Consider the following 57,486-nt stretch of genomic DNA (forward strand, 5'->3'; position numbering starts at 1 on the left):
ATGGGTATAAGAGCCAGCAAGTGCGCTCCTACACAACCCAAGCCGATTGTAGGAGCGCACTTGTGCGCGACCGTGGGCTGACTACCGAGGCGAAAGTCTGTCGCGCACAGGGTGCGCTCCCACATCGAACTGGCGCGCTCAGTGTTGGACGCGGCCTTATTTGCAGCGCAAACGCCACACCGCCTTTCCTTCACTGCCAGATGCGCACAGGCGGCACACCGCATGGTGAGCACCGTCGATAGCGAGGCTTGTTGTGGGAGCGCACCCTGTGCGCGACAACCTGACGGAGCGGAGGCCTCGGGGCTGCGGTCGCGCACTAGTGCGCTCCCACACAACCCGGGACGATTGTAGGAGCGCACTTGTGCGCAACCGTGGGCTGACTACCGAGGCGAAAGGCTGTCGCGCACAGGGTGCGCTCCCACATGAAACTGGCGCGCCGTTCGTGAGCCACGCGAACGCCGCAGCCCTCCTCTACACCGCAAATGGGCAGAGGCGGCATTTCGCACGATGAGCCCAGTCGACAAGGGGCCCTTGTCTTGTTGTGGGAGCGCACCCTGTGCGCGACACCCCTGATGGAGCGCTGCCCTTTACGTCTGCGGTCGCGCACAAGTGCGCTCCTACACAACCCAAGCCGATTGTAGGAGCGCACTTGTGCGCGACCGTGAGCTGACTACCGAGGCGAAAGGCTGTCGCGCACAGGGTGCGCTCCCACATCGAACGATGTGCGTTCTTTATTTGCCGCGCGAGCGACGGGCCTCGTAGGCCTTCAGATGCGCATACGCCGTGCGAAGCATCGTCAGCTCATTCGGCGGCGCATCGGAACGCGCCAGCAAATCGCCCACGATGTGATCCGCCTCGATGGGGCTGCCCTGCTCCAGGTCGCGCATCATCGATGCACTCAACGCCGAACCTTTTTCAGTCAGCACGCCGCGTGCGCGCGCCATCACGGCATCGCTCGGTTCGTGCCTGTTATGTGCGGCGACGCGTCGGCAATCGTCAAGCAGCTGCAGCGTGGCCTGCTCGCCACCCGTGGCGGCCATGATGTCGCCTACCGGCGCGCGCATCAGGCAGGTGATGCTTGCCAGCGATGCCAGGAAAACCCACTTGTCCCACATGTCCTGCAGGATGGTCGTGCTCAGGCGGGGCTCGAATATCGCTTTCGACATCGCTTCAAGAATCCGCTCGACGCGCTCCGATCGTGAGCCGTCTCGCTCGCCGAACGTCACGCTATGCGATTGGTTGAGATGTCGCACGATGCCTTGCGCGTCCAGCGTCGCCGCGATCACGCACTGACCGCCGAGCACGCGTTCCGCACCGAAGCGCGCATCGAGCAGATCCAGATGCCGCATGCCGTTGAGCACGGGCAGGATGACCGTGTTCGGCCCTACCGCCGGTGCCATGTCTTCGATCACCTGTGGCAGGTGATACGCCTTGCAGCTCAGCAGCACGAGATCGAACGTCTCGCGCAGTTCGTGCGCCTGCACCGTCGGCGGATGCGGCAACGCGGCGTCACCAAAGCTGCTGCGTATCACCAGGCCGTGTTCGGCAAGTTGTGCTGCGCGCTTCTCGCGCACAAGGAAGGTCACATCCTGGCCGCTTTCCAGCAAACGCCCGCCGAAATAGCCGCCCGTGGCACCTGCGCCAATCACCAGGGTTCGCATCGCTTTCTTCTCCGCAAGACCAAGGCGCAGAGGCTAACCCAGACGCCGCCGTTCGCTCTTCCCTACGAAGGTCGGAGCCAAAACCCCTCAAATCAATTGCAACTCATTCTCATTACCAATAACATTTACTGAATGCGTGCCGGCGGGTTCTTGCAGCTGATGGACCACCCGATCAGGCAGCAACGTTTCAAATCAATCAGTTGGAACCCTGCCGTGATCGACGTCCGCCGCCGCAACTCGTCGATCCGCCCTGTCAGCTCCGGCTGACGGGTCCACATTCTTACGACGAGCTTCCCCATGGCCTACATCACGAGTCGAAAGCACTCTGTTACCCGCAACGCGCTGAGCGCCGCCACCGCCACCCTCATGACGGGCCTGGCGCTGACACAACCGGCGCTTGCTGCCGACTCGCCGGCTGACACCACCAACACGAACCCGAGCACGACCACGTCCACCAAGAATCTGCCTGGCGTGCAGGTGGAAGCCTCCGCAGTGAGCGACTACAAGGTCGACAACCTGCAGTCGTCCAAGTACACGCAGCCGATCCTGGACACGACGCAGACCGTCAACGTGATCAGCAAGGACCTGTTCCTGCAGCAGGGCGCCACCACGCTGACCGAAGCGCTGCGCAACAGCCCGGGCGTGGGCACCTTCTACGTCGGCGAGAACGGCACCACGTCCACCGGTGACGCGATCTACATGCGCGGCTTCGATACGTCGGGCAGCATCTTCGTCGACGGCGTGCGCGACCTGGGCACCATTTCGCGCGACGTGTTCAACACCGAATCGGTGGAAGTGATCAAGGGTCCGGCCAGCACCGACAACGGCCGCACCGCGCCCACCGGCGCCGTGAACATGGTGAGCAAGCAGCCGGAGCTGGGCAACGGCGTGAGTGCCTCGCTCTCCTACGGCAGCGCCGACCAGCGCCGCGTCACCGCCGACTGGAACCAGACGGTAAGCGCTACCAGCGCATTCCGCCTCAACGTGATGGGCCAGGACTTCGGCGTACCCGGCCGCGACAAGGTGGAAAACAACCGCTGGGGCGTGGCACCGGAATTCGCGTTTGGTCTTGGCACGCCCACGCGCGTGTACATCGACTACATGCACATCAAGCAGAACAACGTGCCTGACGGTGGCGTGCCCACCATCGGCCTGCCCGGCTACACCAGCCCCGATCCGAAGCGTCCGTTCCTTACCGATGCGCCGGAAGTGGATTCGTCCAACTTCTACGGCACCACGGCCGATCATGACCATGTCACCGCCGACATGTTCACCGTGCGCCTTGAGCACGATTTCAACGAACAGATGGCGTTCCACAACACGCTGCGCTGGGGCCGCACGTTCGAGGATTACCTGCTCACCTCGTTCATGGGCAGCGCCGCGAACCTGCTGACGCCGAACCCGACCGATCCGTCGACGTGGACCATCGCGCGCAGCAACCCGACGTTCAAGCACCAGTCGAACCGCATCCTCACCGACCAGGCCAACCTGACCTGGAACTTCGAGACCGGCACCATCACGCACAACCTGTCCACCGGCATCGAGCTGACGCAGGAGAAGGCCACCACCATCGGCATCGTGGCCATGAATGGCACAACCTGGCCGGCGGCGAATCTGTATGACCCGAACTGGAACGTCACGGGCCTGGTCTACGGTCAGAACGGCGCCTACACGGACGGCCAGACGGATACCGCTTCTGCCTATGTGTTCGACACGCTGAAGTTCGGCGACAAGTGGCAAGTGAATGCCGGCGTTCGCATGGACCACTACGACACCGACTACTCCAGTACCGTGGCCTGCGGTGGCCGCAGTGGCCCGGCGTGCGGCACGCTGCCCACCGGTTCCGTGGTGCAGGGCCTGACCACCACCACGGGTGACAACCTGTGGAACTGGAAGCTCGGCGTGCTTTACAAGCCGGTGCCGTACGGCTCGTTCTACGTGAACTACGCCGTGTCGGCCGAGCCGCCGGGTGGCAACACGCTCACGCTGTCCAGCTCCACCAACAGCCTGGACAACCCGAACCTGGAGCCGGAGCGTGCACGCACGTATGAAATCGGCACCAAGTGGGAGCTGATGGACGAGAAGCTTCTGCTTACCGGCGCGCTGTACCAGACCACGGTAAGCAACGACCTCGTGCAGGACCCGGTCACCCTGCTCTACTACCAGATCGGCAAGAAGCGCGTGCAGGGCGTGGAGCTGAGCGCCGTGGGCAAGATCACCGAGAACTGGGCGGTGAGCGCAGGCTTCACCACCATGAATGCCAGCGTGCTTTCCGGCACGGCCGTGGCGGAAGACGGTTCCTCCGACCTCGCCTACACGCCGAAGAAAGCGTTCACCAGCTGGACCAGCTACCTGCTGCCGTTCAACCTGACCATCGGCGGCGGCGCGCGTTACAACGGTGAAATGCAGCGCGGTACCGACAGCGCCATCGGCACGCCGGCGTACACGAAGGCCTACTGGGTGTTCGACGCGTTCGCGTCCTACCCCATCAACAAGAACTTCGACCTGCGCCTCAACCTGTACAACCTGTTCGACAAGGACTATGTCGCGGCCATCAACAAGAGCGGTTACCGTTACACGCCAGGTACCCCGCGCTCGGCGATGATCACCGCCAACGTCCGCTTCTGATCGCGAGGGCGCACCGGGTTTCGGCTTCGTGCCGGAATCCGGTGTTCGCATGTCGCCATCCGCACGGTCGAGGAAACTTATGCTTCTGCACATTCCCAACGTTCTCGACCCGGAACAGCTCGCCTCCATCCGTACCTCGCTCGACAACGCCACATGGACCGACGGCCGCGAAACCGTCGGGTCGCAAGGCGCCAGCGTCAAGCGCAACCTGCAGTTGCCTGATGCCTCGCCGCTGCGCGTGGAACTGGGCCATGTCGTGCTCGCCGCGCTTTCGCGCCATCCGCTTTACCACGCCGCCACGCTTCCCCTGCGCACGCTGCCGCCGCGATTCAATCGCTACGAAGGTGGCGGTCAATACGGTTTCCACGTCGACGGTGCCGTGATGGCGCTGCCCGGCGGTGGGCACATGCGCACCGACATCTCATGCACGCTGTTTCTCGCCGAACCCGAGGAATACGACGGCGGCGAACTGATCATCAGCGATACCTACGGCGAGCACGAAGTGAAACTGCCCGCCGGCGACGCCATCATCTACCCCTCCAGCAGCCTGCATCGCGTGACCCCGGTGACACGCGGTGCGCGCATCGCCGCGTTCTTCTGGGTGCAAAGCCTGGTCCGCGACGACGCCCAACGCCGCCTGCTGTTTGAACTCGATGCCTCCATCCAGGCACTGAACCGCACCGGTGCCGACGCGCAGGCGGTGCTGCAATTGACGGGCGTGTACCACAACCTTTTGAGGCAGTGGTCGGAGGCCTGACGGCAGCACGCGGCCGTCACGGCCAAACGGCAGTGATTACTTCAGGTGGCTCAACCGCAGATCGAATTCTGGACACCCGTGGAAACTGCGCGCCCGGAGCCCGTCACGTTCAAGATGGTTCCCACGATAGGGCTGGTACTCGTTCCGCTGGATTGCGCGCATACCGTAAAGCTCATGGCCGTCGGCGAATTTTGACCCGGCGACCAAAGCTGCCCCTGCGAGTCGTACGTCAAAATGCCTTTGGACGACGCGGTGACCGTTGTCGTGGTGGGCGCTGCCTGCACGCGCAACACTGTTCCCGTCGTGCTGTCGAAGTTCGTAGCGAGCGCCGTGGTGGTGTACACCATCCAACCTTGGGCGTAGCTTCCATCTGATGTGTCGCAGGTGCTGCCACCGGCGGTGGCCAGCGGGCAGATCGAAACGTAGTTATGCGTAGCCACGGCTTGGCCGCGGGCATACGCCAAATCGGCAAGCAGGCCATTGGTCTGCGACACCACGCGATTGTTCTGGATATACGAATGCATGGCCGGCACGGCGAACGCCATGAGAATCGTGGCGATGACCATTGCCGCAACCAGCTCAATCAGGGAAAAGCCCTGCTCGTGATGCTTGCGCAATGAAGCCAAACGCATGTGCTGATCTGTCATGTCAGTCATCCAGCAATCACTGGGAACCCCAGCAGGTAGTGGCGTTGCCCGCAGGCTGTGCCATCTGCTGGCCTGCCTGATTGATAGAGATCTGCGTGCAGGTCGTATCCTTGGCCTGGGTACCGATGGGGGTTGCGGTGACCGTGAATGCCGTCGAACTGGCTGACGCCACGGTCACCGAGTAAAAGGGCGCGCCGGCAGTCGAACTTACGCCCAACGCACTGGACGTCGTGGTGTAGGCGTTGTTCGAGAAGAAATAGCTTTCCTCCCGTGCGGCGATATCCTGCAGCGTACTGGTCGCCGTGGTGCGCCGCCCCTTCACCACGTACTGCCAATAGGCAGGCATGGCTATCGCCGAAAGAATGGCCAGGATCACCACGGTGACCAACAGCTCCATCAGCGTGAAGCCTCGGGTGGATGCGTGGGTCGTTTTCATTAGTTGCTCACCGGTTCACGCCAGGAAATCTCGGCGTTGTTGGGGTTGGTCATACCGCTGACGTTCTGCAGTGTCGTACCGCCACTCAAGCCAAACGCCGCCGACACCGTGCCGTTGCCCGTATGCAGGATGGGCGACGATGCCAGGCCGCTACCCAGCGACACCTTGGTCAGCACGAAGCCACCGCTGGATCCGAAGGACGAAAGCATGCCGGAGCTTGCTGTACCGGTGAGGTAATCCATACCGTACAGGTTGCTGGTACCCGGTACCGGGATCGGGTTACACACGCTGGAATTGGCAGCTGCGATGGCTGCAGCGCCCGGCGGAATGTAAGTGGGCGTCAACAGAATCTGGTCATAAAGCACCTGACTGCTCACCACGCGCTCGGACGGCTGGGCCGCATTGGCATTCGTACCGGTACCTATCACGCCGGCCGTCAACTGATACATCCAACCGTCGTACAGATAGCACTGGTAGTTGGCATCCGTTGCCGTGGTGTCCGTCGAGGACAACGCATTGGCGAGTGCGTTGATGTCGGTCACACCTGACGAGTTCGCCAGCCCACTACCCGTACCTACGGTAATGGTTCCCGTAGTGCCCAACGTCGTGGTGGAGGCATTGAACAACGAGCTCGTAGCGATGGGCAGCTTCTGACAGGTCGCCGGCATGCTGGTCAGCAGACTCAGGTCAGTGATGCCGTAGATGTACTGCTGTTGTGTGCCCTGCAGCGAGTTGCCACTGTTGTCGTCCTGCGTGTACGAACGACCCGTACCGAAGTAGATCATCGGTCGGCCGGAGCTGTCCGTAGCCAGCGTTGGCCGGATCGTGACGGGTTGGCTCAGCGAAATGATTTGCGTGATCTTCCACGTGCTCGGGTCACTGACGTCCGCCGTGCTGGGCTGCCCGTTGAGGGTCAATGCGCCCGTGTTCATGTCGATCTTGTACAGACCACCGGAGAACGGCGTGGTGTCCGTATAGGTGCCGCTGACCGTGCCAGTCGTCGGGTTGGTTACCACACCGAAATAGACCGCTTCATCGCTGAAATTCAGGTTGAAATCGGAGGCCACCATATCGCCGGCGAAACTCGCCGCAGGACCGGTGAAAGTCTTCACCGGGGTGCTGTTATTGGCGACCAGCTGCTTGAGGTCGTACATCGATACACCGAGCGATCCCGAGCACGGCGCCTGCACCACCTTGTTGCCCGCCGTCTGGCTGGTGTTGCACCAAAGGACATTGTTGGGAATGCCCGTGGAATTGGTGCTCGGAATCGGGCCGCCATCGTCGCCCGGGCCGGTGCCAATGGCGAGCAGGAAGTGCAACGCGCCATCGGTTTCACGATGTGCCACAAACGAGGGCGCCGAGGTCGTGAACGTGCCCGTGGTGTAAGCGGACGTCGTCGAGTTGTAGCTGGCCGTGGTGATCTCACCCAGCACCGTCGGCACCCGCTCAGGGTCCGTTACGTCCAGCACGACATACGCCGGATTGGAGGTTTGATAGTTAGCAGCAGTGCCGCTTCCCACCGAATCGATCTGGATGTAACCACCGCCAAGGCGGAAGGGCACCACGATCACCGTGCCCCAGCCGCAGACGTGACCGGACGAATCGATATCCGATGAGGCAGCCTGGCCTGCCAGGCACGTCGCACTGGTTCCACCGGTCCACAGCTGCACATCGCTCGCCACCGGCGAACCGTCCACATAAAACACGTGGGTGTAGTTCTTGTCCGCAGCCCAGCGCAAATGTGGCAGCAGATTGCTCGGGATGAACGCCCAGACTTCCTGGCCCAGCGTCCAGTTGTTGCCCGACGGAATCGTGCTGTTGCCCGTGGTCAGATTCAGCGAACTCGGCAACTGGCGGTACACGGTGGGGTCGGCCGTACCGGTCGATGAACCACCCACGGTCGCCGCCGTCTGCGCCGGCACGTAGAAGCCACCGTTGAACGCATGCAGCATGCCGTCGTTGCCGCCCACATAGACCATCTGGCGACGGTTGGTGTAGTTGAGGCGGAACGCGCCATAGCTTGCGCTGTTGTAGAGCGTGTCGTACGACTCGGCGGGCGTGCCGACGATCATCGGCGACGAGTCGATGATGTCGCCAAGACGGAACGTGTTGGAACCACTGCTGGCCACCGTGGTACGGCTGCGGTAATCCGTCGATTCCACACCGCGCACCCAGTTCACCAGCTCCTTGGCCAGCGCCGGGCTTTGTTCGTTGAGCAGGCTGTAGTTACCCGAACGCACCTTCTTGGTGGTGTCGTATGTACCGCAGAAACCCGCTGTTGTACCCGGCGTATAGACACCCGAAGCGGAGCAGCTGGCGTCGTTCCACACGAAGTCGGTCTGTACGCCGTTGGCGATCGTGCCCGTGCCCGTGCTGCCGTTGGGTGCCCACGCCGTGGAGCCCGATCCCGCCGGTGGCAGGTAGGTGAAGATATAGCGGCGACCAATTTCCGAGCCACTGCCGGAATCGGAAGTGTAGTCACGCTGTATCGAAAGATTGCTGATCGCCGTGGTGCCCGACGACGTCGTCGGATCGTAGTACGCGTTGAGCAGCGTGCCAGCATCCCACGCGGGAATGATCGGATTGGAGATGCTGACCTGCGAACAGGAGCTGCTGGCCGACGGATCGAAATTGGTCGAGCCGGTCGCCACCGGGGCCACCGAGCATCGCCACTGCGCCATGGCGCCAGGCAGTGCGCCCTGCGATTTGTCCGGGCCGTTGACGATGTAGTCCGAGCTGGCATCCAGCTCCTCGTTACCCGTGCCGCTCACCTTGCCTTCGCGCTGATAGCCGCTCGAATCCGTCCACAGCGCCAGCAGGTCACCGGTCCAGTTGATGCCGTTGCGCTGCATGAAGTACTGGACCTGGTACGCCAGGCCGTTGCCCTGCACGTCGTTGCTCGACGAAGGCGTGGTGGCATTGCCGAAGTTGTTGGCGGCCAGTGACGTAATGGACTGGAAGACCGAATCCAGCTGCGTCTTCAACTGGCCAGCGTTGCGGGCAAAGAAATAGTTGGCCGGATCGCCCCCGGTCGACGAGGGTGCCGTACCGGTAAACCCACTGTATTTCGCGCCGTACCACAGCGGCGTCTGCAGCGGTGCCACCGGGGCCGTGCTGCTCGCCGTGAACTGCAACACCACCGGCGCGCTCTTGCAGTCCGCGCCAGCGGAGCCGCCCAGCAGGTTGCAGTTGAACACGGCGCCGTTCTGGGCAGCACTCGTCGTGCCGCCGCCGTAGGTGATCTTGGTCTCATTGAGACCGTCGTTGGTCGTGCCGCTAACGTTGTAACCGATGTACATGGCCTGCGAACTGTAGGCCACTACCTGGTTGCGGATCAGTACGTCGTTGGCACCCACCGTGACGGCCAGCGTGCCATTGGTATTGCAGACGCCACCGTAAATCGTGTTGGAAATAGCGCTCGAGACCACGCCCTTGTAGACCACGGGATCGCAAATGGCGACCGCATTCTTGGCCGTATTCACCGTGGACGGCTGAGCGCAGTTGGTGGGACCGACGCAGTAGGAAATGACGTTGTTTGCGTCGTCGTCATGGTCCGAGCCGTACTGCGAATCTTCCCAGACGAAGTAATAGCTGCCCACGCCGGTGTAGCCCGTGGAGGGCACCAGGCCATAGGTATTGAACCCGGTGACTTTCGTCGAACCCAGGTTATAGATGTACTGCGCACCGATCTGCACGTTGCCCAGGAAGCAGGTCGTGAAATTGCCGGAGCTTTCGGGGTCGGCGCGGCAGCTCGGCGACAGCGTGATGGAACCGCTTCCCACGGGAATGTTGAACGAGGGCAAGTTGTCCGACAGGGCAACGCCATACGTCTTGATCTGGAAATTGGCTACGACGTTGCTGTCGGTGCGAATGGGATTGCTACCCGAAGCATTCCACGCTCCCAGGCTTAGGCCCGCAAAGAGATAGCCACCCTGTTGTCCCGGCGCACCATTGCAGATACCCACCAGCGAACTGAGGTTGGTAAATGACGCCTTGGTACAGGTCGCAACGTCGCTGGAGTTCTGGTTGCCTGCCGTGAGGGTTGTGGTGCCGGTATTGACGGAGAGCAGATAGTTGCCACCAAGCTTCTCATCCGTCTGGATCGTGCTCATGAGCGAGGAAAGGCTGCTCATGTTGTTGACCGTGGGGATCGTCTGCACGCTCGGACCATCGAAGGTATTGAGGCCGCTGCTGATCACCACGATAGAGCAGGCTGCGCACTCGGCATTTCGCTGGGTCGACGAGTTTGTCGGCGTGCCATAAGGGTCCACCCACGCAGGATTGGGTAGCGACCCGCTGCTGTCCGCCGTTGAAGGCGTCGACTGGCCTTGGAGGTACTGCAGTGCCGTGGCGTAAACCAGCGCAATGGGATTGCCAAAATCCGGACATAGCGTGGCGCCACTCGTCCCCAGCAGCTGATAGCCACGCGCGCCCCAGGGAGCGCTGGGACCGTAGCAGCCCGTCGTCGACGGGGAGTCACCGTAGTCGTACGCACTGGCGTTGGAACCCGACGTCTCGTACTGGTAGCCGGCAATCTGGAAACGATCGATCGAGTAAACGATGCCTTCGGTGGGCGTGGCGGTCTGCGTCTTGTAGCAGAACTGACCCGTATTGCTGTTGAACTCGTCGTCGCCGCCCGCACCCGCGGAATCCACCTGGCAGTAGTTGGTATTGCCGCCGTTACCGGCAAGCATGCCTACATTGCGCCGCAACTGACCCGGCCCTCGCGCCTTCACCGAAGAGGCCGTCACCAGGCCAAAGTGCTTTTCGTAGGCGTCGCCCTTGCTGTATTTCTGCAGCAGTCCCTCGGGCTTCGAGGTGCCATTGGGCTGAGTCACGCAGATCGACTCCACCGGCGTGGTGGACGTGCCGGTGGTCGCTTGACACACCTGCACACGCGCCACGTAATCGGTGATGGTCGTGCTGCTGGTGGGCTTTGCCATGGCGCTGCTGTCGCCAGTATACGTATTGGTGCACTGGATCTTGGCGTTGGACGCCCAGTCGTTCCATGCGCCAGCGGCGGCGCGAATGTACGGCGTGCTTCCGACGCCCGACGTGGTTGTCGTCGCGGCCGTCCACTTGCCCGTGCTGCTCACGTTGTTGCTGCTCGAGCTGGCAGCCGTCATGTTACCGGTGCTGACGTTCGGTGTTCCTGACGTGTTGCAGAAAGTGGTGGTGGACGAGTACGGCGTGAGGCTGGCGATGTCCGATCCGCTATACACCTTGGCCCACGAATGCAGGTCCACCGGAATCTCGGCGCGCTCCAGCACGGTGGCGGTGGTGGTATCCACCTGGCGCGTGCCGCCGTAGAGCGTCCAGCGCACGATGTCGAGTCGGCTCATGGAGAGCCAGTTGAGGAAGTTTCCGCTCCAATAGTTGTTGCCCGTGGTGCACTTGTGGCCACCCGACAGCACATTCGTGGCGCCGTAAAAGCCCTTGCCGCCGGCTGGCATGGTGCCGTACGAATAACAGATGGTCGGATCGAAGTATCCGTTATAGGTAAACGTATCGAGATACGTCGAATCGACGGTACCGTCGTTATTGAGGTCCGTGTAATCGGAATACGCTCTATTGAACAACTGCTCGTCGCGTGACATCACCAGCATGATGATGGGCGGCACATCCGGCGCGCTGAGCGAGTTGATGCCGGCCGGATAGGCCGTGTAATTCTGCATCGTGAAGTTGGCATTGATGATCGACGAGATCGCGCCAGTGGGCGTTGTCCCGCTCGTCGCTGCACCCACCGTCCATACCGCCAACGCGCTGAGCAGCGCGATAGGCAGCACCAGCAACCATTTACGCAGGGAGAATCCGGGCTTAGTCACGCGAGGTTCCTCAATTCACAATATTGACGCGGTACTGCGCGACGGTGGTGGCCTTGCCACCACCCGGCACCGTCGACGTGCTTTTGATTTGCAGCATCAACAACGCGCCACCTCGGGCGTTGCCCACACCGATGCTGGCGTAGCCCTGCTGGGCCGCCGCACCCGAACCGACATTGGTTGCCACGCCATCGCGCACGATGGCCACGCTGTTCGTTGCCTGCGCACTGGAGCCGCAGGTCGCCTGCCCGTTGAGGCAGGTGTTCAACACGAACGTGGCTGGCCACTGTGAAGGCGTGTAGTTGTAGGCGTCCGTCTGCCCACTGATGCACGGCACATTGAGAATGAAATTCGCCAGTGCGCCGTTACAAGACTTCTGCAGACCCGTGGAACCGCTCGGCGTCAGCAGCGTGAGCCAGGTGGGCTGGTTCAGAAACGTATCCGTCAATTGGTACTGCGCATCCGGAATTGTGCCACCCCACTTTTGGGGCCAACCGTGGTAGTACGCATACGCGCCCAGCACGGCCTCCGGAATTACTCGGGCTGCCTCGGATGATTCGAACGCCAATTCATGCTGTGCCGTCGACGAGGTCAAGCGCATGCCCAGCAGCGTGCCGCGCATGGCTACCAGCGCGACGAGCGTGAGCACCAGCAGCAAGACCAGGCCCATGAACAGCGCGACACCCTGTTGGCGGACGGCCGTACCGCGATTGCCCGGAGGTGTGCCTGCATTTGTGCGAACAAGTTCTCGCATGACTTAACTCCTGGCCGGATTGCGTAGCTGCACCACGAACGACTGCGTCACACGCGTGAACTGCCAAGGCTTGTCGCCATACGGCGTAATGCCGGAGCACGCGGTGGTGGTGGGCGCGCTCCCGACGTTGATCGTGTACGTGCACGCGTTCAACGTGCCGAGCGTGATGGTTTGACCATGCGGCACCTTCAGATCGCGACTGGGATTCACCGCGACCAGGGAGACGCGCACGGCAATCACCTGGTTCCACTGATTGGACGACGTGACAGTGGTGGCCGACTCATAGGTGGGCGTCTGCTGCGCACCCGACGTATCGGTCACCACGCCATATTCGAAGTTCATCTGCTCGATGCCATCCACCACGGGCTGCGCACTGAACGTTCCATCCGTCTGCAGCGACAGCCTCATCAACGTGGGCAACGGCATGCCGTTGTCAGCGCTGGCCGAACACGTGCTGCCGCTGGCGTACACGTCGCAGGGCTGCAGGTAATACATGTCCACGTGGTACGGATAGGCATAACGATGGAGGCCGGGAATGGACGTGGACGGTGGTGTTCCCGCGAACAGCTGCGCAGATGAAGCCGGCACGCTCAACACGAATACTTCGTTCGGGTTGCCACTGATGGTGCTGGATTCGGCAGGCGCAAAACCCGAGATGGCCGGACCCGGCGGCAACATCTGGGGATCGGCATAACGAACCACCAGTACCGGCGTCTGCGGTACGTAGTTGGCCGAGCCGCCAATGCAGGTGGCGTCCAGCGGAAAGCTGGCCGCACCGTCGTAACCAAACACACCGCCACCGCCCGTCGTTGCGGGATTCACCGCGGTTGCCCAGACGCCGTTGCACTTGCCGAGTGCCGTGATTGCGGAGCTCGCGGTCGAATTCACCGTGAGATTGTTGGCGTTGATCGAATTTCCACCCCAGAAGTCCGACATGCGCAACACCCAGCCGAGGCGCTGGGTGGCGAAGCTCATGTTCTGGTCGACGTAGTTGTCGCCGGACTGCACTTGAAACGACTGCTTGCTCGATATGAACAGGCTTACCATGCCCGCCACGACGAGCGTGCCCAGTACAAGGGTCACCATCAGTTCGATCAGTGAGAAACCGGGCTGACGGCCGCGGCTCGAAGATTGGCGCATCGTGAAACCCACCAGGTCAGTGCTGAGGTGCGAGGGGCTGATAGTCGAATTGATACTTGTCGTCGGTCGTGTTGCCGCTGGTGTCGGGGACGATCCCGTTCCAGCTTGTCGCAATGGTCAATGCGCCCGTGTTTGCGTTCACCGACACGACTGCGCGCGCCGCCGATCCCCCGTTGGGCGTCACCGTGGCGGCATTGAGCATGGCCAGCCAGTTCTTCAGGTCGGTCTTGGCCTGCACGCAGGCCACGTTGCCGCTGCATGACGAGGGATCCGGCGCCGTGGTGCCGTCGTAGAGGTAATAACTGCCGGACAAATTGCCGTTGAGTGCACCGATGGCCGATTCGGACTGCACGCCGTAGACACCATCCGGATTGGCCCGCATGGCATCCGCCAGGGAACGGGCCTGCTGGATGGCCGTCGTGCGCGAGCCGGACTGCTTGGTGTACTGCATGCCCTTCAGCTGCATGAGCGCCACACCCAGCACGCCAATGCTGAAGATCACGATCGCGACCAATACTTCGATGAGCGAGTCGCCTCGCTGATGCGCCCTGATCCGCATAAATTCCCCCTACACCCTGTTGTCAAATCTAGCCCAACGATTCTTGGTGTCAGCTAACACCCCGACAGATGGCGGAAAATTGCCGATAGGCGGCGCCGATCCGGGTGGATTCAGTGATGGCCATCACAGCCGTTTGCCCTGCCAAATCCGGTCGACATGCCTGGGAAATGGCAGGCCAAAGGCTGGTCGCCCGGCATCCGTCATGGCCAATCGACGTCTCAGGGCGGATAATCCACGGCCCCGCAATTAGTCACGGCCCATGATGTTCGTTCCTGGTCAACGTTGGATCTCCACCGCCGAGCCCGAGCTCGGCCTGGGCACTGTGCTTCGCGTCGAAGGGCGTGGCGTGCAGGTGCTATTCGCCAAGGCTGGCGTGCTGCGCCCTTATGCGGTGGACTCTGCGCCGCTGGTACGTGCCGAATTCCGCCCCGGCCAACGCGTGGCCGGCAAGGGCATTGCGTTCCTGGTCGAGCGGGTGGAAGTACGTGAAGAGCTGCTGATCTACCGCGGCGAAGGCCGCGAGCTGGAAGAAGGCCAGCTCGACGACGAACAGAGCGTGAGCCAGGCGGACGACCGCCTGATCGGCGGCCGCACCGATCCGGCCTCCCACTTCGAGCTGCGCCTGGAAGGCCTGAAGCGTCGCGCCGAGGCGCGCCGGTCGCCCGCGTGGGGCCTGGGTGCCTCCCGCATTGGCCTGGTGCCGCACCAGCTGCGCGTGGCTGGCATTGCCTCCTCGCGCCGCCCTCCCCGCGTGCTGCTCGCGGACGAGGTGGGTCTGGGCAAGACCATCGAGGCCGGCATGATCATTGCCCGCCAGCTCGCCACGGGCCGCGCCGGACGCGTGCTGCTGCTGCTGCCGGACACCCTGGTCTACCAGTGGTTCGTGGAACTGCTGCGCCGCTTCAACCTCAGCTTCGCCATCTATGACGAAGAGCGCTGCGAAGCGTTGGAGCAATCGGGCGATGGCGCCAACCCCTTTGAAGACGAGCAGTTGGTCATTGCCGACTTCACCTTCCTCGAACAGTCGCCCAAGCGCGCCGCACAGTTGCTGGAAGCCAGCTGGGACCTGCTGGTAGTGGATGAAGCGCACCACCTGGCCTGGACGCCCGAAGCGGCCAGCCCGCGCTACACGCTGGTGGACCAGCTCGCCGCGGCGACGCCAGGCGTGATCCTGCTGACGGCGACGCCCGAACAGCTGGGTCGCAGCGGTCACTTCGCGCGACTGCGCCTGCTCGATCCGCAGCGCTATCACGATCTGGACGTCTATCTGTCCGAGTCGGATACCTTCCACAGCCTTTCGAAAGTCGCTGACCGCCTGCTTGAAAACCAGGCGCTCGACGATGCGCAGCTTTCCATGCTGCGCGTGGCCTTCGCGGGTGACGACGCGCTGCTCGCACGCCTGGCCGACACCACCAAGCCGGAGAACGCGCGCGAGATCATCGCTGCGCTGATCGATCGCCATGGCACGGGCCGCGCCATGTTCCGCAATCGTCGCGCGAGCATTGGCGGGTTTCCCAAGCGTGTGCCGGTGTGGCACCTCCTGGACAAGGACACCTTGAGCGACGACGCCCGCCAGGCCTTGCTCGCCGAATTCCATAGCGATATCCAGCAGCCGCCACCGGCGGTTGAGATCGATTACAGCAACGACCCGCGCATCGACGCCCTGATCACCCTGCTTGAGGCGCATCCGCAGGACAAGTTCCTGCTGATCTGCCGCAGCCAGGCCAAGGTGCTCGCGCTGGAAGAAGCGCTGCGCACGCGCAGCGGCGTGGGCCTGGCTCGTTTCCACGAAGGCCTGGGCATCGTGCAGCGCGACCGCAACGCTGCGTATTTTGCGCAGCCCGATGGCGCCCGCCTGCTGCTGTGTTCGGAAATTGGTTCGGAAGGCCGCAACTTCCAGTTCGCGCATCGCCTGGTGCTATGGGACTTGCCTCTCGATCCGGATCTGCTCGAACAGCGCATCGGCCGCCTCGATCGCATCGGGCAAAAGCACGACATCAGCATTCACGTGCTCGCCATTGAAGACAGCGCGCAGCATGTGCTGGCGCGCTGGTACGACGAAGGCGTGGATGCGTTCCGCTCCAGTCCTTCCGATGGCCGCGAACTGCTGCGCCGCTTCGGCGAAGCGCTTGCCCGTCTCGCCGACGAACACGCGCGCGGCGACGACAACCGCGACCAGGAGCTGGACGTGCTTCTGGCGGAAACGCGCGGCGCGCACGAGGAAATGGCGCTGCTGATCCGCGATGGCCGCGACCACCTGCTCGAACTCGCCGCCAGCCGCGACCTGCACGCTGACGAGCTGCAGCAGGCGTTCACGCGCGAAGACAACGACCCGAGCCGCGACGCCTTCATTCAAGGCTTGCTCGAACGCTTCGGCATCCATGCTGAAGAATTGGGTGGCAAGGTATTGCTGCTCGATCCGCAGTATCTATCCACCGATGCCCTGCCCGGCTTCGCCGAAGGCCCGCAGTCCGTCACCTTCGCCCGCGACGTGGCATTGGCACGCGAAGACCTGCCGCTGCTGCGGCTGGATCATCCGATGGTGATGGGCGCGCTCGACCTTACGCTATCCAACGAACAGGGCAATGCAGCCTTCCTGGTGGACGATGTATTGCCGCCGCGCAGCGCGCTGCTGCAGGCCGTCTTCCTGATCGAGTGCGTGGCGGACCGCAAGCTGGATGCAGAGCGCTTCCTGCCCACGCAGCCCATCGTGGTCACGGTCGACACGCGCCTTGCTGAACGTGCGGATTTCCGTCCCAGCGACATCGCGTTGCGCAAGGCATCCGACCGCAACATCGAAGTGGCGCGCTACCGCAAGTTCCTCGGCAAGCTGGTACCGCCGATGCTGGAGAAAGCCGAGTCGATCGCCGGCGAGCGCTCGAAGGCGTACATCGACGAGGCCGTGGCGCAGGCCACCGACACGCTCGATGCGGAACTGGCACGCCTGCTCGCCTTGCGTGCAGTGAACCCGGCGATCAGCGAATCGGAAATCACTACGGTTGCCGACGAGCGCACCGCCCTGCTGAAGGCGCTGCCCGGGGCTCGCCTGCGCCTGGACGCCGTGCGCTTCGTGGTGAGTCCGGATTTCCTCGCGCTGCGATGATGGCGGCAAGCGGTAGCGCACGATGCGCTACCGCTTCACGCCTGCATCAACCGGCGTCGCCCGCCAGCCTTTCACGGCGCACCATGTGGTGCTGCACGTCAAACAGCTTGTACGCCACGCTCAACAGCAGCAGCCAAGCCACGCCCACGTAGAGCGCCACGCGCGTATCCGGGCTGACGCCCAGCATGACCACCACGAATGCGAAGAACAGCAGGCACAGGATGCCGCTGAAGGGCCACCAGCGAAGGCGGAAACCGGTGGGCTCCTCTCCCTTGGCGCGCAAATGGCGGCGGAAGCTGTAGTGAGCGAGCAGCACCATCGTCCACGTCCACACCGTGTTGAACGAGAGGATGGACATCATCATGCCGAACACCTTGGCCGGCAGCAGATAGTTAAGCAGCACCGCGAGCAACAACACCGCGAGCGTCGCCAGGATCGCCCGCACCGGCACGCCCTGATCGTTCACCGTGCCCAGCACCGCAGGCGCCTGTCCCTTGCACGCCAGGCTGTAGAGCATGCGACTGCCGCTGAAGGTGGTGCAGTTGAAACCCGAGAGAGCCGCCGTGATCACCACGAAGTTGATCAGGCCAGCAGCTTGCGGAATACCCAGCTTGGCGAACGTGGTGACGAACGGGCTGCCGTGCTCACCCAGCCCCGTCCACGGATAGATCGCCATGATCACGAACAGGGCGCCCACGTAGAAAATCAGGATGCGCCACAGCACCGAGTTCACCGCACGGGGAATGGTGCGCTCCGGCTGCGCCGCTTCGCCGGCGGCAATGCCTACGGTTTCCACGCCACCGAACGAAAACACCACTCCCGGCAGTGCGAGCACCATGCCCATCACGCCATGGGGAAACCAGCCGCCGTGCGACCACAGGTTCGACAGGCCCGTCGGTTGTCCGCCATTGCCCCAACCGAGATAGATGATGGCAAGGCCGCCTGCGATCATCGCCAGCACGGTGATCACCTTTACCAGCGTGAACCAGAACTCCATCTCGCCGTAGATCTTCACGGTGAGCAGGTTGAGTCCGCCGATCATCACCACGCTGCCCAGCACCCAGATCCAGCGCGGCCAGTCGGGAAACCATTCATGCATGTAGGCGCCCACGGCGGTGGCTTCCGCCATGCCGACGCCCACCATCAACAGCCAGTAATTCCAGCCCGTGACGTAACCGGCAAATGATCCGAGATAACGCTGCGCGTACACGCTGAACGATCCCGCCACGGGATCGCGCACGGTCATTTCGCCGAGCGCACGCATGATGATGAAGATCATCACGCCGCCCACCATGTAGGCGAACAACACCGAAGGCCCCGCCAGCTTGATCGCATCGGCCGAACCCAGGAACAGGCCCGCGCCGATGGCCATGCCAAGCGCCATGAAGGTGATATGCCGCGGCGTAAGGCGGCGCTGAAGATGCTGGGTCATGAAAACTGCCGGCGAAGAGAGGGGCGGTCAGAGCTGCAGGCGACGCCGCGGCTTGATGGGGAATTTGCCCCGCCAGTACTGGATAAGAAGGAAACCGCCGAGCATGCCGCCCAGATGCGCGAAGTGCGCGATGCCCGCTTGCGTGCCGGTCACGCCCATGTACAGCTCGGCCAACGCGTAGAGCGTGACGAAGATCCATGCCGAAATCGGAATCGGCAAAAAGATCAGCATCATCTTCTCGTACGGGAACAACATGCCGAACGCCAGCAGGATGCCGAAGATCGCGCCTGACGCACCCAGCGTCGGATAAAAGCCACCGGTGAACCAGTTCACCACCACCAGCTGTGCCAGCGCGGCCACCAGCAGGCAGACGAAGTAATAGAGCGTGAAGTTGCGCGCACCGAAGGCCCGCTCGATCGGGCCACCAAACATGAAGAGCGCCAGCATGTTCGAGAACAGATGCAGCGTATTGCCATGCATGAAGGCGTACGTCACCAGCTGCCAGGGCCGAAAGCCGATGGACAGCAGCTCACCGCTGGGCAGCGGCTGCACCTGATCCGGCCCCCACGGCCACAACGCGAAATGCACGATCAGTACATCGCCCAACACCTGCTGCAGCAGGAAGATCGCCACGTTGGCAATCAACAGGTTGCGCGTGACGGGGGGAAGGTCGAACGGCATGGCGGGGAAATTCCGTGAAGCAATCCCGCCAAGCGTAACCGCAGCGGCGGCATGCCGCCACGGTCAAAGGATGGGCAGCGCGGCGCCAAACACCTGAAAGGCAATGGAAACCGCTACCCGCCCGGCGCTATCAGCCGATGAAGGACGCCGGCTGCAGGATTTCGATCCAGTAGTCGTCAGGATCGCGGATGAAGGCGATCTGCTTCATGCGTCCGTCGGTCAGGCGCTTCTGGAAGGTCACGCCCATGGCCTCGAAACGCGCGCAGGCTTCCTCCACGTTCGGCACCGACACGCACAGATGACCAAAGCCGCGCGGCTCGGCGTTGCCGTGGTGGTAGTGGAACGCCTCGTCGTTCTCGGTGCCGTGGTTGTGCGTCAGTTCCAGCACGCCCGGCTGGCCAAGCACCCACGACAGGCGCGCGGCATCGTCGTCGGGGATCACGCTTTGATCCGGCACCAGCACCAGGTAGACGATGGTGAACGCGGCCTCCGCAAAATCCTGCCGGTGCACAGGCGTGAAACCGAGCACGCGTGTATAGAAGTCCAGGGAGCGCGCCAGGTCTTTCACGCGGATCATGGTGTGGTTGAACACATAGCCGCGGGTGGCGGCTTCGGGCGTCTGGACGCCCGGCATGGCAAGCAACGGGGAAAGCGACATCGACTTCGGTTCCGCAAAAAACGATTTCCCAACATGGGGTTCATCCCGCAACAGGCAACCCTTCCGCTGGAATAACGGACAACACCCTAGAATGTCGCCATGAACGCCGCGCCGCGCCACGTCCTGCTTGCCGGTGCCACCGGGCTGACCGGTGGAAAGCTCCTCGAGCTGCTGCTCGCGGACGATGCCGTTGCGCACGTGCTTGCTCCCACCCGCCGCGCCCTGCCTCCGAACCCCAAGCTGGAAAACCCGGTCGGCATGGTCAGTCATCTGATCGCGCAGTTGCACGGACAGGCGGACACGGTGATCTGCTGCCTGGGTACCACCATTCGCCAGGCGGGCTCACGCGAGGCGTTTCGCATCGTCGACTACGACTTGCCCGTATCGCTGGGCAAGCACGCGCGCGCGCTGGGCGCGAGCCACTACATGGTCATCAGCGCATTGGGCGCCGATGCCACGTCGCGGCTGTTCTACAACCGCACCAAAGGCGAAATGGAACTGGCGCTGCAAAAGCAGGGATGGCCACACCTCACCATCGTGAGGCCGTCACTGTTGCTGGGCGCACGACACAAGCCACGCATGGGTGAACTGCTCGCCGCACCCTTCTCCCGCGTGCTGCCCGGTCGCTGGCGCGGCATCGAGGCAGGCACCGTGGCTACCGCCATGTGGCGCCTCGCCAAGGCGCCTGGAAGTGGCTTGCGCATCGTGGAGTCGGACGAGCTGCAGCAGCTTGGCAGCTGATCCCGGCAACGCCCAGAGACACGCGCATGAATTCACGCGCATAAAAAAAGGCCGCCCAAGGGCGGCCTTCGACTGACGGTGACGTCCAAATCAGCTGCGGACCAGCGCACCCGGGCGCTTGGCGCCGGCGAAACGCTGTGCCCAGTACGACTCGTCCAGGCTGTCTACGCGCACGGTCTTGCCGCGCGAGGGCGAATGGATGAACTGGCCGTTGGCGATGTAGATGCCCACGTGCGAAACGCGGCCCTGGCCACGCTTGCCCGCGGTGCGGAAGAAAACCAGGTCGCCCGGCTTCATGTCGCTGCGGTCGACCTTCAGGCCGGCCAGGAACTGCGACGCGGAGTTGGTCGGCAGATCCAGGCCCACGGCATGGGCGAACACGTAGCGGACGAAGCCGCTGCAATCGAAACCGGTGGAGGGATCGCGGCCGCCGCGCACGTAACGGATGTCACGCAGCTGCATGGCCATGCTGATCAGGGTCTTGCGCAGGTCCGAGGTGTCGGCGGCCAGGGAGGCCACGGCACCATTGGCCACGCCTGCGTCCGGCATGCCATCGCCATCGGCGTCTTCGTCGTCGCCCCAACCAGCCGACGTGCCGGCAGCGGCCTTGGCGGTCTTGGCGGACTGAGCGGGAGCGGCGGACTGGGCGAGCATCGCGGCCGGCGAGAACACAGCCAGCTGGCCCATCAGGTTCGGCGTAACGGAAGCGGAAGGCGTACCGGCCGGAGCGGCGGTCAACGGTTCAGCGAAAAGCGGAAGGGACGTAAGCAGTGCACCAGCAAGCGCAGCAGCGGCGAAAATTCGCTTTGTTGGCATGTGGGACAAATCCCTTTGCAGTTCGAGAGTTAGGCGACCGGAAGGTGGAGGCCCCGTGATGGTGGAGTGAACTTAGCAAAGGGATCTAGATCGTTTGTTCGGATGGGGTTAACTGAACTCCGTCGTTTCGAAAACTGGCACGGCCTATGCTTAGGTGATAACCGACTGATTTACAAATGAAAACTGTGTCAAATTGGTTACATATTGATCAATTAGTGAACTAATTATTCAATTCGGTACCGTATGTTTTGCGACTTACCTCACACCAAAAATGGCCGTGCCGACCCGGATCTCGGTCGCTCCCTCGGCGATGGCGAGGGGGAAATCGCCACTCATGCCCATGGAAAGTCGCGGCAAATCATGGCCCTGCACCTTGGCGGCATCACGCAATTCACGCAGCTGCCGGAAACAGGCCCGCACAGCCGCCGGGTCATCCGACTGCACCGCCATGGTCATCAAGCCCCGAACCTGCAAGCGGTCATAGGGACGCAAGGCATCGAGGATGGCCGGCAGCTGTTCCGGCGGCAGTCCGTGCTTGCTGTCCTCCGGCGAGGTCTTGACCTCGATCAGCACGTCGATGACGCGGTCTTCGATGTCCAGGCGACGCTGCAACGCGTCGGCCAGTTCAAGCCGATCCAGCGACTGCACTTCGCTGGCCAGCCGTGCCACGTCCTTCGCCTTGTTGGTCTGCAGGTGACCGATCACCACCCAGTCGATCCGCTCGCCCGCCAGCGCCTCTGACTTGCTGCGGATTTCCTGCACCTTGTTCTCGCCGAAGCGATGCAGGCCAAGCGCCATGGCCACGCGCACCACGTCGGGACCAAAGGTCTTGCTGACAGGAAGAATCGACACCTCGTCCGGATCACGCCCTGCCGCATGGCAGGCAGCATCCACACGAGAACGGACGGACGCCCAGTTCGCAGCAAGGTAGGAAAAATGGTTGGGAGCGTCGGTCATCGCCGGCAAACCTTTTGGATACCGCGCGGGCATGATCCCGATGGATGGCACACGCCCAAACGCATCGCCCCGGCGCGAAGCCGGGGCGGTGATCAATGTCAGGCCTTGGCGCCCTGTTCGTAGTGGCGGGCCACCACATCGGCGACCACCATCGACACCTTCTTGCCGGTGGGGATGTGCAGGAACTCGTTCGGGCCGTGCGCATTGGAATGCGGGCCCAGCACGCCGGTGATGAGGAACTGCGCCTTGGGGAATTTCTCGCCGAGCATGCCCATGAACGGGATGCTGCCACCCTCGCCCATGTAGGCGGCCGGTGCGCCGAAGTAGGTTTCGGAGGCCTTGGCCACGGCTTCTTCCAGCCATGCCGACAGCTGCGGTGCGTTCCAGCCGCTGCCGTCCTTCTCCAGCTTGAAGCTGACCTTGGCGCCGTACGGCGGGTCCTTCTCCAGCAGCTCCTTCAGGAACTGGCCGGCCTTGGCACCGTTGAGCGTCGGCGGCACGCGCAGGCGCAGCTTCACCGAGGGCTTGGGACGCAGCACGTTGCCGGCGCGTTCCAGCGGCGGCATGCCGTCGACACCGGTCACGGCCAGCTGCGGGCGCCAAGTGCGGTTGAGCACGAGCTCGGTCAGGTCTTCGGTGACCGGGTGCATGCCCTTCACGAATGGGAACTTGCTGTACACCTCCGTGCCCAGCACGTCAGCCGACTTCTTGGCCTGGTCGATGCGCTGCTGCGGAATGTCGACGTACAGCTCCTTCGGCTTGATCGTGCCGGTTTCCTGGTCTTCCAGGCGGCTCAGCAAGTCGCGCAGGATGCGGAAGCTCGACGGCACCACGCCCGACGCATCGCCCGAATGCACGCCCTCTTCCAGCACCTGCACGGTGAGCTCGCCGCCGGTCATGCCGCGCAGCGACGTGGTGAGCCACAGCTGGTCGTAGTTGCCGCAACCGGAGTCCAGGCACACGACCAGCGAGGGATTGCCGATGCGGTCGGCCAGGTGATCCACGTAGTACGGCAGGTCGTAGCTGCCCGATTCTTCGCAGGCTTCGATAAGGATGACGCAGCGCGCGTGCGGCACGCCCTGCTCATGCAGGGCCAGCAGCGCGGCGAGCGAACCGAAGATGGCGTAGCCATCGTCCGCGCCGCCGCGGCCGTAGAGCTTGTCGCCCTTGAGCACCGGCGTCCACGGGCCCAGGCCTTCGGCCCAGCCGGTCATTTCCGGCTGCTTGTCGAGGTGACCGTAAAGCACCACGGTGGCATCGCCCTTGCCCGGCACTTCGATGTAGATGAGCGGCGTGCGACCTTCCAGGCGCACCACTTCGAGCTTGGCACCCGGCAGCGACGACAGCTTGCTCTGGGCCCACGTCTCCATCAGCTTCACCGCGGCATCCATGTAGCCGTGCTCCACCCACTTGGGATCGAACATGGGCGACTTGTTGGGAATGCGGATGTATTCGACCAGCTGCGGCACGATTTCCTCATCCCACAGTCCGCTGATGAAACGATTGAGGCGGGCGGTATCCATGGGTGACTCCTGCAGCGTGGGGAAAGACCGACATTGTATCAGCCCGTGAAAAACGGCCTCCACAACGGACCCGCACACAGCGCTGACACGAAAAGCACGGCAATTCCCACGTGTCCAAGGCAGGCGTGCCGACTGTCCGAATAAGGCCCGACACGCGCAAAGTCGACGGGCGGCCGGGGAGCCGCTTCATCCACTTTCGGGGAGATATCCATGATCAAGAAGATCGCACTGTTGCTTTTGGCTGCCGCGCTGACCTGGCCGGTGTTTGCTGCCACGCCCGTCAACATCAACAAAGCCGATGCGGCCACGCTGGCCAGCTCACTGGATGGCATTGGCCCGTCGAAGGCTGCCGCCATCGTCGCCTACCGGGACGAACACGGCCCCTTCAAGAGCGCCGACGACTTGTCGCACGTGAAGGGCGTCGGCGCGGCCACGCTGGAACGCAACCGCAGCGCGATCCTGCTGGGCGACGCCTCGGAGCCGGCCAAGCCCGCCGCCAAGCCGGCTGCAGCGCCCGTTCCGGCCAAGGCCAAGGCCAAATCCGCCGGCAGCGCCAGCGAATAACCAAACTGCATCAATCGCTTGCGTTCACAAATGGCATCCGACGGGGTATGGAAACCCCGTTCGGATGCGCCTACACTCGCCCGCCTTGCCATCGGTTAGGGCTGACATGATTGTTCCGCGTTATTCCATAGCGCCGTCGAACATCGCTGGTGCGGGTCAGGGGCTGTTCCTTGAAGAAGACGTCTCCGCCGGACAGATCGTCACGGCACCGGACGCTATTGACCGCACCTACCGCTACGACGAACTCGTGAGTTCGCCGGAGCTGTCGGCCCAGCTGTATGCAAGCGCCCGTTGGTTCCAGGACCGTTACACCGTGTCCCCGGACTGGCCGGACGAATGTTTCGTCAACCACAGCTTCGAGCCCACGGGGCTGTGGCATCTGGGCTTCGTGTTCGCCGCTCGCGACCTGGCGGCAGGCACGGAGATAACGGTGGATTACCGCCACCTTTTGCCTCCGGGCGAGGAAGAGGTCTTCGTTGATGCTGCCACCGGGCAGCGCATCGTGGGCCTGCCATGGATCGAAAGCCTTCGGACGAGCACTCACGCTTTGGCGGCCCTGCTCGATGGCACCCGACTTGCTAGCTGAAGATCATGATCGACATACCTGTCATTGAAACGGCGCGCCTGCGCCTTACCGCCCTCGCCGAACGGCATTTCGACGACTACGCCGCGATGCTGGCGGACCCCGTCAGCACTCGCTGGATCGGCGATGGCCAGCCGCTGGACCGCACCAACGCCTGGCGTTCGCTTGCCATGCTGATCGGCCACTGGCAGCTGCGCGGCTACGGCATGTGGGCGCTGGAGCTGAAGGACACCGGGGAATTCATTGGCCGCGCCGGCCTGATGCGCCCCGAGGGCTGGCCGGACCTGGAACTCGGCTGGATGCTCAAGCCGGACTTCCGCCACCACGGCTACGCCACCGAAGCCGGCAGCGCCATCCTCGATTTCGCCTGGCACACGCTTGGCGCGCCGCGCGTGATCAGCCTGGTGAAGATCGGCAACGAAGCCTCCGACCGCCTGGCAGAACGACTGGGTGGCGAACACATCGACGACATGGATTTCTTCGGCGCACACAACCACGTGTTCGCCTACTACCCGCCCTGCCCCGAGAAACGGCGCGCCTGGGCATGAGCCAGCTCAGCCGACTGCCCGTCGACAGCCTGCAGGGCGCGCATTGCGCCAAGGGCACGGCGTTCATCACCCCGATCGCCTGCGGTCCGGATGACGATGCCTGGCAGTGGCAGATGACCATGATCGGCATGGAACAAGAGGTGGACTTCCCGGCACATGCTGACCTGCGTCGGCAGTTCGTGCCGCTGGACGCGCCCGTGGACATCGCCTTTCCCGATGGCCGTACCCAGCACGTCACGCGTTTCCAGATGACGCAGTTCGACGGCAGCAACGATCCGCAAGCCTGCCTGCCCACCGCGCCCACGCGCACCTTCAATCTCAAGCTGCGCGGCGACGCCCAGGGCGAACTCATCGCCCGTCCGTTGAATGGCGCCATGGTGCTGCTGGCACCGGCGGGCTGGCGCTGGTTCGTGCTGCTGTTGTCCGGCCGCGCCAACGTCATCGCCGATCACCGCTCCCAGCAGCTGGAAGCGAACGACATGCTGTGGATCGACCCGATCCCGAGCCACCCGATCCGTATCGAAGGTGGCGGCGAGATCGTGCTTGCGCGGATTCCCGCCTGACCCTTACAGGCTCGATCGACGTCCCATGCCCAGCGAACGGCCGACATCGGCCAGCGCGAACAGGCGTGCGATGCGCATCCAGCCCAGCGCCAGCACCACGAGCTGGGTAAGCAGGAAGGCGAACAGCAAGCCTTGCGTTCCCACCGCCAACGTCTGCACGCGAAGCAGGCCGAAACCCAGCGCGATGGCGAAGCCGATGGCCGTGACCAGCAGGTAGACGAACAGCGTCGATACAGGCCGCCTTAGCACCTGCAACAGCCCGCGCAGCAAGGCTACCGTCGCGGAGCGCAATCCCGTGTCCGTGATGAAAGCGGCGCGCGCCGATTCCACCCAAGCCTGTGCCAGCACGACGAGCAGCGCGGCAACGGCCAAGGCGATGTGCTGCGCCGCATCCGCCTGCGATTGCAGCACGGCCAGATCCTCGTGATCGTCGGCGCGGTCGAACCCCATCTGCACCAGCAACCCGGCAAGCACATACGGCACGACCGACCACAACGTGAGTCGGAACATGCGCCCGTATTCCGTCAGCCCGCCACGCAGCAAGTCGCCGAAGCCCAGCGTGCGACCGGCCCGTCCCATGGCGACAACCATGCCGTTGAGCCACGGCATCACGAGCAGCAAGAGCAACAGGCTGGCCAGACCGGCACCGTGCAGGACCGCGTGCTCGCGCGACAAAGCCATCACGGTATCGCTGAACATCAATCCGTCGAACCCGCGCGCCCAGGCATGCGCATGGGTGGAGCGATCCAGCAACGCCCCCAGCGCCTGCAACATGGGCAACGCGGCCACGGATGTGGTGATCAGCGTGGCCAGCAGCCATAGCAATAACAGGCGCCACTGGAAGGCAGTGAATGGCGCCATCATCACGGCACCGAAATCGACGCGACGAGAATTCTTGTAGGCCATTACAGCGTCACCAGCAAGGCGTAGAGGGATTGCATCAAGGCCGCAAAATCCGCGGTCCAGCGACGCGAGGCCGACGGATCGGTTTTCACCGAACGACTGTCGTTGAGCTTGTCGGCATCGAGCAGGATCTTTTGCTCGGGGTCCAACTCCGCCGACGCCACTTTGGACGGCCCCGTGAAGACGAAGCGCGCCCAGCGGCGGTCGTCATCCCAATGCACGTCTTCGTGGCTGCCATCGGCAAACGTGACACGCAGGATCTGCGGTACGCGCGCGCCCTCGCGAACGACCGTAACCGTGCCTCGCCAAGGAAAAGTGCCGGTCTTCTTTCCATCGGTGTCAGACGATTGCTTGTCCCAGGCATCGCGCTGCTTCTGCACCTGCTTGTCGCGATCGTCGGCCGTGAATTCGCTGCGCTCGCCCTGCTTCACCCAGCTACCGGCCAGTGGCAGTACTTCCTGGTTGTCGATGGATTCGATGCGGTCGTCGATGTGGGACGTGCCATAGACGAACTGGTCGAAAACCTCGTTCACCGCACGTGCGTTGCCCGATACATCGATCAACGTGGCGCGCAGGTCGGCCACGGACGGATGGCGGAAATGCCAGCGGCGGTAGTACTCGCGCATGGCACGCGCCATCACGTCGTGGCCAAGCCGCTCTTCCAGATCGTGCATGGCCGTGGCGGTGCGGGAGTAACCCGTGCCGTAGCTGGAACTGGAAAAGCGATCCCAGCTGTTCTGGCCCAGTGGATCGAAAGGATGCGACAGACCCGCATCCACGCGCTCGGAAACGAACACGTCCATCGATGGCGTGATGCCCGCGCGGCGCAGCCACGTGCCTGGGGTGAGGATGCGCTGGTTGCGTTCGCGCAGCATGCGCTCGTCCCAATACTCGTTGATGCCCTCATCGAGCATCGGCTCTTCGAATTCGTTCGAAGCGAGCAAGCCATAGAAGTAACCGTGGCCGAATTCGTGGATGGTCACGAAGTCGATGTTCCACTGGTCCATCGTGTCCTTGTCGATCTCCTTGTCGCCTTCGGCCGTGAAGAAGGTCGGGTACTCCATGCCGCCCGCTTCCTGTGCGTTGAACGGTGGCACCACGGCCGTCACCGTGTGGTACGGATAAGGACCCAGCGTGTTGGAGAAATAGGTCAGCGAATCCAGCGTGGCCTTGAGCACGGGCTTGGCGCTCGCCACGTATTCGGGCGGATAGATCACGCGTACGGCCACTTTCGGGCTGCCCGGGCCTTGCCAGTGGTCGTCCAGCGTCCGGTAACCCTTGGCCGCGACCCAGGCGAAGTCGTGCACGTCGTCCTGCACGAAGTGATAGGTGGTCTTGCCGTCCTGCTCCGTGGGCTCGTCCTGCTGCGCACCGACGGCACCGACGGTGTAGTCGGAAGGCACCGTCACGCGCACGTCATAGCTGCCGAAATCGGCATAGAACTCGCTGTTGAAATGGAATTCGTGCGCATTCCACTGCACCTGCGTGGCGCCCCGCTCGCCGGGCAGTTCAAGGACGGCGATCTTGGGAAACCACTGCGCGACAAGATTGAAATCGCCCCACCAGCCGGTGCGCTCCACCACGCGCGGCAGCTGGCTGATGAAGTCGATATCCAGCGTCAACGTGGCGCCCGGAAGCACGGGTTCGGCCAGGTCGATGCTGGCGACGGTCTGGTCGGTCGCCGGGCCGTCGTCCGGATGCACGAAGCTCCACTTCAGTGCGGCATTGCCCTGCTGCACGGACTTGAGGTCGATCCAGCCCCACTCGCCCTTTTTCAGCGCCGCGTTGCCGCGCGAATGACCATGCGCAGTGAGTACGTTGCGTTCGGTGAAGAACGTGCTGCCCTCGTTCTGGAAGGCATTGAGATACAGATGCAGGTAGATGCGGCTGACCGGCTGGTTGCTGCGGTTACGCCAGGTCAGCTGCTCGCTGCCGGTGACCGTGTGTTTGGCGGCGTCCAGTTCCGCGTCGATGCGGTAGCCGACCACACGATCGGACAACGTGGCCTCTTTGCCGGTACGAATACCGCCCCAGGCATCGGGCGCACTCGCCTCATGCGGTGCGGAGGCATGGGCCTTGGCAAGGGGAATGGCCACCGGAACCACCACGCTGGTCGCGGGTGCCGGAGTGGACGTAGTGGGCGCGGGCGCATTCTGCGCGGCGGCGACCGATGACACCATCAAACTGCAGGCCAGCAACCACCCACGGCGCGGCATGCCTTCCATCCGTATCCCCATGTAACCCTCCCCCGAAGGAACGCCCAGCCTGCGGCATCGGCGCATGGCCATCCTATAGGCCAAAGGTCACGGTGACTCAATAGACGTCGCGGCGATAGCGGCCTTGTTCACGCAGTTGTTCCACCACGGCATCGCCCAGCGATGCACGCAGCACCGCGTCCACGCCCGGTGCCATGCCGGCAAGGCTGCCGCAGACATAGATGGCTGCGCCCTGCGCCACCCATGTGCGCAAGGTGTCCGCGTGTTCGCCCAGGCGATCCTGCACATAGGCGCGCGTATCGCCTTCGCGTGACCAGGCAAGGTCAAGTCTTTCGAGCGCGCCTTGCGCCTGCCACCGCTGAATCTCGTCGCGATGGTAGAAATCGTGACCGGGTTGGCGTTCGCCAAACAGCAGCCAGTTGCGGTGATGTCCGGCGGCGATGCGCGCTTTCAACAGCGCGCGAAGACCCGCGAGCCCGGTGCCGTTGCCGATCAGCAGCAGCGGCCTATCATCGGCGGGCGCATGGAAGCCGGGGTTGGCGCGAATACGCAGCGCAATCTCGCCACCCAGCGGGGCATGCTGCGTGAGCCAGCCAGAACCGATGCCTGGCGAGCCATCCTCGCGATGCATGCGTCGCACGAGCAAATGCAGCGCGCCATCCGATGGCAACGAGGCAATGGAATATTCGCGATGCGGTAGCGGCTGCAGCGTGGCAACGACCTCTGCCGGCGACATGCCTTTTTCGATGCCATTGTCTGGAAGATGACTTTCAGCGAGCCATTCGCGCAACGACGCACGCCTTCCTTCGCGTTCGACCTGCGCATCGCCATCCATCGTCCTCGCGGCAAGCCAGCGTTCGACGTCGCTGGTTGCATGTCGCGGCCCGATCTCCACCAGGTCACCGGCCTGCCAAACGGCATCACCCTCATACGGACGCAAGGCAAGATGAAAACACGCACCACCAACACTGCCCGGGTTGAGCAGCGTGCGTTCCACGAGTCGCCAGCGCTGATATTCCGGCGGCTGCCAATCCGGCAGTTCGACGGCACCTGACAAGACGGCGAGATGGTGCTGCCAATGGCGCAAGGCCGCCGCGTCGCCGTTGTCCACTTCCACCGGATCGAACAGCGGCGCCGCACCGCTTTGCTGCAACCAGTGTTGCAACGCGCGGCCGAAACCGCAGAAATCCTCGTAATCGCTGTCGCCCAACGACAGCAAGCCATAGCGCAGCCCTGCCAAGGCTTGCGGTGCACGCATGGCCTGCATCACGAAACGTGCAGCGCTGTCCGGCGCATCGCCTTCGCCTGTCGTGCTTGCCACGAAAAGCACGCGATCGGTGACAGCAAGCATCGCTACATCCAACTGGCCCAGTTCAATCAGACTCACCGAGGTGCCTGCCTTTTGCAGGCTATGTGCCGTCTGTTTCGCCCATTGCTCGGCGGTGCCGGTCTGGCTGGCGTACGCAACCAACAGCGCTTGCTGCGATGACTGGGCCGATGGCTCAAACACCACCGATGCACCAGCAGCACGACGACGATGCCATCCGAGCCCAACCGTAAAGGCAGCCCACACCAGCAGCACGGCGGCAGCGGCCAGCTCATGCGAAGCGCGTGGCACCACCCAGTCGCCATCTTTCGCATGCCACATCATCAGGCCGCCAATCATCAGCGCCAGCAGCACCCACAGCACCACATTGCCCCAGGCGGGGCGCGGCAACGACACGGCAGAGGTGGCGCTCATGACGCCAGCGCTGCCTCGAAAGCAGGTGACAGGCGTTCTTCCAGGCCGTTCGTACCGCGCAGGATGAACATCACCGCGAGTCCGCGTTCGCTTGCATAAGCGAGGCCTTTTTCGGGCCCGAGCACCGTCATCAACGTGCCCATGGGATCGGCACTCATGGCATCCGCCGCGAGCACGCTCACCGACGCCACGGTATGAGGCACGGGCCAACCGGTGTGCGGATCGATGTGATGGGAATACGTGGTGCCATCGGCTTCGAACTGGCGGCGATAGTCGCCCGAGGTAGCGATGGCACGTCCGCTGAGGCACACCACCTGGCTCAACTGGTCGGCATGTTGCACAGCGCCCAGGGCAGCACCGGGACGTTCGATGCCGATGCGCCACGGCGACCCATCCGGCTTTCGACCCTTGCCCTTCAGTTCACCGCCGACCTCGACCAGCCAGGCTTCAATGCCCAGGCCATCGAGATGGCGACCGAGCAGATCGACGCTGTAACCCTTCGCCACCGAGGACAAATCCAGGTAGATGCCACCCGGTTGATACACGCCATGCGTGGCGGCATCCAGCTTGATGTGCCACCAGCCGATGCGTGCCCGCATGGCATCGATGGATTCGCGCGATGGCGGCTCATGCTGCATCGCTGCGGGGCCGAAGCCCCACAGATTCACCAACGGCCCCACCGTGGGGTCGTAGGCACCCTCGCTGTCACGTGCCACGTGCAGTGCATGCCTGACCACCTCGAAGCATTCGGCAGGCATCACATGCCAGGTGCCCGCCGGTGCGGCGTTGAAACGTGACAGCGCGGAAGCGGGCTTGTACGTGCTCATCTGGTCATCGACCAGATCGAGCACGCCTTGTATGCCCTGTGCGCACGACGCGAGCGACAAGCCTGCCGGCATCACGGCGCGCACCGACCAGAAGGTGCCCATGGTTTCGCCCTGTACGGATTGCACGGCGACGTAACTCATGGGCAACTCAGTTCGCGGAGGGGAACCACGCCGCGCATTACTGCGGCAGCACTTCCAGCGTGGCGGCGTACGAAAGACGACGCACCTTCGCCTGCTTGATGCTGCTCTTGTCGTCCTGCGTGCTGGCGTTCACCCAGTACATGCCGGCATGCGGCCAGGTGATGTTGAACTTGCCGTCCTTGTCAGTGGTGACGTCGATTTCTTCGGGCGCATTGCGGTAACGCGTTTCGCCGGCAATCGCCATCACCTTCAGGTTGGACGCCGGCTTGCCGTCGATCAGCAGCTGGAACGTGGCGGCTTCGCCCGAGGCCAGGTCGGTGACGTTGGTCACCGGCACCAGCTCAAGCCCCTTGCCGCTGGGCTTGAGTGCACCGTTGCTGGGCTTGCCGTTGGTGACGAACGTTTCCACGCGACTGATCGACTCGGACACTTCGACGTTCTTCGCATTGGACGGAATCTGCTTGGACAGGTCCGCCGCATCGCCACGCCAGCGCTTCTTCTGGCCGTCCACTTCATAGTTGGCGAACAGGCCACCGTTCACCGCGGCGATCTTGTACGTGCCGGGCTGGGTCAGATGCACGTCGAACGTGCTGCGGTACTGGCCCGTCAGTGCGTTCTCGGCTTTGGCCGTCTGGCCGTCCGGTGCGGTGATCGTGACGCGGTCCAGCGCCACCGGCATATGGTCGGGATAGAACAGGTCGTTGGACACGGCGGCATCCACCGTCACCCAGGGATCGTTGCCCGACACGTTGGTGGCCGAGGGCACCATCCACATCTTGTGTGCCTGCGCCGAGAGCGGCAGCACCAATGCCAGCGCGAGCGCGCCCCACTTCATGGAATGCTTGATCATGATGTTGTCTTCCTTCGATTACGGGGCGAGATCGACCTTGACGGCACCCAGCTCGGTGCTGCCCTGGCCAGACAGTTGCTGCGGCGCAGTGGCAGGCCAGGTGAACGGCACGCGCACCACTTCGCGGCCTCCGGTTTCACGTGCGGCTTCCACCACCAGATCGTATTTGCCCGGGGCCAGGTCACCCAGCGGCGCCTTGCCTTCGTGGAAATTGAGCTTCTGGTCGCCGGCCGGACGCGTTGCGCCGGACACGCCGTCCACCGGCATCTGCAGCTCGCGGCCACCGCGGCGCCACCACTGGCGCAGCTCGGGCAGCCACTTGGTGCCGGCACCTTCCTTCGATTCCTTCTGCGCATACCACACAGCCAGTTGCGCGGCGACGGAATGGTCTTCGCGCTCCACCCACACGGCGGTGTACGGGCGGTGGTACTCCGCCACATTGAGCTGCGGAATCTGCACGGTGACGTTGAGGTCCGCAGCCACGGCAGGCGTGGCGAGCAGGAGCGCGGGGAGAGTCAGGGAAATGCGGCGCATGGTTTCCTCGAATGGCGGCGAGAAGAAATGGGAAGAACGTGGCAAACGTTGAACGGCGCACGGCGGGCGACGGTGATCTTCACGCGCGCGCCCTCACCTTTCATGTCAGTGGATGAACAACAGCGCGAGCACCAGCGGCAGCACCAACCCGAACGCCACCAGCGGCCAGGTCGCGCCGCGCTGTGCGGCATGCATCTTCAACAGCAACAGCCCGGTGATCGAAAAGATCACGCAGGCCAACGCAAACACATCGATGAACAAGCCCCACGCCGGTCCCGCGTGGCGGCCTTTGTGCAAATCATTGAGATAGGCAATGACGCCACGCGACGTGCGCTCGGCTTCCACCTTGCCGGTTTCGCGATCGATGCTTACCCACGCGTCGCCACCGGGGCGCGGCATGGAAATGTAGATTTCGTCCGACCAGTCGCCCGTGCGGCCGGCAACGTCGAAACCCAGCGAGGACGAAACCCAGTCGGCGACGGCACCGGGCAATGCGACGCCCTTGCGTTCGTCGTCGCCCGCGACGGCCTTGAGCAGCGACGCGGGCAATTGCGCGCTGCGATGCACGGTGGTCGCCTGCGCCTCGATCTGGCCGGCATGGTTGAGCGTGAAACCGGTGATGGCAAACAGCAGCATGCCCACCAGGCACATGGCCGAGCTGATCCAGTGCCACTGATGGAGCTGCTTGAGCCAGAACGAACGGCTCGATCCCATCTTGCTGTTGTGCGAGCGCGCCGCTGATTCCATGCCTGTCTTTCAGGGATTCTCGAGGGTGGTGCCGGCGCCATGTGGAAGGGCGGCGCATGCAACCGAGTCGCGCGCCCGCTGTCTCAACCCGTGCCGGAGCGCTAAGCTGCCACATCGCGGGCGGCCTGTTCCTGACACAAGCCGGGATGGTGCCACAAATGAGAATCACTCGCAATTCAATCACACTGAGCGACGCGCTTCCCCAAGCGCCGGTATACCGCCCTCTCTGGAACCCGACATGCGCATCCTGATTGCCGAGGACGACCCCTCCATTTCCGCCGGTGTCAGCGCCGCGCTGCGCCAGGGTGGCCACGCGGTGGACAGCGTGACGGATGGCGCCAAAGCCGACGCCGCACTCCGCGACACACCGTACGACCTGCTCATACTCGACCTTGGCCTGCCCAACCTGGACGGCGCCGACGTGCTGCAACGCCTGCGCAAGCGCGGCACCGGTTTGCCGGTGCTGGTGATCACCGCGCGCGAAGGCCTGCGCGAGCGCGTGCGCGTGCTCGATCTGGGTGCCGACGACTATCTGGTGAAGCCCTTTGCGCTGGCCGAGTTCGAAGCGCGTGTACGCGCCCTGCTCCGCCGCTACACCTCGCAGGGTGCGCCCGAACTCACCATGGGTCGCCTGCGCCTGGATCTTCCCGGACATCGCGCATGGATCGACGACAAGCCGCTGGAACTCACCGCGCGCGAGTTCGGCCTGCTTGAAGCGCTGGCGGCCCGCCCGGATCGCGTCACCAGTCGCGCGCAACTCGTCGAAGCGCTTTGCAGCTGGGACGAAGAACTCACCGACAACGGCCTGGACATCGCCATCTATCGACTGCGCCGCAAGCTCGCCGACTCCGGCACGCAGGTGCGCACCATCCGCGGCCTGGGCTACCTGCTCGAAGAAGCGAAGGAAGGCAAGGAAACCAAGGCATGAGTCCAGCACCGGCACAGGGGGACTCCTGGCTCTACAGCATGCTTGAGCCCGATGGCCGGCCCAGCCTGCGCCGTCGCCTGCTGTCCTCGCTGCTGGTGCCGCTGATGATGCTGCTGGCGGTGGAGAGCCTGATCACCTACGGCGGCGCGCTCATCTATTCCAACCACGTGCACGACCGCGACCTGGGCGACGACGCCATGACGCTCGCGCAGATGCTGAGCCAGGAAGACCTCGGCGGCCAGATCTCCCCCCAGGCGCGCTTCCTGCTCGAATACGCCCCGGAAGGCCACAACTACTTCAACGTCAGCAGCCAGAAGCACGGCCTGCTTGCCGGCACCGCGGAACTGCAGCCCGCGCCGTTGAGCGGCGCCAGCTCCGATGGCGAACCGGCACTCTTCACCACCTCGCTCTACACGCCCACGCAGAAGTACCGCGAACTGCGCGCCGCCACGGTGCGCATTCCCAACCTGCAAGACCCGACGGATCAACTCACCGTCACCATGGCGGAGACGTTTCACGATCGCCACCAGCGTGCGCGCGAAATCCTCTTGCTGAGCATTCCGGCCCAGGCACTGCTGATCGCCAGCGTGTTCTTCCTCGTGCTGTATGGCGTGCGCGTAGGCCTGCGCCAGATCGATCCGCTGACGGCCCGCCTCGCTTCGCGCGAGCACGATCTCGCTCCCATCGGCGATGCCGATGTGCCGGTGGAAATCCTGCCGCTCACGCGCACCATCGACGGTTTGTTCGCTCGCCAACGCGGCATGCTGGCTTTGCAGGAGCGTTTCATCGCCGACGCCGCGCACCAGTTGAAGACACCGCTTGCCGGCTTGCGCGTGCACGTTGAGCGCGCGCAGATCGATCCGAGCAAGGAAACGGTGACGGATGCGCTTCAGCACATTCTTCGCCTTACCCAGCGAGCCAGCCGTACGTCCAGCCAGTTGCTGGCGCTTACGCGGGCGCAGTCACCCGAGCTCAGCGAAAGCTCTCCCACGTGCCTGCTCGATCTTGCCCAGCTGATTCCCGAACTGCTGAGCGTGCGCGTACACGACGCCATCGCCGCCGGCGTGGACCTGGGTTACGAGGGCCCTTCCGGCCCGGTCTGGATCGATGGCGATCGTTTGTCGCTGCAGGAAATGCTCGACAACCTGATCGACAACAGCATGCGCTACGCCGGACGAGGCAGCATCCTCACGGCGGGCGTATCGGTGTTCAACAACGAGCCCTGCATTTTCGTCGAGGACAACGGCCCGGGCGTACCGCCGGCCTTTCTCGACCGCCTGGGCGAACGTTTCTTCCGCGTGCCCGGCATGACCGAAGAAGGCACCGGGCTGGGTCTGGCCATCGTGCAACGCATCGCCGAGCGACATCGCGCCAGCGTGCGTTATCTCAACGGCAGCGCAGGCGGACTTCGCGTGGAAGTGGTGTTCCCGCCGGCGCGGACCTCAAAGAACGGCGCGTGAGTGTGGGAGCGCACCCTGTGCGCGACGGCGACAGTGTTGACTGAGGCAGTCGCGCACAGGGTGCGCTCCCACAAAGAGCTCCGGCTCCGCACAAAAAAATACGGCGACGCAATCGCGCCGCCGTTGTCACACTTCCCCTGCATGGGAACCACTTGAGACAAACCGTTGAAGCAACGCCGCGGGGCTTTCACCCCGCGGCGCCTTGATGCATTACATCGCCTTCTTGGCCTTGGTGATCAGCTGGTCGAGCAGCGAGATGGCCAGGTCGATTTCTTCGTGCGTGATGTCGAGCGACGGCGCGAAGGTGATGACGTTCTTGTACCAACCGCCCACGTCGAGCACCAGGCCGATCTTCTTGCCGTTGTGCTCCAGGTCGCCGGCCAGGCCGATGTCGACCATCTTGTCCAGCAGTGCCTTGTTCGGCGTGAAGCCGTCGTCGGTGCAGATTTCCGCACGCAGCGCGAGGCCCAGGCCGTCCACGTCGCCGATTTCCTTGTGGCGCTTCTGCAGATCCTTCAGCGCTTCCAGGAAGTGGGCGCCCTTCTTGGCGACCGAGGTTTCGTAATCCAGCTCGTAACCCATCTTGATCACTTCCAGACCCAGCGAGGTGCCCAGCGGGTTGGAGTTGAACGTGGAGTGCGTGGAGCCCGGCGGGAAGATGGTCGGGTTGATCATCTCTTCGCGCGCCCACAGGCCCGACAGCGGGTTCAGGCCGTTGGTCAGCGCCTTGCCGAAGACGATGGCATCCGGCGTCACGCCGAAGTGCTCGATCGACCACAGCTTGCCGGTGCGCCAGAAGCCCATCTGGATTTCGTCGACCACCATCAGGATGCCGTACTTGTCCAGGACCTTCTTGAGGTCCTTGAAGAAGTTGCGCGGCGGAATGACGTAGCCGCCGGTGCCCTGGATCGGCTCGACGTAGAACGCGGCGTATTCAGCCTGATTGACCTTGGGGTCCCACACGCCGTTGTATTCGGTTTCGAACAGGCGCTCGAACTGGCGCACGCAGGCGTCCGAATACTCATCCGGCGTCATGCCCTTCGGGCGACGGAACGGATACGGGAACGGGATGAACATCGCGCGCTCGCCGAAGTGGCCGAAACGACGACGGTAGCGGTAGCTCGACGTGATGGACGAAGCGCCCAGCGTACGGCCGTGGTAGCCGCCCTCGAAGGCGAACATCAGGCTCTTGCCGCCGGTGTAGTTGCGCACCAGCTTCAGCGAGTCTTCCACCGCCTGCGCACCGCCGACGTTGAAGTGCACGCGACCCTTCAGGCCGAACTTCTGCTGCGCGTCGACCGCAATGGTCTTGGCCAGCTCGATGCGGGTCTGGTGCAGGTACTGCGAAGCCACCTGCGGCAGCACGTCGATCTGGTTCTTCAGCGTGTCGTTCAGACGCTTGTTGCCGTAACCGAAGTTCACGGCCGAGTACCACATCTGCAGGTCGAGGAAGCGCGTGCCGTTGGTGTCGATCATCCAGCTGCCTTCACCGTGGCGGAAGATCTTCGGCGGATCGACGTAATGCACGGTGTCGCCAAAGGAACTCCACTCGGCCTCGTCGGCCAGCAGCTGCTCGTCGGGAATTACAGCGCCCGCGGCGTTCTTATCAAATACGTTCATTGGTAAATCCAGAGACGATCAAAAATGAGAAGGGGCTTTGCTCGTTAGAGCGCAGCGACAGCCGCAGCAGGCTCGCCCGGCGTGTGCTCGGCCAGCAGGCTGCCGTCCAGCAGACGGGGCAGCAGTTCCAGCGCATCCTCGAAGCCGGTGATCGGCACGTACGGGATGCCGGCGGCGCGGCAGTGTTCGATCAGGCGATGCTTGGCGAACACGAAATCGACGCGGTCGGCGGCGCAGAAGTCCGACGCACCGTCGCCGATCAGCAAGGTCTTCGCACCGTTCTTGCTGGCCTGCGCGGCCACGGCGCACTTGCACGTACCGCTGCGGCAACCCTCGGCCTGGAACGGCGAGGTGAGCTGCCACTGACGCGGCGGCGTGGCCGGCGCGAGGTGGTTGGCAGCCAGCGGCAGATCGTCCAGGCCGTAACGGCCAAGGATCTTGTGGATGGCGTAATCGAGCCCGTCGCTGACCACGCGCAGCGGCGTGGAAAGCTCGCGCGTCTTGGCCACGAAGGCCGGGAACGCGTGGTCGATCCACAGCGACGAAAGATGCTTGTCCAGCTCGTCCTGGGTCATGTCCAGCAGGCCAACCTGCCCGGTCATGCATTCGCGCGAGCCGATACGGCCGGCGCGCCAGTCCTGCTCAAGGGTTTCCCAGCCCGGACGGCCGAAACGGTCGAGCAACGAGTCGATCACGTCTTCGACGGAGATGGTGCCGTCGAAGTCGCAGAGAATGGTCCAGCCAGTCACCAGGTGAAACTCCGCTTATGCAGTTTGGTGACAAGCCTAGGGAGGCACCCCTTTCGGCCTCCTTTCTTTCCGAAAGATACTGCGTAAACGTCCTGAACGATGGACCGGCAAATCCGACGGCGTATAAGCATGCCGAAGGGTACGTCCGGTATCCTTACTCGTTCTCCGTCTCAACGTGTTCTAAACTGCAGGAATTTCGTGCTTCAGCGTCGAAACAACCCGGATTTGTTGAACATGGAAGCTACACCACGCCGGGGTCGTCATCTGCTCGTCAGCAGTCTGCTGGCGTGTGGACTTGCGATACTCGCCGGTTGCTCCGTGGCGCCCCTGCCGGAGCTCAAGCCGAACGTGCCCGAGACCTGGCGCAATGCGCCTGCCGGCGTCGCCCCACCGTCGGCGGACCTCCACGGCTGGTGGCAGGCGCTGGGTGATCCCGCCCTGGACGATCTGGTCCAGCGTGCGCTGCAGAACAACCTCGATGTGGCGCAGGCCGCCGAGCGCGTGCGCGCCGCGCGCATCCAGAACCGGCACTCCCACGACCCCTATCTGCCTTCGCTGCACGGTCGCACCAACGATGTGATCGACCCGGACACCACGGCGTCGTATTTCGTCGTCGGCTTCGATGCCGTGTGGGAGCTGCCCCTGTTCGGGGCCTGGCAGAGCAGCAAACGCGTGGCGGCAGGACAGGAAGGCCAGGCCAACGCGGCCTTGCGCGGCGCGCAGGTATCGCTGGTGGCCGAGGTCAGCCGCCGCTGGATCGAACTGCGCACGGCGCAGGAGCAGGCCCGGCTGCTGGGCGCCGTGCGTGACGCACAGCAGGAGCGGCTCAAGCTGTTGCAGGTGCGCGCGCAGCTGAAGCTGGTGCCGCCCGTCGAAGTGGCCAAGACCCAGGCCGAGCTGGCCCACACCGAGGCCGCCCTGACCGAACCGCAGCAAGCCATCAATGCCAGTGCCCAGCAATTGGCGGTGCTGCTGGGGCAGCCCGAGCCCGATCCCGCATGGCTCACGCCCGGCCCCCAGCCGCGCCTGGGTGCATGGCAGCTCGCCACCGCGCCCGCCGACATGCTGCGCGCACGGCCGGAAATCCAGAGCGCCGAAGCCGACGTGCTGCGCGCGGCGGGCGAGCTGGGCATGAGCCGCGCGGAGATCTACCCGCATATCGGCCTCGGTGCGTCGTTGCAATGGTCGGCGAACATCCTGTCGAACTATCGCGTGCACACGGGCGAGGCCATCTCCTCGTATGGTCCGATCCTGGACGTGCCGTTGTTCGACTGGGGCCAGCGCGTGGCCGCTGCGCACGTGAAGGATCACGAACTCAAGGCCGCGGTGTACGCCTATCGCCAGGCCGTGCTGCAAGGCGTGGCCGAAGCGGAAACGGCCATGGGCGACCTGGAGCAAACCCGTATTCGCGAAGAAGCGCTGCAGCGCGCCAGCCAGGCTGTCGATACCAGCATGGCCGCGCTGCGCAAGCGCGCGGAACTCAACCTGGGAAGCAACCTCGACGTGCAGGAAGGCCTGATCGAAAACCAGCGCACGCAGATCGAGCTGGTGGGCGCCATCGCGCAGCGCGACCTCGCCTATGTGGCGCTCTACAAGGCGCTCGGCGGCGCACCGTTGCCGCCGCCCCCTTCCCCGGCACCCGCGCCGGCAGCCGGCGGCGCCGACTGATGGTCGCGCTCGCCCGCAAAACCCTCATCTACGAATGGCGCCGCTTCCTGCCCGCCATTCTCGCCGTGGGCTTCGCCGGCCTGCTGCAGTTGCTGCAGGCGGCCCTGGTGCTCGGCATCTTCGGCAGCGCCAGCGTCTACATCACCGGCTCGTCGGCGGATTTGTGGGCGGGTTATCCCGGCACGCAAAGCGTCAACCTGGGTCGCTCCATCGATTCGGGCGTGGAAATGCGCCTGCGCATGGACCCGGCCGTGACGGCCGTGGAACCGTTCCACTGGGTGGATGCCGACTGGCGTGGGCCCAGCGATACCGGCGGCGTGTCGGTGTTCGTCTCCGGCATCAACGCACGTCCCGACGGCCTGATGTTCGCGCACGCGCTGCCCCTCGCGTTGCGTGCGCGGCTCAACGAACCCGATGCGGTGATCGTGGACAAGGCGGACCTGGACAGCCTGGGCGTCAGCGTGGGCGACAGTGCCGTGATCAACGGCCATCGCGTGCGCGTGGTCGGCGTGAGCAGCGGGTTGCGCGCACTCGGTGGCGTGAACGTGGTGGCCTCGCTCGCTACTGCGGCCGAGCTGGATACCGACCCGTCCAACGCCAGCCGCATGACCTATTTCGTGGCAAAGCTGCGCGATCCCTCGCAGGCCGACGACGTGGCCGCACGGCTGCGCGGCAACAGCGCCTTCGGCAAGTACGACGTGTGGACCGCGCAGGACTTCGCACGCCGCTCGCAGCTCTACTGGATGTTCGACACCGGTGCCGGCGCCGGCGTGCTGTTCCTCGCCGGCATCGTGTTCCTCGTGGGCGCCGTCATCACCAGCCAGACGCTGGTCGCCGCCGTGATCGGCTCGGTACGCGAATACGCCACGCTCAACGCACTGGGCGTGGGCGTGGGCGCGCTGCGAAAGGTGGTGATGGAACAGGCGTTCTGGGTGGGTGCGCTGGGATTGATCGGCAGCATCGTGCTGGGCGCCCTGGCCTTCGTACTCGCGCGCAGCCGCAGCGTGCCGGTGGCGCTGGACCCATGGGCCACGCTCGCCTGCCTTGCGCTGGGCATGGGCCTTGCCATCGTGTCGGGCCTTGCTGCCATGCGCAGCCTGCGCCGCGCCGATCCAGCCACGTTGCTGAGGTAAGCGATGAGCGCGCAACCGAACATGATGCCGTCGATATCGCTGCAGGCCCGCAACGTGGCCAAGTCGTTCACGTCGGGCAAGATCAGCCACACCGTGCTGCACGACCTGACGCTGGACGTGCGCGCGGGCGAACTCACGCTCATCTCCGGTCCATCCGGCTGCGGCAAGAGCACCCTGCTCGCCATCCTCAGCGGCTTGCAGCGCCCCGATGGCGGACACGTCACCGCGCTGGGCCAGGATCTTGGCGTGCTCGGCATGCGCGAGCTGGAACGCTTCCGCCTGCTGCATACGGGTTTTGTGTTCCAGGGCTTCAACCTGTTCCCGGCGCTCAACGCGCTGGAGCAGGTGGAACTGCCGCTGAGCTACCTCGGCCTGGCTCCCGGCGAAGCGCGCCGCCGCGCCATCGCATCGCTGGAAGAAGTCGGCCTGGGACCGCGCATGGACCTGCGTCCTTCCGAGCTCTCCGGCGGCGAGAAACAACGCGTGGCCATTGCCCGCGCGCTGGCCAAGGAGCCCGGCCTGCTGTTCGCCGACGAGCCCACCAGTGCGCTCGACGCGGCCAACGGCCAGATCATCATCGACATCCTCCATCGCATCGCGCGCACCCACGGCACCACCGTGCTGTGCGTCAGCCATGATCCGCGCCTGGTCGGTCACGCGGACCGCGTGCTCGCCATGGAGGATGGCCGTATCCTTAGCGACCGTGTGCCCTCCCCGGCGTCGACGACGTCAGGGCACGAGGAACCCACTGCATGACCCTGCGTCCGCTCTATTCCCTGCTTGCCCTGGCACTGGTCGTACCGGTGCTCGTTGGCTGTTCGCACGACAGCGACCAGGCCAGCACGCAGGCAACGCCCGCCGCCACTTATGCAGCCGTGGCGCGTGGGCGCGTGGACATCGAAGGCGGCCTGCTCAAGCTCAGCATGCCGCGTGAAGGCGTGGTGGCAGACATCAAGGTGCGCGAGGGTGATCACGTGCACAAGGGTCAGGTGCTGGCCGTGCTCGACACGCGCCCTGCCGAACTCGCCGTCAGCGCCGCCGATGCCGAACAGAAGCAAGCCAAGGCGCAGGGCAACCTGCTCGAAGCACGCCTGAAGGCAGCCCAGCAGCGCGCCACCCGCCTGCAGGCTGCCGCAGCGGCCGGCGCAGGCGATGGCCAGAGCGCAGACGACGCAAAAGACGCCGCCAACCAGTTGCAAGGCGAGCTCGACAACGCACGCGCTGCCGAAGCCATGGCTGCGCAGAAGTTGACGGCCGCACGCTATGAGCTGGCACAGCGCAGTCTCGTCGCACCGGTAGATGCCCAGATCGTCGAGCGCGACATCCAGCCCGGCGCCACCGTGTCGCCGCAAGGTGGTGCTGCGTTCGTGCTGCTGCCGGAAGGTGCCCGCATCGTGCGTGCGGAACTCAACGAATCGTTTGTCGGCGCCGTGCACGAAGGCATGCATGCCGAAGTAGTGGATGACAGCGGCAGCGGCGTGCCCATGCTCGGCGCACACGTGCAGCGCATCGGTACCGTGTTCGGCCCGAGCGCACTGGAAGAAGATCCGCTGATCCGCGCCAACACGCGCACGGTGGAATGCGTGCTGGTGTTCGACGAAGCACCGCCGCCGTCGCTGCGCATCGGTCAGCGCGTGATCGTGCAGTTCGGCGACGCCAAGGGAGTTCGCGCCAAGCCTGGCGCGTAGTCTTCGCCGGCATGGTGTCGAAGCGTTCCCGTCTGGCCCGCGCAACCGCGCTGCTGTCCGCCTGCCTGCTTGCCGGCACGGCCATCGCGGATGACGCCACCACTGACGATCGCAACATGATCTTCGGCGCCGGCGTTCAACGCATGCCCGCGTGGCTCGGCTCCAGCGATCACCGCAACCAGCCTGTGCCGTACATCGATGCCGAGTTGCCGTGGCACATCACCGTGTCCATGCTCGACGGCCTCACCATCGATTTCATCCATAGCGGCAACTGGCGCGGCGGCTTCTACGGCAATTACCTGTGGGGTCGCACCCACGACGAACTCGGCCCGCGCCTGGGCGGCATCATGGATTCGCTGTCACCGCGCCTGCAGGGCGGCGGCTATCTCGAATACCAGTTCACCAAACCCTTCAGCGTCGGCGGCAACCTCTCGCACGACACGCAAGGCGCGGGCGCGTACCTCAACCTGTACGCGGACTACGACCTGCCCGCCATCGGCTACTACAACCACGCGCTGGAACTGCAATGGCAAGCCATGAACGGCGCCGCCATGAATCGCTTCTTCGGCGTGTCACCGGAACAGGCCGCCAAACTCGGCACCACACCGTGGTCGCCCGGCGCCGGCAGCCAGCAGATTTCGTTCGAATACGACGCCTACATGCCCACCAGCGTGCACACCGGCGTCGCCGTGGCGATCAACTATGCGCGCCTGCTCGGCGACGCCGACAACAGTCCGCTCGTGCGTCACTTTGGTTCGGCGAACCAGCTCACCACGACGCTGGCGTTTGTCTATCGGTTCTGACGCCGAACCACGCGGCGTCACTCAACGATCGTCGCGCGTCCAGATTTGGCCGTCCACTTCGTGCACGGGGAAACTGGCGATGGGTTCGTAGGCCGGTGGGCAAGTGACGGCGCCGGTGCGCACGTCGAAACGCGCGCCGTGCCGCGGGCATTCCACTTCGAAACCATGCACGTCGCCGCCGGCGAGTTCGCCGCCATCATGGCTGCAGATGTCTTCGATGGCGTAGAGGTCGCCGTCGATGTTGTAGACGGCGATGGCGGTGTCGCCGTCCCAGACGACCTTGTATTCACCGGGCAGCATTTCGCTGCGGGTGCCCACGAAAATCCAGTCGGCGAGGTTCATGCGGTCTCCCCGCCCAGGGCCTTGGTGAGATAGACGAAGCGCAGGTCGTCGCGACGCGGCACGCCGAAGCGTTCGTTGCCATAGGGGAACGGTACCGTGTCGCCGGTGAGTCGATAGCCACGACGCTCGTACCACGCGATCAGATCGGCGCGCTGTTCGATCACCGTCATGCGCATGGACGGCACCTGCCAAGTGTCGCGCGCCACGCGCTCCGCTTCCGTCAGCAGCGCGCGGCCAAGGCCACCCATCTGCTTGTCCGGGTTCACGGCGAACATGCCGAAGTAACCCGCGCCGCCCTGCCGTTCGATATGGCAACACGCCAGCAGCTCGCCTTCCTCTTCTGCCAGCAGCACAAGGCTTCCATCGCGGCCGATCAGCTCGAGCACGTTCTCGGCATCGGTACGCTGGCCGTCAAGCAGATGAGTTTCGGTGGTCCAGCCGCGCTGGCCGGATTCGCCGCGATAGGCCGATTCAACCAAGGCCACGATGGCGGGCGTGTCGGCGGCAGTGGCCGTTCGATAGGCAGGGGCAGTAAGCATCCGCGCATGATACCGCCCTGCCCGGCGCCATACCGAACAATGACCTTCGACACTGTCGGCTGACTGACGTGGCTGCCTAGCCTGTGGATTGGGGTTCGCTGCCCCGCGTACAGACCGGATGCGCGCATCGCATCCCCAAGGGAGAATCCATGAAGAACCGCATTGTGAAACCGCTCGCGCTGGCCGTGGGCCTGGGCCTGTGCACGGCCGCGCTGGCTGCACCCAACGGCTCGTTCGACGTGAAGGAGCTCGACACGAGCAAGAACGTGTGCAACGACTTCAACGGCTTCGTCAATGCGAAGTGGCTTGCCGCCAACCCGATTCCTGCCGACCGCACACGCTGGGGCTCGTTCGACGCATTGCGCGAGGACAGCCTGAATGTGCAGCACGGCATTGTAGACGGCGCCGCGAAGAATGCCGCCACCGCCGCGCCGGGCTCCATCGAGCAGAAGATCGGCTATTTCTACGCGTCGGGCATGGATGAAAGCGCCATCGAGAAGGCGGGCTTCGATCCGATCAAGCCGGAACTGGCACGCATCGATGGCATCAAGAACAGCAAGGATGTCGTTGCCTACATCACCGACAGCTACGCACGCGGCAACCCGGTGACCTTCCGTTTCTACGGCAACGCCGACTTCAAGGATTCCAGCCGACAGATTGCCTACGCCAACCAGGGCGGCCTGGGCCTGCCGACGGCGGATTACTACAGCAAGCCGGACTTCGAAAAGATTCGCACCGAATACGTGGCGCACATTGCGCGTACGCTGCAGTTGACCGGCGTGAGCGAGGCCGACGCGCAGAAACAGGCCAAGGCCGTGATGGCGTTCGAGACGCGCCTTGCTGCGGCATCGCTGGTGCCCACCGAGTTACGCCAGCCGGAGAACCGCTATCACTACGTCAGCATCACCGATGCCGACAAGGTAACGCCGCACTTCGAATGGGCTGCGTTCTTCAAGGCACAGGGCGCCGACGTGAAGGATGGCTTCTCCCTGTCGCAGCCGAAGTATTTCGCCGAGTTCGACAAGATGCTGGCCGACGTGCCGGCAAGTGACTGGCAGGCGTACCTGCGCTACCACGCCATTGCGGCGGCAGCGCCGTATCTGTCCACGCCGTTCCAGCAGGAAGACTTTGCCTTCAACGCCAAGACGCTCAACGGCCAGAAGGAAATGAAGGCGCGTTGGAAGCGCACGCTCGACAGCGTGGAAGACGGCATGGGCATGGCGCTGGGCCAACTCTACGTGGCGCAGACGTTCTCGCCGCAGTCGAAGGCACGCGCCGAGCAACTCGTGTCCGACCTGCGTGCCGCGTACAAGACGCGCATCGAGAACCTGCCGTGGATGAGCGACGCCACCAAGAAGAAAGCGCTGGAAAAGTGGGCCACCTTTACGCCCAAGATCGGCTACCCGGACAAGTGGCGCGACTGGGCCGGCCTCACCATTCCCGGCAGCAACAGCTATTTCCAGAACGTCCAGGCCGCCGACAAGTTCAACTACGACTGGATGGTCGGCAAGATCGGCAAACCGGTGGATCGCACCGAATGGGGCATGACGCCGCAGACGGTGAACGCGTACTACAACTCGCTGAAGAACGAGATCGTGTTCCCGGCCGCCATCCTGCAGCCGCCCTTCTTCGACGCCAAGGCAGATGACGCGCTCAACTACGGTGGCATCGGCGCCGTGATTGGCCACGAAATGGGCCACGGCTATGACGACCAGGGCAGCAAGTTCGACGCGCAGGGCAACAACGTGAACTGGTGGACCGATGAAGACCGCAAGGCCTTCGAAGCCCGCACCGACCTGCTCGCCGACCAATTCAACCATTACGAAGCGCTGCCGGGCAAGTTCGTCAACGGCAAGCTGACCATGGGCGAGAACATCGGCGACCTCGGCGGCCTCAACGCCGCGTACGACGCGCTGCAGATGGCATTGAAGCGCAACCCGGCCGAAGCCAAGAGCAAGATCGACGGCTACACGCAGGACCAGCGCTTCTTCCTCAACTGGGGTCGCGTGTGGCGCGGCAGCATCCGTCCGGAAGCGCAGCTCACGCTGCTCAACACCGATCCGCACGCACCCGCGCAGTTCCGCGCCATTGGTGCGCCGTCGAACATGCCGGCCTTTGCGCAGACGTTCCAGTGCAAGGCAGGCGATGCGATGGTTCGCCCGGCCGACAAGCAGGTGAAGATCTGGTAACGCCCCAGGCTTGCCGATGAAACGAGAACGCCGCGGTCATGCCGCGGCGTTTTTCTTTTCGTCACCACGGGAAGACCCGCGTCGTATAGTGCGGATGGCCAAACGAGGATGCGCCGCCATGAAGCACGCTATCGCCGTCCTGCTCGCCTGTCTGTTGGCGGCATGTGCCACACCCTCACCGGCTCCTTCGTCGGCATCTCAAACGGGACTCGCCAATCCGGCGTCGACCCATTGTGTGCAACAAGGTGGGCAGCTGGACCTGCGCAAGGACACCGCGGGCAATGTGGGCGGCGTTTGTGTGTTCAAGGATGGGCGGGAGTGCGAGGAGTGGGCGCTGTTTCGCGACCATCGCTGTGTCGCGGCTTCGACGCTGAAGCCTTAACTGGATCGCTGGCCACAACCCGAAGAAATCCGGGCGAGGCACCTTTCCGCCCTTTACCGCCTGAGGCCAGGTTGGCCCCTCACCCCAGCCCTCTCCCCGGAGGGGAGAGGGCGTTCGGGTGGGTCACATCAGGAGCTTTCGCACCTTCAACAGTGCGGTGATGAATGCGTCGACTTCTTCGCGGGTGTTGTAGAAAGCGAGCGAGGCGCGCAGCGTGGCGGGCACCTTGAAGAACTGCATCAGCGGATGCGCGCAGTGGTGGCCGGAGCGCACGGCGACACCCTGCAGGTCGAGCAACGTGGCGAGATCCGTGGCTTGCGCGCCGTCGATCAGGAACGAGATGACGGGTTCCTTTTCCTTGGCCTCGCCGACGATGCGCAGGCCGGGAATGTCGCGCAGGCGCTCGGTGGCATAGCTGAGCAGCTGCTGTTCCCACGAGTGGATGGCGTCGAAGCCAATCGAATCGTAGTACTCGATGGCCGCACCCACGCCGGCAAAACCCGCAATGTTCGGCGTGCCGGCTTCGAACTTGTGCGGAGGCGCGGCGAACGTGGTGCCGGAGAAGCTCACCTCGCGAATCATCTCGCCACCACCGAAGAACGGCGGCATGGCTTCCAGATGTTCCTTGCGTGCCCACAAGCCGCCCGTGCCCGTGGGCGAGAGCATCTTGTGACCGGTGAACGCGTAGAAATCGCAACCCAGCGCCTGCACATCCACCGGTCGATGCGGCACGGCCTGCGAGCCATCCACCACCAGCGGAATGCCGCGCTTGCGGCACTCGCGGGCGATCTCGCGCACCGGGTTCACCGTGCCCAGCACATTGGAGACATGCGTGACGCAGGCCAGCTTTACGTCCGGCGTGAGCATCTCGATGTACTTCTCAAGAATCAGCTCGCCGCGATCGTCGATGGGCGCCGCCTTCACCGTCGCGCCCGTGCGCGAGGCCACGATCTGCCACGGCACGATGTTGGCGTGGTGCTCCATCACCGTGGTGAGGATGCTGTCGCCTTCCTTCAGGCGCGGCATGGCGAAGCTGTAGGCAATGAGGTTCATCGCCTGCGTGGTGCCGGAGGTGAGGATCAACTCGTTGCGCGACGTGGCGTTGATGAACCGCGCCAGCTTGTCTCGTGCGCCTTCGTAGGCGGCCGTGGCTTCTTCGCCAATCAGATGCACCGCGCGCGACACGTTCGCGTTGCGCAGGCGATAGTGCTGGTCCACCGCCTCGATCACGCTCAGCGGCTTCTGGCTGGTATTGGCGTTGTCGAAATAAATCAGCGGCTTGTCGTGCACCGTGCGCGACAGCAGCGGGAAATCGGCGCGGATGCGCTCGACGTCGAAAACGGTGGGACTCGGCTGGGTCTGTGCGTTCATCGGGTCGGTTGCCTTTCTGCTGTCGGCCGCGCTCAGGCGGTGGGCAGGTTTGCCATTAGTTGTGCGTCGATATGCTCGCGCAACGCATCGTTGTCCAGCGAATCGAATACCGCGCGACAGAACGCCGTGGTGAGGATGGAACGCGCCTCGGCTAACGGAATGCCACGCGAGCGCAGGTAGAACAGCGAGCGCTCGTCGAGCTGGCCCACTGTGGCGCCGTGCGCGGCCTTCACTTCGTCGGCATAGATTTCGAGTTCGGGCTTGGTGTCGATCTCCGCGCTGCCGGAAAGCAGCAGATTCTTGCTGCTCAGGCTGGCATCGGAACCATCCGCGCCTTCGGCCACGACGATGGCACCGCGGAACACACCGCGCGAACGCTCATCGGCCACGCCGCGCCACACGGATTCGGACGCCGTGTTCAACGCCGCATGATGGATCGACATCTGCGTATCGACATGCTGGCGACCGCGCAGTGCAAACACGCCGCGCGTATCCAGGCGCGAACGGTCGCCCGCCAACGTGGCATGCAGATCGTGGCGCACCAGCGAGCCACCCAGTTCCAGCACATGGAAGGCCGCGTGCGCGTCGGTATCCAGCTGCACACTGTCGTGACGCACCAGCGTGCTGCCTTCCGAGGCCTTCTGCAGCGTCACGTGGCGAAGCTTCGCGCCCTTGCGCAGCACGATGTCGGTGACCTGCGTGCCGAGATTTTGATGCGTGCCGAACGCGACATGCTGCTCGACAAGCGACAGCTCGCTACCTTCGCCCAACTCAACGATGTGGCGCACATGCGAGGCCACGTCGCCTTCGGACGGGGCACCCACGAAAACCAATTGCACCGTTTCACGAATGATTGCGCCAGCAGCCACGCGAAGCACCACGCCGTCGGAAGCGAGTGCAGCATTGAGGCGGGCGAATACGTCACCGCCTTCGCGGTAGTGACGCGACAGCGCAAAGCGCAGCGGCTCGGCGTCACCCTTGAGCGCCTGCGACAGCGGCTGCAACGTCAGGCCGGCCGGCAATGCGTCGACGCGCGAAAGATCAGCGCGGAACACGCCATTGACGAAGACCAGCGACGGGCCACTGACACCCGACAGCGCAAAACCGTCCACATCGATGGCGCGCGTCGATGCCTGCGCATCGGCCGAAGCGAAACGACGCTGGCCGAGCGCGCGCAGCGCGGTGTACTTCCAGGCTTCGGTACGCGTGTCCGGCAGACCGCCTGCAGCAAACGCGTCGAGATTCTCGCGGCGCGCGGCATCCAGCCAGCCGATGCCGCTGCCCGGAAGCTGCGCCTGCGCGGCGGCCTCCAGCAGCGAGTCGACGAAGGGCGTGCGTTGCGCCTCGCTCATGCCGAGGCTCCGGTCAGCGCGGGATCCTTGTCATTCACCCACGCATAGCCCTGCTCTTCCAGCTTCAGCGCCAGCGTCTTGTCGCCGCTCTGCACGATGCGACCGTCGGCCAGCACGTGCACGAAGTCCGGCTCGATGTAGTCGAGCAGGCGCTGGTAGTGCGTGATGACCAGGAAGCCACGCTCGCTCGAACGCAGCGCGTTCACGCCCTGCGCCACCTGCTTGAGCGCGTCGATGTCCAGGCCCGAATCGGTCTCGTCGAGAATGGCGAGCTTCGGTTCCAGCACGGCCATCTGGAAAATCTCGTTGCGCTTCTTCTCGCCACCCGAGAAACCTTCGTTCACTGCGCGATGCAGCAGCTCGTCGGAGATCTGCATGATCTTGAGCTTCTCGCGCACCAGCTTCAGGAACTGCATGGAATCGAGTTCCGACTCGCCGCGCTGCTTGCGCTGCGCGTTGAGCGCGGCGCGCAGGAAGTAGGTGTTGTTCACGCCCGGGATTTCCACCGGGTACTGGAACGCGAGGAACACGCCGGCAGCAGCGCGCTCTTCCGGTTCCAGCGCCAGCAGGTCGCCGCCATTGAACGTGACCGAACCTTCCGTCACCTCGTAACCGTCACGACCCGAGAGCACGTTACCCAGCGTGGATTTGCCCGCGCCGTTGGGTCCCATGATCGCGTGCACTTCGCCGGGATTCACGGTGAGCGTGAGGCCCTTGAGGATGTCCTTGCCCTCGACGCGGGCGTGCAGGTTTTCGATCTTTAGCATGGCGGGATACGAGTTCTGAAAGGGATAGGGTGCAGGCGAAAGGTACGTGAAGCGAAAATGCGGACAAATCGTGACTAACAGCGTGGTGCAACGAAGATTGCGAAAGTCTTCAAAGTCCCGTCATTCCCGCCTTCGCGGGAATGACGAGCAAGAGCGAAAGCGTTTCGGCGCTCATGGGCTGCCTCAACCCACCGCGCCTTCCAGCGACACTTCCAGCAGCTTCTTCGCTTCCACGGCGAATTCCATCGGCAGCTCGCGGAAGACCTGCTTGCAGAAGCCGTCGACGATCATCGACACGGCGTCTTCCTCGCCGATGCCGCGGCTGCGGCAGTAGAACAGCTGATCGTCGGAAATCTTGGAGGTGGTTGCCTCGTGCTCGACGATGGCCGAGGGGTTCTTCACTTCCATGTACGGGAAGGTGTGCGCGCCGCACTTCTTGCCGATCAGCAGCGAGTCGCACTGCGTGTAGTTGCGCGCACCTTCGGCACCCTTCTCCACCTTCACCAGGCCGCGGTAGCTGTTGGAGCTGCGACCGGCGCTGATGCCCTTGGAGACGATCTTCGACTTGGTGCCCTTGCCGATGTGGATCATCTTCGTGCCGGTGTCGGCCTGCTGGCGATGGTGCGTGAGCGCCACGGAATAGAACTCGCCCACCGAACGGTCGCCACGCAGCACGCAGCTGGGGTACTTCCAGGTGATGGCGGAACCCGTTTCCACCTGCGTCCAGGAAATCTTGGAATCCGCGCCGCGGCAATCACCACGCTTGGTGACGAAGTTGTAGATGCCGCCGACGCCGTTTTCGTCGCCCGGGTACCAGTTCTGCACGGTGGAATACTTGATCTGCGCCTTTTCCAGCGCGACCAGTTCAACGACCGCTGCATGCAGCTGGTTCTCGTCGCGCATCGGCGCGGTGCAGCCTTCCAGGTACGACACGTACGCGCCGTCTTCGCAGATGATCAGCGTGCGCTCGAACTGGCCGGTGTGACCGGCGTTGATGCGGAAGTACGTGGACAGCTCCATCGGGCAACGCACGCCCTTGGGGATGAACACGAACGAGCCGTCGGAGAACACGGCGGAGTTGAGCGCGGCGAAGTAGTTGTCGCCCACCGGCACCACGCTGCCGAGGTACTGCTTCACCAGCTCGGGATGTTCGCGGATGGCTTCGCTCATCGAGCAGAAGATGACGCCCGCTTCGGCCAGTTCCTTGCGGAAGGTGGTGCCGACGGACACCGAATCGAACACCGCATCCACGGCCACGCCCGCGAGCCTGGCGCGCTCGTGCAGCGGCACGCCGAGCTTGTCGTAGGTTTCCAGCAGCTTCGGATCGACTTCGTCCAGCGACTTCGGCTTGTTCTTGGGCGAGGCGTAGTAGCTGATCGCCTGGAAATCGATGGCGCCGATCTTCAGCTTGGCCCAGTGCGGCTCCGGCATGGGCAGCCAGTGGCGGTACGCCTTGAGGCGCCACTCGGTCATCCACTCCGGCTCGTGCTTGAGCGCGGAAAGTTGGCGAATGATGTCTTCGGACAGGCCGGGCGGCAGGCTGTCGGTCTCGATGTCGGGGACGAAACCGGCTTCGTAGCGACGGCCCAGCGCGGCAGCCACTTCGGCGTTGTCGCGAAGCGTGGCGGAGATATCGCTGCGGTCGGTGGTTTCGGTAGTCATGGCGGTCTTGGTGTCGTCGTCGCGTGTCATGGGGAAGCCTTCAGCTCATCCAACCGGATGGCTGTCGACGCGAGGACTGGGTGGTTTGAGCATGTCCGAGAGGCTGATGGCGCGCAGCGCGCTGTCCACCACGCTGTTGACGTGCTGCCAGTTGGAGCGCACGCCGCATTGGGATTCGCGTTCGCACACGCCGTCGGCGAGGCTGCATTCGGTCATGCCGATGGGGCCTTCCAGCGCTTCGACGATCTGCGCCAGGGTGATGTCGCCCGCCGGGCGCGCCAGGCGGTAACCGCCGTTGACGCCGCGGAAGGATTCGACCAGCCCGGCATGACCCAGCGACTTCAGCAGCTTGCTCACGGTAGGCAATTCCAGGCGCGTCTCATCGGCGATGTCCGCCGTGCTGAGGACGTCGTCGGGATGGGCAGCGATGCAGGTCATCACCACCGTGGCGTAATCGGTGAGTCGGCTGACGCGGAGCATGGGGGAATCGGCCAGGGAGACTGCGGGAATCGGTACCAAAATGGTACTGATTAATGGCTTGCCGGTCAAACCGCGGCGGTGCACCAAAAGCGGGATTGGAGCGCCATGCGCTGCTCTTTTTCCGGGCAATCGCAAGGCCACCGCCTACCCCAACCTCCATTTCCCCTCACCGTCATCCCCGCAAAGGCGGGGATCCAGTGACTTTTGCTCTCACCTAACTCATTGAAAGGCGATGAATTCCCGTCTTCGCGGGAATGAGGCGAAGGAAACCGGCGGCCGTGGCCAGCCCCGTGGCACGCATCCTGCTGCACCGCGACATATCTACCGCACGGGGAGCGTTGGGGATGAAGTGGATTACGGCGATCATCAAGCCGTTCACGCTGGACGACGTGCGTCAGGCGCTGACGGAAGTGGGAGTGACGGGCATGACCGTCACGGAGGTGAAGGGCTTCGGCCGCCAGCACGGCCATACCGAGCTCTATCGGGGCGCCGAATACGTGGTGGATTTCCTGCCCAAGCTGAAGCTTGAGGTAGCCGTGGCGGACGACCAGCTGGACCGGGCGGTGGAGGCCATCATCGGCGCCGCACGCACCGGCAAGATCGGCGACGGCAAGGTGTTCGTGAGCGACCTGGAACAGGCCATCCGCATTCGCACGCAGGAGGTCGACGTCGATGCGCTTTGACCGGACGACAGGCAAGACTCTCCTCGCGCTCTGCGGCCTTCTGGTCACGTCGCCCGCGTGGTCGCAAGCGGCAGCCGCGCCCGCGCATATCGATAGCGGCGACACGGCGTGGATGCTCACCGCCACCGCCTTCGTGCTGCTGATGACCATTCCCGGCCTCGCGCTGTTCTATGGCGGCATGGTGCGCGCGAAGAATCTTCTCTCCGTGCTGATGCAGTGTTTCGCCATCACCGCGCTGGTGTCGGTGCTTTGGATGGTCTACGGCTATTCGCTCGCCTTCAGCACGGAAGGCATGCAGGCCGGCGTAACCAACCTGCATTCGTTCATTGGCGCAGCGGATCGCTTTCTGCTCGCCGGGCTGAAGCCGGATTCACGCTACCAGACGGTGCCTGAAAGCGTGTTCGTGATGTTCCAGCTTACCTTCGCGATCATCACGCCGGCACTCATCATCGGCGCATTCGCCGAACGCATGAAGTTCAGCGCGCTGCTGTGGTTCAGCGGATTGTGGCTCACCATCGTTTACCTGCCGGTGGCGCACATGGTGTGGAGCGGACCGGGTTCGTTCCTTGGCGACCTGGGCGTGCTCGATTTCGCGGGTGGCACGGTGGTGCATATCAACGCGGGTATCGCGGGCCTGGTGGCGTGCCTGGTCATCGGCAAGCGTCGCGGTTATCCCAACGTGCCCATGCCGCCGCACAACCTCGGCTACACCGTGGTGGGCGCCAGCCTGCTGTGGCTGGGCTGGTTCGGTTTCAACGCGGGCTCCGCCGTCGCGGCGAACGGCAGCGCCGGCATGGCGATGCTGGTGACGCAGATCGCCACGGCCGCCGCCGCGCTGGGTTGGCTCGCCGTCGAATGGATCGTGCACGGTCGCCCCAGCGTGCTGGGCATCGTGTCGGGCGCAGTCGCTGGCCTGGTCGCCGTCACGCCTGCGGCCGGTACGGCAGGTCCGGGCGGTGCGCTCGTGCTCGGCCTTATCGCCGGCGTCATCTGCTTCTTCAGCGCCACGCGCCTCAAGCACAAGCTGGGTTATGACGATTCGCTGGACGTGTTCGGCGTGCACGCCATCGCCGGCATCGTGGGCGCGTTGCTCACGGGTCCGCTGGCATCACCGAAGCTCGGTGGTTTCGGCACGGTGGAATCGCTGGGTGGCCAGCTGTGGATTCAGGCGAAGGGCGTGGGTTTCACCGTGGTGTGGAGCGCCGTACTGAGCCTGGTCATCCTGAAGCTGATCGACTGGACGCTGGGCCTGCGCGTGGACGACGAGCAGGAGCAGATTGGCCTGGACATCGCGCTGCACGAAGAGAAGGCCTACAACCTCTCCTAACGCCGCACCGTTACTCCCTCTCCCCGCCGGGGAGAGGGTTGGGGTGAGGGGCTGACCTCGCGAGCGCGTTTCCCCTGTGGGAGCGCACCCTGTGCGCGACAACCGACCCGAGCGGCAACCATGACACGCCGCGGTCGCGCACAAGGTGCGCTCCTACAGTTAGGGCACATCCACCGCCGAACTGCTCGCATGATCACGTGCCACACGCCATGACAACCATCATGCGTGCCGCCACCTGGCTCCCTCTCCCCTCTGGGGAGAGGGTTGGGGTGAGGGGCCAACCTCGCGAGCGCTTCCCCTGTGCGTGACAACCGACCCGAGCGGCGACCATGACGCGCCGCGGTCGCGCACAAGGTGCGCTCCTACAGTTAGGGCACATCCACCGTCGAACTGCTCGCATGATCACGTGCCACACGCCATGACAACCATCATGCGTGCCGCCACCTGGCTCCCTCTCCCCTGCGGGGAGAGGGTTGGGGTGAGGGGCCGACCTCGCGAGAGCGTTTCCCCTGCGGGCGGCAACCGAACGAAACGGCAACCATGACACGCCGCGGTCGCGCACAAGGTGCGCTCCTACAGTTAGGGCTCATCCACCGTCGAACTGCTCGCATGATCACGTGCCACACGCCATGACAACCATCATGCGTGCCGCCACCTGGCTCCCTCTCCCCTCCGGGGAGAGGGTTGGGGTGAGGGGCCAACCTCGCGAGAACATTTCCCCTGTAGGAGCGCACCCTGTGCGCGACAACCGACCCGAGCGGCGACCATGACACGCCGCGGTCGCGCACAGGGTGCGCTCCTACAGTTGGGACACGGCTCCCGCTAAGCTGCGCGTATCACCACTCGCCGCTCACCATGACCACCCTCACCGACCGCGCCGCCGCCCGTCTTGCCTGGACTCGATCCGTCCTTGGCGACGCCACGCTCGAGCTTTCCTCGGCCTCGTCCGATGCCAGTTTTCGCAGTTACTGGCGCACTCAACACGACGGCAAAAGCTGGGTCGTGATGGACTCCCCGCTGGACAAGGAAGACCCACGCCCCTGGCTGGTGATCGGCGAACAGCTGGCAGCGGCTGGGATTCACGTGCCGGCGGTCTACGCGAAGGATCTCGACCAGGGCTTTCTGCTGATCGAAGACCTCGGCTCGCAGCTCTACCTGCCCGCCTTGAACGACGACACCGCCGATCGCCTCTACAGTGACGCCATGGATGCGCTGCTCTTGATGCAGGCACGCATGGCGCATACGGATCTTCCGCTGTTCGATCGCGAGCGCCTGGTAAGCGGGCTGGAAGTGATGCCCGAATGGTTTCTCCAGAAGCATCTGGGCTACACGCCCACGTGCGGCGAATGGGACGTACTGGAAGCGGCATTCAACGTCATCATCCACAACGCACTGGAACAGCCGCGCCGCTTCGTGCATCGCGACTATCACAGCCGCAACCTGCTCATCGTCGACGACAACAATCCCGGCGTCATCGATTTCCAGGGCGCGTTATCCGGCCCCATCACCTACGACCTCGCGTCCCTGCTGCGCGATGCGTACATCGTGTGGCCGCGCGAGCGTGTCGAAGGCTGGGTGGAGTCGTATCGCCAGCGTTTGCTTGCAGCTGCCGTCATCGATGAAAAAGTAAGCCGTGAACGTTTCCTGCGCTGGTTCGATCTCACCGGCCTGCATCGCCATATCCGCGTGCTCGGCCAGTTCTACCGACTGTGGTATCGCGACGGAAAGTCCGGTTATCTCGCCGACGTGCCGCGCGTGTATCACTACGTGGTTTCCGTCGCGGAACGCTATCCCGAGCTGGCCGACTTCGT

49 protein-coding genes (1 of these 49 only partly in view) are annotated in these 57,486 nt (G+C 64.0%); 20 read left to right on the forward strand and 29 right to left on the reverse strand.

From position 1 onward, the window contains the following. Positions 1–731 precede the first annotated feature (731 nt). Positions 732–1,661: a 2-dehydropantoate 2-reductase gene (panE, locus tag DK366_RS06770; RefSeq protein ID WP_109124789.1), complete on the reverse strand. Its 930-nt coding sequence runs from the start codon at positions 1,659–1,661 to the stop codon at positions 732–734. A 297-nt stretch (positions 1,662–1,958) separates the two neighbouring features. Here panE and DK366_RS06775 point away from each other — a divergent pair, with 297 nt between their 5' ends. Together DK366_RS06775 and DK366_RS06780 are read left to right on the forward strand one after the other, a co-directional pair. Beyond that, complete coding sequence (locus DK366_RS06775; RefSeq protein WP_109124790.1) at positions 1,959–4,289, forward strand: catecholate siderophore receptor Fiu; 2,331 nt, start codon at positions 1,959–1,961, stop codon at positions 4,287–4,289. A gap of 79 nt (positions 4,290–4,368) precedes the next feature. Continuing rightward, positions 4,369–5,046 (forward strand): Fe2+-dependent dioxygenase, encoded by a 678-nt coding sequence (locus tag DK366_RS06780; protein WP_109124791.1) that lies wholly within the window; start codon positions 4,369–4,371, stop codon positions 5,044–5,046. A 50-nt stretch (positions 5,047–5,096) separates the two neighbouring features. Here DK366_RS06780 and DK366_RS06785 read toward each other — a convergent pair whose 3' ends face one another. Genes DK366_RS06785 through pilV form a run of 6 tightly spaced genes read right to left on the reverse strand, consistent with a single transcriptional unit; the run spans position 5,097 to position 14,404 of the window. Beyond that, on the reverse strand, positions 5,097–5,693 hold the full coding sequence (locus DK366_RS06785) for a GspH/FimT family pseudopilin (protein ID WP_198651461.1): 597 nt from the start codon (positions 5,691–5,693) through the stop codon (positions 5,097–5,099). Positions 5,694–5,709: 16 nt separating this feature from the next. Beyond that, positions 5,710–6,129: a type IV pilin protein gene (locus tag DK366_RS06790; protein WP_109124793.1), complete on the reverse strand. Its 420-nt coding sequence runs from the start codon at positions 6,127–6,129 to the stop codon at positions 5,710–5,712. Next, the gene (locus DK366_RS06795; RefSeq protein WP_157956465.1) at positions 6,129–11,954 is read right to left on the reverse strand and encodes a hypothetical protein; all 5,826 of its coding nucleotides are present in this window, start codon (positions 11,952–11,954) and stop codon (positions 6,129–6,131) included. The genes DK366_RS06790 and DK366_RS06795 overlap by 1 nt, the downstream gene beginning before the upstream one ends. A 10-nt stretch (positions 11,955–11,964) precedes the next feature. Beyond that, entirely contained in the window at positions 11,965–12,705 is a 741-nt protein-coding gene (locus DK366_RS06800; RefSeq protein ID WP_109124795.1) for a PilX N-terminal domain-containing pilus assembly protein, read from the reverse strand. 3 nt (positions 12,706–12,708) lie between these two features. Continuing rightward, a complete protein-coding gene (locus tag DK366_RS06805) occupies positions 12,709–13,845 on the reverse strand; it encodes a PilW family protein (protein ID WP_109124796.1) in 1,137 nt (378 codons plus the stop codon). A gap of 16 nt (positions 13,846–13,861) precedes the next feature. Next, positions 13,862–14,404: a type IV pilus modification protein PilV gene (gene pilV / locus DK366_RS06810; RefSeq protein WP_109124797.1), complete on the reverse strand. Its 543-nt coding sequence runs from the start codon at positions 14,402–14,404 to the stop codon at positions 13,862–13,864. Between the two features lie 262 nt (positions 14,405–14,666). On the opposite strand from pilV, the gene rapA reads away from it, so the two are divergent. Beyond that, positions 14,667–17,507 (forward strand): RNA polymerase-associated protein RapA, encoded by a 2,841-nt coding sequence (gene rapA / locus DK366_RS06815; protein ID WP_109124926.1) that lies wholly within the window; start codon positions 14,667–14,669, stop codon positions 17,505–17,507. A gap of 46 nt (positions 17,508–17,553) precedes the next feature. On the opposite strand, the gene DK366_RS06820 is transcribed toward rapA, so the two are convergent. From DK366_RS06820 to gloA, 3 genes are all read right to left on the reverse strand, one after another. Continuing rightward, entirely contained in the window at positions 17,554–18,939 is a 1,386-nt protein-coding gene (locus DK366_RS06820) for an amino acid permease (protein WP_109124798.1), read from the reverse strand. Positions 18,940–18,966: 27 nt separating this feature from the next. Next, positions 18,967–19,620, reverse strand: coding sequence for a rhomboid family intramembrane serine protease (locus tag DK366_RS06825; protein ID WP_109124799.1), 654 nt, complete (start codon positions 19,618–19,620; stop codon positions 18,967–18,969). 130 nt (positions 19,621–19,750) lie between these two features. Beyond that, the gene (gloA, locus tag DK366_RS06830; RefSeq protein ID WP_109124800.1) at positions 19,751–20,278 is read right to left on the reverse strand and encodes a lactoylglutathione lyase; all 528 of its coding nucleotides are present in this window, start codon (positions 20,276–20,278) and stop codon (positions 19,751–19,753) included. Between the two features lie 99 nt (positions 20,279–20,377). Between gloA and DK366_RS06835 the strand changes: the two genes are divergently transcribed. Continuing rightward, positions 20,378–21,019 (forward strand): NAD(P)H-binding protein, encoded by a 642-nt coding sequence (locus tag DK366_RS06835; protein ID WP_109124801.1) that lies wholly within the window; start codon positions 20,378–20,380, stop codon positions 21,017–21,019. Positions 21,020–21,109: 90 nt separating this feature from the next. Here the strand turns inward: DK366_RS06835 and DK366_RS06840 are convergent, their stop codons facing one another. From DK366_RS06840 to DK366_RS06850, 3 genes are all read right to left on the reverse strand, one after another. After that, positions 21,110–21,835, reverse strand: a complete 726-nt coding sequence (locus DK366_RS06840) for a C40 family peptidase (RefSeq protein WP_109124802.1) — start codon at positions 21,833–21,835, stop codon at positions 21,110–21,112. Between the two features lie 255 nt (positions 21,836–22,090). Then, the gene (locus tag DK366_RS06845) at positions 22,091–22,792 is read right to left on the reverse strand and encodes a YggS family pyridoxal phosphate-dependent enzyme (RefSeq protein WP_109124803.1); all 702 of its coding nucleotides are present in this window, start codon (positions 22,790–22,792) and stop codon (positions 22,091–22,093) included. A 98-nt stretch (positions 22,793–22,890) separates the two neighbouring features. After that, the gene (locus DK366_RS06850; protein WP_109124804.1) at positions 22,891–24,315 is read right to left on the reverse strand and encodes a M20 family metallopeptidase; all 1,425 of its coding nucleotides are present in this window, start codon (positions 24,313–24,315) and stop codon (positions 22,891–22,893) included. Between the two features lie 210 nt (positions 24,316–24,525). On the opposite strand from DK366_RS06850, the gene DK366_RS06855 reads away from it, so the two are divergent. The 4 genes from DK366_RS06855 (at position 24,526) to DK366_RS06870 (ending at position 26,573) form a co-directional block, all read left to right on the forward strand. Beyond that, a complete protein-coding gene (locus DK366_RS06855) occupies positions 24,526–24,879 on the forward strand; it encodes a helix-hairpin-helix domain-containing protein (protein WP_109124805.1) in 354 nt (117 codons plus the stop codon). Positions 24,880–24,985: 106 nt separating this feature from the next. After that, complete coding sequence (locus DK366_RS06860) at positions 24,986–25,465, forward strand: SET domain-containing protein (RefSeq protein WP_109124806.1); 480 nt, start codon at positions 24,986–24,988, stop codon at positions 25,463–25,465. A 5-nt stretch (positions 25,466–25,470) separates the two neighbouring features. Next, on the forward strand, positions 25,471–26,010 hold the full coding sequence (locus DK366_RS06865) for a GNAT family N-acetyltransferase (protein WP_109124807.1): 540 nt from the start codon (positions 25,471–25,473) through the stop codon (positions 26,008–26,010). Continuing rightward, complete coding sequence (locus DK366_RS06870) at positions 26,007–26,573, forward strand: HutD family protein (protein ID WP_109124808.1); 567 nt, start codon at positions 26,007–26,009, stop codon at positions 26,571–26,573. The genes DK366_RS06865 and DK366_RS06870 overlap by 4 nt, the downstream gene beginning before the upstream one ends. Positions 26,574–26,576: 3 nt before the next feature. Here the strand turns inward: DK366_RS06870 and DK366_RS06875 are convergent, their stop codons facing one another. The 7 genes from DK366_RS06875 to DK366_RS06905 all read right to left on the reverse strand — a co-directional run bounded on the left by DK366_RS06875 (position 26,577) and on the right by DK366_RS06905 (position 34,532). Beyond that, positions 26,577–27,479, reverse strand: a complete 903-nt coding sequence (locus DK366_RS06875; RefSeq protein WP_109124809.1) for a hypothetical protein — start codon at positions 27,477–27,479, stop codon at positions 26,577–26,579. Continuing rightward, positions 27,479–29,713 (reverse strand): M1 family metallopeptidase, encoded by a 2,235-nt coding sequence (locus DK366_RS06880; protein ID WP_232820944.1) that lies wholly within the window; start codon positions 29,711–29,713, stop codon positions 27,479–27,481. Before DK366_RS06880 ends, DK366_RS06875 begins: the two co-directional genes overlap by 1 nt. Positions 29,714–29,789: 76 nt before the next feature. Further along, positions 29,790–31,433, reverse strand: a complete 1,644-nt coding sequence (locus DK366_RS06885; protein WP_109124811.1) for a sulfite reductase flavoprotein subunit alpha — start codon at positions 31,431–31,433, stop codon at positions 29,790–29,792. Beyond that, a complete protein-coding gene (locus DK366_RS06890) occupies positions 31,430–32,401 on the reverse strand; it encodes an FAD:protein FMN transferase (RefSeq protein WP_109124812.1) in 972 nt (323 codons plus the stop codon). The genes DK366_RS06885 and DK366_RS06890 overlap by 4 nt, the downstream gene beginning before the upstream one ends. A 37-nt stretch (positions 32,402–32,438) precedes the next feature. Further along, positions 32,439–33,251, reverse strand: a complete 813-nt coding sequence (locus DK366_RS06895) for a DUF4198 domain-containing protein (protein WP_109124813.1) — start codon at positions 33,249–33,251, stop codon at positions 32,439–32,441. Between the two features lie 18 nt (positions 33,252–33,269). After that, entirely contained in the window at positions 33,270–33,785 is a 516-nt protein-coding gene (locus tag DK366_RS06900; protein WP_109124814.1) for a DUF2271 domain-containing protein, read from the reverse strand. A gap of 105 nt (positions 33,786–33,890) precedes the next feature. After that, complete coding sequence (locus DK366_RS06905) at positions 33,891–34,532, reverse strand: PepSY-associated TM helix domain-containing protein (RefSeq protein ID WP_109124815.1); 642 nt, start codon at positions 34,530–34,532, stop codon at positions 33,891–33,893. Positions 34,533–34,770: 238 nt separating this feature from the next. Between DK366_RS06905 and DK366_RS06910 the strand changes: the two genes are divergently transcribed. Both DK366_RS06910 and DK366_RS06915 read left to right on the forward strand, forming a co-directional pair. Then, positions 34,771–35,460 carry a response regulator gene (locus DK366_RS06910; RefSeq protein WP_109124816.1) on the forward strand — a complete coding sequence of 230 codons (690 nt, stop codon included), beginning with the start codon at positions 34,771–34,773 and terminating at the stop codon, positions 35,458–35,460. Continuing rightward, on the forward strand, positions 35,457–36,920 hold the full coding sequence (locus DK366_RS06915) for a sensor histidine kinase (protein ID WP_109124817.1): 1,464 nt from the start codon (positions 35,457–35,459) through the stop codon (positions 36,918–36,920). Before DK366_RS06910 ends, DK366_RS06915 begins: the two co-directional genes overlap by 4 nt. A gap of 210 nt (positions 36,921–37,130) precedes the next feature. Here DK366_RS06915 and DK366_RS06920 read toward each other — a convergent pair whose 3' ends face one another. Beyond that, positions 37,131–38,540 carry an aminotransferase class III-fold pyridoxal phosphate-dependent enzyme gene (locus DK366_RS06920; RefSeq protein WP_109124818.1) on the reverse strand — a complete coding sequence of 470 codons (1,410 nt, stop codon included), beginning with the start codon at positions 38,538–38,540 and terminating at the stop codon, positions 37,131–37,133. A gap of 44 nt (positions 38,541–38,584) precedes the next feature. After that, complete coding sequence (locus DK366_RS06925; protein ID WP_109124819.1) at positions 38,585–39,289, reverse strand: MtnX-like HAD-IB family phosphatase; 705 nt, start codon at positions 39,287–39,289, stop codon at positions 38,585–38,587. Positions 39,290–39,523: 234 nt separating this feature from the next. On the opposite strand from DK366_RS06925, the gene DK366_RS06930 reads away from it, so the two are divergent. Genes DK366_RS06930 through DK366_RS06950 form a run of 5 tightly spaced genes read left to right on the forward strand, consistent with a single transcriptional unit; the run spans position 39,524 to position 44,581 of the window. Further along, positions 39,524–40,957, forward strand: coding sequence for a TolC family protein (locus tag DK366_RS06930; protein ID WP_232820945.1), 1,434 nt, complete (start codon positions 39,524–39,526; stop codon positions 40,955–40,957). Continuing rightward, complete coding sequence (locus DK366_RS06935) at positions 40,957–42,090, forward strand: ABC transporter permease (protein ID WP_109124821.1); 1,134 nt, start codon at positions 40,957–40,959, stop codon at positions 42,088–42,090. The genes DK366_RS06930 and DK366_RS06935 overlap by 1 nt, the downstream gene beginning before the upstream one ends. Before the next feature lie 3 nt (positions 42,091–42,093). Beyond that, the gene (locus tag DK366_RS06940; protein ID WP_109124822.1) at positions 42,094–42,846 is read left to right on the forward strand and encodes an ABC transporter ATP-binding protein; all 753 of its coding nucleotides are present in this window, start codon (positions 42,094–42,096) and stop codon (positions 42,844–42,846) included. Further along, positions 42,843–43,778 (forward strand): HlyD family efflux transporter periplasmic adaptor subunit, encoded by a 936-nt coding sequence (locus DK366_RS06945; protein WP_109124823.1) that lies wholly within the window; start codon positions 42,843–42,845, stop codon positions 43,776–43,778. The genes DK366_RS06940 and DK366_RS06945 overlap by 4 nt, the downstream gene beginning before the upstream one ends. A gap of 11 nt (positions 43,779–43,789) precedes the next feature. After that, the gene (locus tag DK366_RS06950; protein WP_109124824.1) at positions 43,790–44,581 is read left to right on the forward strand and encodes a MipA/OmpV family protein; all 792 of its coding nucleotides are present in this window, start codon (positions 43,790–43,792) and stop codon (positions 44,579–44,581) included. Between the two features lie 21 nt (positions 44,582–44,602). Here DK366_RS06950 and DK366_RS06955 read toward each other — a convergent pair whose 3' ends face one another. Continuing rightward, positions 44,603–44,923: a non-heme iron oxygenase ferredoxin subunit gene (locus DK366_RS06955; RefSeq protein WP_109124825.1), complete on the reverse strand. Its 321-nt coding sequence runs from the start codon at positions 44,921–44,923 to the stop codon at positions 44,603–44,605. Further along, a complete protein-coding gene (locus DK366_RS06960) occupies positions 44,920–45,462 on the reverse strand; it encodes a GNAT family N-acetyltransferase (RefSeq protein WP_109124826.1) in 543 nt (180 codons plus the stop codon). Before DK366_RS06960 ends, DK366_RS06955 begins: the two co-directional genes overlap by 4 nt. A gap of 149 nt (positions 45,463–45,611) precedes the next feature. Between DK366_RS06960 and DK366_RS06965 the strand changes: the two genes are divergently transcribed. Beyond that, positions 45,612–47,651, forward strand: coding sequence for a M13-type metalloendopeptidase (locus DK366_RS06965; RefSeq protein WP_109124827.1), 2,040 nt, complete (start codon positions 45,612–45,614; stop codon positions 47,649–47,651). A gap of 118 nt (positions 47,652–47,769) precedes the next feature. Then, positions 47,770–48,033 (forward strand): DUF333 domain-containing protein, encoded by a 264-nt coding sequence (locus tag DK366_RS06970; RefSeq protein ID WP_109124828.1) that lies wholly within the window; start codon positions 47,770–47,772, stop codon positions 48,031–48,033. 123 nt (positions 48,034–48,156) lie between these two features. On the opposite strand, the gene DK366_RS06975 is transcribed toward DK366_RS06970, so the two are convergent. The 5 genes from DK366_RS06975 to DK366_RS06995 form a co-directional block, all read right to left on the reverse strand. Then, positions 48,157–49,404 carry a cysteine desulfurase gene (locus DK366_RS06975; RefSeq protein WP_109124829.1) on the reverse strand — a complete coding sequence of 416 codons (1,248 nt, stop codon included), beginning with the start codon at positions 49,402–49,404 and terminating at the stop codon, positions 48,157–48,159. A gap of 32 nt (positions 49,405–49,436) precedes the next feature. Next, positions 49,437–50,756 carry a Fe-S cluster assembly protein SufD gene (sufD, locus tag DK366_RS06980; protein ID WP_109124830.1) on the reverse strand — a complete coding sequence of 440 codons (1,320 nt, stop codon included), beginning with the start codon at positions 50,754–50,756 and terminating at the stop codon, positions 49,437–49,439. After that, a complete protein-coding gene (sufC, locus tag DK366_RS06985; RefSeq protein WP_109124831.1) occupies positions 50,753–51,523 on the reverse strand; it encodes a Fe-S cluster assembly ATPase SufC in 771 nt (256 codons plus the stop codon). Before sufC ends, sufD begins: the two co-directional genes overlap by 4 nt. Positions 51,524–51,706: 183 nt before the next feature. Further along, the gene (gene sufB, locus DK366_RS06990; protein WP_109124927.1) at positions 51,707–53,185 is read right to left on the reverse strand and encodes a Fe-S cluster assembly protein SufB; all 1,479 of its coding nucleotides are present in this window, start codon (positions 53,183–53,185) and stop codon (positions 51,707–51,709) included. A 45-nt stretch (positions 53,186–53,230) separates the two neighbouring features. Then, positions 53,231–53,665: an SUF system Fe-S cluster assembly regulator gene (locus DK366_RS06995; RefSeq protein ID WP_109124832.1), complete on the reverse strand. Its 435-nt coding sequence runs from the start codon at positions 53,663–53,665 to the stop codon at positions 53,231–53,233. Positions 53,666–54,009: 344 nt separating this feature from the next. Between DK366_RS06995 and DK366_RS07000 the strand changes: the two genes are divergently transcribed. The 3 genes from DK366_RS07000 to DK366_RS07010 form a co-directional block, all read left to right on the forward strand. After that, positions 54,010–54,348 (forward strand): P-II family nitrogen regulator, encoded by a 339-nt coding sequence (locus tag DK366_RS07000; protein WP_109124833.1) that lies wholly within the window; start codon positions 54,010–54,012, stop codon positions 54,346–54,348. Beyond that, positions 54,338–55,675, forward strand: coding sequence for an ammonium transporter (locus DK366_RS07005; protein WP_198651458.1), 1,338 nt, complete (start codon positions 54,338–54,340; stop codon positions 55,673–55,675). Before DK366_RS07000 ends, DK366_RS07005 begins: the two co-directional genes overlap by 11 nt. An 855-nt stretch (positions 55,676–56,530) precedes the next feature. Next, positions 56,531–57,486, forward strand: the 5' portion of a protein-coding gene (locus DK366_RS07010; RefSeq protein ID WP_109124834.1) for a phosphotransferase. The gene runs 58 nt beyond the window's last position; only the first 956 of its 1,014 coding nucleotides appear in the window; it begins with the start codon at positions 56,531–56,533; the stop codon falls past the right edge of the window.

It is taken from the genome of Dyella sp. C11, assembly GCF_003121485.1.
GTDB lineage: Bacteria > Pseudomonadota > Gammaproteobacteria > Xanthomonadales > Rhodanobacteraceae > Dyella.

Excerpts from the sequence above, each read along its gene's own strand:
- DK366_RS06975 (WP_109124829.1), bottom strand. The coding sequence starts at position 49,404 with ATGAACGCACAGACCCAGCCGAGTCCCACCGTTTTCGACGTCGAGCGC.
- DK366_RS06865 (WP_109124807.1), top strand. The coding sequence starts at position 25,471 with ATGATCGACATACCTGTCATTGAAACGGCGCGCCTGCGCCTTACCGCC.
- DK366_RS06890 (WP_109124812.1), bottom strand. The coding sequence starts at position 32,401 with ATGAGTTACGTCGCCGTGCAATCCGTACAGGGCGAAACCATGGGCACC.
- DK366_RS06935 (WP_109124821.1), top strand. The coding sequence starts at position 40,957 with ATGGTCGCGCTCGCCCGCAAAACCCTCATCTACGAATGGCGCCGCTTC.
- DK366_RS06900 (WP_109124814.1), bottom strand. The coding sequence starts at position 33,785 with ATGCGCCGCATTTCCCTGACTCTCCCCGCGCTCCTGCTCGCCACGCCT.
- sufC (WP_109124831.1), bottom strand. The coding sequence starts at position 51,523 with ATGCTAAAGATCGAAAACCTGCACGCCCGCGTCGAGGGCAAGGACATC.
- DK366_RS06930 (WP_232820945.1), top strand. The coding sequence starts at position 39,524 with ATGGAAGCTACACCACGCCGGGGTCGTCATCTGCTCGTCAGCAGTCTG.
- DK366_RS06905 (WP_109124815.1), bottom strand. The coding sequence starts at position 34,532 with ATGGAATCAGCGGCGCGCTCGCACAACAGCAAGATGGGATCGAGCCGT.
- DK366_RS06910 (WP_109124816.1), top strand. The coding sequence starts at position 34,771 with ATGCGCATCCTGATTGCCGAGGACGACCCCTCCATTTCCGCCGGTGTC.
- DK366_RS06915 (WP_109124817.1), top strand. The coding sequence starts at position 35,457 with ATGAGTCCAGCACCGGCACAGGGGGACTCCTGGCTCTACAGCATGCTT.
- panE (WP_109124789.1), bottom strand. The coding sequence starts at position 1,661 with ATGCGAACCCTGGTGATTGGCGCAGGTGCCACGGGCGGCTATTTCGGC.
- DK366_RS06895 (WP_109124813.1), bottom strand. The coding sequence starts at position 33,251 with ATGATCAAGCATTCCATGAAGTGGGGCGCGCTCGCGCTGGCATTGGTG.
- DK366_RS06945 (WP_109124823.1), top strand. The coding sequence starts at position 42,843 with ATGACCCTGCGTCCGCTCTATTCCCTGCTTGCCCTGGCACTGGTCGTA.
- sufD (WP_109124830.1), bottom strand. The coding sequence starts at position 50,756 with ATGAGCGAGGCGCAACGCACGCCCTTCGTCGACTCGCTGCTGGAGGCC.
- DK366_RS06840 (WP_109124802.1), bottom strand. The coding sequence starts at position 21,835 with ATGCCAACAAAGCGAATTTTCGCCGCTGCTGCGCTTGCTGGTGCACTG.
- DK366_RS06970 (WP_109124828.1), top strand. The coding sequence starts at position 47,770 with ATGAAGCACGCTATCGCCGTCCTGCTCGCCTGTCTGTTGGCGGCATGT.
- DK366_RS06965 (WP_109124827.1), top strand. The coding sequence starts at position 45,612 with ATGAAGAACCGCATTGTGAAACCGCTCGCGCTGGCCGTGGGCCTGGGC.
- DK366_RS06880 (WP_232820944.1), bottom strand. The coding sequence starts at position 29,713 with ATGGGGATACGGATGGAAGGCATGCCGCGCCGTGGGTGGTTGCTGGCC.
- DK366_RS06855 (WP_109124805.1), top strand. The coding sequence starts at position 24,526 with ATGATCAAGAAGATCGCACTGTTGCTTTTGGCTGCCGCGCTGACCTGG.
- DK366_RS06960 (WP_109124826.1), bottom strand. The coding sequence starts at position 45,462 with ATGCTTACTGCCCCTGCCTATCGAACGGCCACTGCCGCCGACACGCCC.
- pilV (WP_109124797.1), bottom strand. The coding sequence starts at position 14,404 with ATGCGGATCAGGGCGCATCAGCGAGGCGACTCGCTCATCGAAGTATTG.
- DK366_RS06875 (WP_109124809.1), bottom strand. The coding sequence starts at position 27,479 with ATGGCCTACAAGAATTCTCGTCGCGTCGATTTCGGTGCCGTGATGATG.
- DK366_RS06920 (WP_109124818.1), bottom strand. The coding sequence starts at position 38,540 with ATGAACGTATTTGATAAGAACGCCGCGGGCGCTGTAATTCCCGACGAG.
- sufB (WP_109124927.1), bottom strand. The coding sequence starts at position 53,185 with ATGACTACCGAAACCACCGACCGCAGCGATATCTCCGCCACGCTTCGC.
- DK366_RS06825 (WP_109124799.1), bottom strand. The coding sequence starts at position 19,620 with ATGCCGTTCGACCTTCCCCCCGTCACGCGCAACCTGTTGATTGCCAAC.
- rapA (WP_109124926.1), top strand. The coding sequence starts at position 14,667 with ATGTTCGTTCCTGGTCAACGTTGGATCTCCACCGCCGAGCCCGAGCTC.
- DK366_RS06785 (WP_198651461.1), bottom strand. The coding sequence starts at position 5,693 with ATGACAGATCAGCACATGCGTTTGGCTTCATTGCGCAAGCATCACGAG.
- DK366_RS06940 (WP_109124822.1), top strand. The coding sequence starts at position 42,094 with ATGAGCGCGCAACCGAACATGATGCCGTCGATATCGCTGCAGGCCCGC.
- DK366_RS06800 (WP_109124795.1), bottom strand. The coding sequence starts at position 12,705 with ATGCGAGAACTTGTTCGCACAAATGCAGGCACACCTCCGGGCAATCGC.
- DK366_RS06850 (WP_109124804.1), bottom strand. The coding sequence starts at position 24,315 with ATGGATACCGCCCGCCTCAATCGTTTCATCAGCGGACTGTGGGATGAG.
- gloA (WP_109124800.1), bottom strand. The coding sequence starts at position 20,278 with ATGTCGCTTTCCCCGTTGCTTGCCATGCCGGGCGTCCAGACGCCCGAA.
- DK366_RS06805 (WP_109124796.1), bottom strand. The coding sequence starts at position 13,845 with ATGCGCCAATCTTCGAGCCGCGGCCGTCAGCCCGGTTTCTCACTGATC.
- DK366_RS06885 (WP_109124811.1), bottom strand. The coding sequence starts at position 31,433 with ATGAGCGCCACCTCTGCCGTGTCGTTGCCGCGCCCCGCCTGGGGCAAT.
- DK366_RS06780 (WP_109124791.1), top strand. The coding sequence starts at position 4,369 with ATGCTTCTGCACATTCCCAACGTTCTCGACCCGGAACAGCTCGCCTCC.
- DK366_RS06835 (WP_109124801.1), top strand. The coding sequence starts at position 20,378 with ATGAACGCCGCGCCGCGCCACGTCCTGCTTGCCGGTGCCACCGGGCTG.
- DK366_RS07000 (WP_109124833.1), top strand. The coding sequence starts at position 54,010 with ATGAAGTGGATTACGGCGATCATCAAGCCGTTCACGCTGGACGACGTG.
- DK366_RS06955 (WP_109124825.1), bottom strand. The coding sequence starts at position 44,923 with ATGAACCTCGCCGACTGGATTTTCGTGGGCACCCGCAGCGAAATGCTG.
- DK366_RS06870 (WP_109124808.1), top strand. The coding sequence starts at position 26,007 with ATGAGCCAGCTCAGCCGACTGCCCGTCGACAGCCTGCAGGGCGCGCAT.
- DK366_RS06860 (WP_109124806.1), top strand. The coding sequence starts at position 24,986 with ATGATTGTTCCGCGTTATTCCATAGCGCCGTCGAACATCGCTGGTGCG.
- DK366_RS06950 (WP_109124824.1), top strand. The coding sequence starts at position 43,790 with ATGGTGTCGAAGCGTTCCCGTCTGGCCCGCGCAACCGCGCTGCTGTCC.
- DK366_RS06775 (WP_109124790.1), top strand. The coding sequence starts at position 1,959 with ATGGCCTACATCACGAGTCGAAAGCACTCTGTTACCCGCAACGCGCTG.
- DK366_RS06820 (WP_109124798.1), bottom strand. The coding sequence starts at position 18,939 with ATGACCCAGCATCTTCAGCGCCGCCTTACGCCGCGGCATATCACCTTC.
- DK366_RS06790 (WP_109124793.1), bottom strand. The coding sequence starts at position 6,129 with ATGAAAACGACCCACGCATCCACCCGAGGCTTCACGCTGATGGAGCTG.
- DK366_RS06995 (WP_109124832.1), bottom strand. The coding sequence starts at position 53,665 with ATGCTCCGCGTCAGCCGACTCACCGATTACGCCACGGTGGTGATGACC.
- DK366_RS06845 (WP_109124803.1), bottom strand. The coding sequence starts at position 22,792 with ATGACCGACGCTCCCAACCATTTTTCCTACCTTGCTGCGAACTGGGCG.
- DK366_RS07005 (WP_198651458.1), top strand. The coding sequence starts at position 54,338 with ATGCGCTTTGACCGGACGACAGGCAAGACTCTCCTCGCGCTCTGCGGC.